The 56019-nt window shown below is 76.6% G+C and carries 48 protein-coding genes and 2 pseudogenes; 23 read left to right on the top strand and 27 right to left on the bottom strand.

Annotated elements, in window-relative coordinates; genetic code table 11:
- Window positions 1-257: 257 nt before the first annotated feature.
- On the bottom strand, window positions 258-1094 hold the full coding sequence (locus tag EJA20_RS09610) for an alpha/beta fold hydrolase (protein WP_129337928.1): 837 nt from the start codon (window positions 1092-1094) through the stop codon (window positions 258-260).
- A gap of 194 nt (window positions 1095-1288) precedes the next feature.
- Between EJA20_RS09610 and EJA20_RS09605 the strand changes: the two genes are divergently transcribed.
- Entirely contained in the window at window positions 1289-1879 is a 591-nt protein-coding gene (locus EJA20_RS09605; RefSeq protein WP_240675299.1) for a TetR/AcrR family transcriptional regulator, read from the top strand.
- Between the two features lie 51 nt (window positions 1880-1930).
- The gene (locus EJA20_RS09600; RefSeq protein ID WP_205687436.1) at window positions 1931-2806 is read left to right on the top strand and encodes a DUF72 domain-containing protein; all 876 of its coding nucleotides are present in this window, start codon (window positions 1931-1933) and stop codon (window positions 2804-2806) included.
- Between the two features lie 124 nt (window positions 2807-2930).
- Here the strand turns inward: EJA20_RS09600 and EJA20_RS18680 are convergent, their stop codons facing one another.
- From EJA20_RS18680 to EJA20_RS09550, 9 genes are all read right to left on the bottom strand, one after another.
- Window positions 2931-3686, bottom strand: coding sequence for a hypothetical protein (locus EJA20_RS18680; protein ID WP_164983913.1), 756 nt, complete (start codon window positions 3684-3686; stop codon window positions 2931-2933).
- A 297-nt stretch (window positions 3687-3983) separates the two neighbouring features.
- A complete protein-coding gene (locus EJA20_RS09590) occupies window positions 3984-4946 on the bottom strand; it encodes a TPM domain-containing protein (RefSeq protein ID WP_129337927.1) in 963 nt (320 codons plus the stop codon).
- Between the two features lie 410 nt (window positions 4947-5356).
- Window positions 5357-5914, bottom strand: coding sequence for a DUF4190 domain-containing protein (locus tag EJA20_RS09585; protein WP_129337926.1), 558 nt, complete (start codon window positions 5912-5914; stop codon window positions 5357-5359).
- Window positions 5915-6033: 119 nt separating this feature from the next.
- On the bottom strand, window positions 6034-6780 hold the full coding sequence (locus EJA20_RS09580) for a hypothetical protein (RefSeq protein WP_129337925.1): 747 nt from the start codon (window positions 6778-6780) through the stop codon (window positions 6034-6036).
- The gene (locus EJA20_RS09575) at window positions 6777-7712 is read right to left on the bottom strand and encodes an ATP-binding cassette domain-containing protein (protein WP_129337924.1); all 936 of its coding nucleotides are present in this window, start codon (window positions 7710-7712) and stop codon (window positions 6777-6779) included. Before EJA20_RS09575 ends, EJA20_RS09580 begins: the two co-directional genes overlap by 4 nt.
- Window positions 7709-8113 carry a GntR family transcriptional regulator gene (locus tag EJA20_RS09570; protein WP_129337923.1) on the bottom strand — a complete coding sequence of 135 codons (405 nt, stop codon included), beginning with the start codon at window positions 8111-8113 and terminating at the stop codon, window positions 7709-7711. The genes EJA20_RS09575 and EJA20_RS09570 overlap by 4 nt, the downstream gene beginning before the upstream one ends.
- 221 nt (window positions 8114-8334) lie before the next feature.
- Window positions 8335-10776 (bottom strand): glycoside hydrolase family 31 protein, encoded by a 2442-nt coding sequence (locus EJA20_RS09565; RefSeq protein WP_129337922.1) that lies wholly within the window; start codon window positions 10774-10776, stop codon window positions 8335-8337.
- A 149-nt stretch (window positions 10777-10925) separates the two neighbouring features.
- Complete coding sequence (locus tag EJA20_RS09560) at window positions 10926-12530, bottom strand: methyl-accepting chemotaxis protein (protein WP_164983912.1); 1605 nt, start codon at window positions 12528-12530, stop codon at window positions 10926-10928.
- A 1221-nt stretch (window positions 12531-13751) separates the two neighbouring features.
- Window positions 13752-15458 (bottom strand): MFS transporter, encoded by a 1707-nt coding sequence (locus tag EJA20_RS09550; protein WP_338068814.1) that lies wholly within the window; start codon window positions 15456-15458, stop codon window positions 13752-13754.
- 220 nt (window positions 15459-15678) lie between these two features.
- On the opposite strand from EJA20_RS09550, the gene EJA20_RS09545 reads away from it, so the two are divergent.
- The gene (locus EJA20_RS09545) at window positions 15679-16395 is read left to right on the top strand and encodes a biliverdin-producing heme oxygenase (RefSeq protein ID WP_205687435.1); all 717 of its coding nucleotides are present in this window, start codon (window positions 15679-15681) and stop codon (window positions 16393-16395) included.
- Here EJA20_RS09545 and EJA20_RS09540 read toward each other — a convergent pair.
- The 3 genes and pseudogenes from EJA20_RS09540 to EJA20_RS09530 all read right to left on the bottom strand — a co-directional run bounded on the left by EJA20_RS09540 (window position 16383) and on the right by EJA20_RS09530 (window position 18200).
- Window positions 16383-16613: a hypothetical protein gene (locus EJA20_RS09540; RefSeq protein WP_129337918.1), complete on the bottom strand. Its 231-nt coding sequence runs from the start codon at window positions 16611-16613 to the stop codon at window positions 16383-16385. The two genes, EJA20_RS09545 and EJA20_RS09540, sit on opposite strands and share 13 nt — an antisense overlap.
- Window positions 16614-16851: 238 nt before the next feature.
- Window positions 16852-17220 (bottom strand): annotated as a pseudogene (locus tag EJA20_RS19930) (methyl-accepting chemotaxis protein); the annotation flags it as partial.
- 434 nt (window positions 17221-17654) lie between these two features.
- Window positions 17655-18200: a PAS domain-containing protein gene (locus EJA20_RS09530; protein ID WP_129337917.1), complete on the bottom strand. Its 546-nt coding sequence runs from the start codon at window positions 18198-18200 to the stop codon at window positions 17655-17657.
- Between the two features lie 136 nt (window positions 18201-18336).
- On the opposite strand from EJA20_RS09530, the gene EJA20_RS09525 reads away from it, so the two are divergent.
- The 4 genes from EJA20_RS09525 (at window position 18337) to pntB (ending at window position 23507) form a co-directional block, all read left to right on the top strand.
- Complete coding sequence (locus tag EJA20_RS09525) at window positions 18337-18771, top strand: hypothetical protein (protein WP_129337916.1); 435 nt, start codon at window positions 18337-18339, stop codon at window positions 18769-18771.
- Window positions 18772-18909: 138 nt separating this feature from the next.
- The gene (locus tag EJA20_RS09520) at window positions 18910-20304 is read left to right on the top strand and encodes a hemolysin family protein (protein ID WP_129337915.1); all 1395 of its coding nucleotides are present in this window, start codon (window positions 18910-18912) and stop codon (window positions 20302-20304) included.
- Window positions 20305-20529: 225 nt separating this feature from the next.
- The gene (locus EJA20_RS09515) at window positions 20530-22098 is read left to right on the top strand and encodes a Re/Si-specific NAD(P)(+) transhydrogenase subunit alpha (protein ID WP_129337914.1); all 1569 of its coding nucleotides are present in this window, start codon (window positions 20530-20532) and stop codon (window positions 22096-22098) included.
- Window positions 22098-23507 (top strand): Re/Si-specific NAD(P)(+) transhydrogenase subunit beta, encoded by a 1410-nt coding sequence (gene pntB, locus EJA20_RS09510; RefSeq protein WP_129337913.1) that lies wholly within the window; start codon window positions 22098-22100, stop codon window positions 23505-23507. The genes EJA20_RS09515 and pntB overlap by 1 nt, the downstream gene beginning before the upstream one ends.
- On the opposite strand, the gene EJA20_RS09505 is transcribed toward pntB, so the two are convergent.
- The 3 genes from EJA20_RS09505 to EJA20_RS09495 are packed head-to-tail and all read right to left on the bottom strand — an operon-like array spanning window position 23425 to window position 27514.
- Window positions 23425-24336, bottom strand: coding sequence for a PIG-L deacetylase family protein (locus EJA20_RS09505; RefSeq protein ID WP_240675294.1), 912 nt, complete (start codon window positions 24334-24336; stop codon window positions 23425-23427). The two genes, pntB and EJA20_RS09505, sit on opposite strands and share 83 nt — an antisense overlap.
- Before the next feature lie 32 nt (window positions 24337-24368).
- On the bottom strand, window positions 24369-25559 hold the full coding sequence (locus tag EJA20_RS09500) for a substrate-binding domain-containing protein (RefSeq protein WP_205687434.1): 1191 nt from the start codon (window positions 25557-25559) through the stop codon (window positions 24369-24371).
- The gene (locus tag EJA20_RS09495; protein ID WP_129337912.1) at window positions 25556-27514 is read right to left on the bottom strand and encodes a heparinase II/III domain-containing protein; all 1959 of its coding nucleotides are present in this window, start codon (window positions 27512-27514) and stop codon (window positions 25556-25558) included. The genes EJA20_RS09500 and EJA20_RS09495 overlap by 4 nt, the downstream gene beginning before the upstream one ends.
- A gap of 224 nt (window positions 27515-27738) precedes the next feature.
- Here EJA20_RS09495 and EJA20_RS09490 point away from each other — a divergent pair, with 224 nt between their 5' ends.
- The 8 genes from EJA20_RS09490 (at window position 27739) to EJA20_RS09455 (ending at window position 37394) form a co-directional block, all read left to right on the top strand.
- Window positions 27739-28758, top strand: coding sequence for a hydroxyacid dehydrogenase (locus EJA20_RS09490; RefSeq protein WP_240675293.1), 1020 nt, complete (start codon window positions 27739-27741; stop codon window positions 28756-28758).
- Window positions 28755-30926: a DUF2264 domain-containing protein gene (locus EJA20_RS09485; protein WP_240675292.1), complete on the top strand. Its 2172-nt coding sequence runs from the start codon at window positions 28755-28757 to the stop codon at window positions 30924-30926. The genes EJA20_RS09490 and EJA20_RS09485 overlap by 4 nt, the downstream gene beginning before the upstream one ends.
- Window positions 30923-32233 (top strand): ABC transporter substrate-binding protein, encoded by a 1311-nt coding sequence (locus EJA20_RS09480; protein ID WP_129337911.1) that lies wholly within the window; start codon window positions 30923-30925, stop codon window positions 32231-32233. Before EJA20_RS09485 ends, EJA20_RS09480 begins: the two co-directional genes overlap by 4 nt.
- A gap of 110 nt (window positions 32234-32343) precedes the next feature.
- Entirely contained in the window at window positions 32344-33276 is a 933-nt protein-coding gene (locus tag EJA20_RS09475; protein ID WP_129337910.1) for a carbohydrate ABC transporter permease, read from the top strand.
- A complete protein-coding gene (locus EJA20_RS09470) occupies window positions 33276-34181 on the top strand; it encodes a carbohydrate ABC transporter permease (RefSeq protein ID WP_129337909.1) in 906 nt (301 codons plus the stop codon). Before EJA20_RS09475 ends, EJA20_RS09470 begins: the two co-directional genes overlap by 1 nt.
- 5 nt (window positions 34182-34186) lie before the next feature.
- A complete protein-coding gene (locus EJA20_RS09465; protein ID WP_129337908.1) occupies window positions 34187-34864 on the top strand; it encodes a ferredoxin-NADPH reductase in 678 nt (225 codons plus the stop codon).
- On the top strand, window positions 34861-36546 hold the full coding sequence (locus tag EJA20_RS09460) for an acyltransferase (protein WP_129337907.1): 1686 nt from the start codon (window positions 34861-34863) through the stop codon (window positions 36544-36546). Before EJA20_RS09465 ends, EJA20_RS09460 begins: the two co-directional genes overlap by 4 nt.
- Window positions 36543-37394, top strand: coding sequence for a ThuA domain-containing protein (locus tag EJA20_RS09455; protein ID WP_129337906.1), 852 nt, complete (start codon window positions 36543-36545; stop codon window positions 37392-37394). The genes EJA20_RS09460 and EJA20_RS09455 overlap by 4 nt, the downstream gene beginning before the upstream one ends.
- Before the next feature lie 26 nt (window positions 37395-37420).
- On the opposite strand, the gene EJA20_RS09450 is transcribed toward EJA20_RS09455, so the two are convergent.
- Entirely contained in the window at window positions 37421-38449 is a 1029-nt protein-coding gene (locus EJA20_RS09450; RefSeq protein WP_129337905.1) for a LacI family DNA-binding transcriptional regulator, read from the bottom strand.
- Between the two features lie 210 nt (window positions 38450-38659).
- Between EJA20_RS09450 and EJA20_RS09445 the strand changes: the two genes are divergently transcribed.
- The 3 genes from EJA20_RS09445 to EJA20_RS19850 all read left to right on the top strand — a co-directional run bounded on the left by EJA20_RS09445 (window position 38660) and on the right by EJA20_RS19850 (window position 41544).
- A complete protein-coding gene (locus EJA20_RS09445; protein ID WP_129337904.1) occupies window positions 38660-39823 on the top strand; it encodes a Gfo/Idh/MocA family protein in 1164 nt (387 codons plus the stop codon).
- Between the two features lie 14 nt (window positions 39824-39837).
- Window positions 39838-40770, top strand: coding sequence for a sugar phosphate isomerase/epimerase family protein (locus tag EJA20_RS09440; protein WP_129337931.1), 933 nt, complete (start codon window positions 39838-39840; stop codon window positions 40768-40770).
- Between the two features lie 99 nt (window positions 40771-40869).
- Window positions 40870-41544, top strand: a complete 675-nt coding sequence (locus EJA20_RS19850) for a hypothetical protein (protein WP_129337903.1) — start codon at window positions 40870-40872, stop codon at window positions 41542-41544.
- Between the two features lie 130 nt (window positions 41545-41674).
- Here the strand turns inward: EJA20_RS19850 and EJA20_RS09430 are convergent, their stop codons facing one another.
- Complete coding sequence (locus tag EJA20_RS09430) at window positions 41675-42154, bottom strand: PadR family transcriptional regulator (RefSeq protein WP_240675291.1); 480 nt, start codon at window positions 42152-42154, stop codon at window positions 41675-41677.
- Between the two features lie 376 nt (window positions 42155-42530).
- On the opposite strand from EJA20_RS09430, the gene EJA20_RS09425 reads away from it, so the two are divergent.
- Both EJA20_RS09425 and EJA20_RS09420 read left to right on the top strand, forming a co-directional pair.
- Entirely contained in the window at window positions 42531-43184 is a 654-nt protein-coding gene (locus EJA20_RS09425) for a SigE family RNA polymerase sigma factor (RefSeq protein WP_129337901.1), read from the top strand.
- Window positions 43181-44131, top strand: coding sequence for a hypothetical protein (locus tag EJA20_RS09420; RefSeq protein WP_129337900.1), 951 nt, complete (start codon window positions 43181-43183; stop codon window positions 44129-44131). The genes EJA20_RS09425 and EJA20_RS09420 overlap by 4 nt, the downstream gene beginning before the upstream one ends.
- 15 nt (window positions 44132-44146) lie before the next feature.
- Here the strand turns inward: EJA20_RS09420 and EJA20_RS09415 are convergent, their stop codons facing one another.
- Entirely contained in the window at window positions 44147-44935 is a 789-nt protein-coding gene (locus EJA20_RS09415; RefSeq protein WP_420836423.1) for a TSUP family transporter, read from the bottom strand.
- Window positions 44936-45266: 331 nt separating this feature from the next.
- On the opposite strand from EJA20_RS09415, the gene EJA20_RS09410 reads away from it, so the two are divergent.
- Both EJA20_RS09410 and EJA20_RS09405 read left to right on the top strand, forming a co-directional pair.
- Complete coding sequence (locus EJA20_RS09410; RefSeq protein WP_129337898.1) at window positions 45267-46541, top strand: NAD(P)-dependent oxidoreductase; 1275 nt, start codon at window positions 45267-45269, stop codon at window positions 46539-46541.
- Between the two features lie 60 nt (window positions 46542-46601).
- Window positions 46602-47516, top strand: coding sequence for a ribonuclease Z (locus tag EJA20_RS09405; protein WP_129337897.1), 915 nt, complete (start codon window positions 46602-46604; stop codon window positions 47514-47516).
- Here EJA20_RS09405 and EJA20_RS09400 read toward each other — a convergent pair.
- The 5 genes from EJA20_RS09400 to EJA20_RS09380 all read right to left on the bottom strand — a co-directional run bounded on the left by EJA20_RS09400 (window position 47500) and on the right by EJA20_RS09380 (window position 52580).
- The gene (locus tag EJA20_RS09400) at window positions 47500-48717 is read right to left on the bottom strand and encodes an SGNH/GDSL hydrolase family protein (protein WP_205687433.1); all 1218 of its coding nucleotides are present in this window, start codon (window positions 48715-48717) and stop codon (window positions 47500-47502) included. The genes EJA20_RS09405 and EJA20_RS09400 overlap by 17 nt on opposite strands.
- Entirely contained in the window at window positions 48714-50900 is a 2187-nt protein-coding gene (locus EJA20_RS09395; protein WP_129337896.1) for an FAD-binding protein, read from the bottom strand. Before EJA20_RS09395 ends, EJA20_RS09400 begins: the two co-directional genes overlap by 4 nt.
- 58 nt (window positions 50901-50958) lie before the next feature.
- Entirely contained in the window at window positions 50959-51753 is a 795-nt protein-coding gene (locus EJA20_RS09390; RefSeq protein WP_129337895.1) for a 3-ketoacyl-ACP reductase, read from the bottom strand.
- Between the two features lie 134 nt (window positions 51754-51887).
- Window positions 51888-52136, bottom strand: coding sequence for a hypothetical protein (locus EJA20_RS09385; protein WP_129337894.1), 249 nt, complete (start codon window positions 52134-52136; stop codon window positions 51888-51890).
- A gap of 66 nt (window positions 52137-52202) precedes the next feature.
- Window positions 52203-52580 (bottom strand): VOC family protein, encoded by a 378-nt coding sequence (locus EJA20_RS09380; protein WP_129337893.1) that lies wholly within the window; start codon window positions 52578-52580, stop codon window positions 52203-52205.
- Window positions 52581-52700: 120 nt separating this feature from the next.
- Here EJA20_RS09380 and EJA20_RS09375 point away from each other — a divergent pair, with 120 nt between their 5' ends.
- Entirely contained in the window at window positions 52701-53669 is a 969-nt protein-coding gene (locus tag EJA20_RS09375) for an alpha/beta hydrolase fold domain-containing protein (protein ID WP_164983911.1), read from the top strand.
- A 14-nt stretch (window positions 53670-53683) separates the two neighbouring features.
- Here EJA20_RS09375 and EJA20_RS09370 read toward each other — a convergent pair whose 3' ends face one another.
- The 3 genes and pseudogenes from EJA20_RS09370 to EJA20_RS18675 all read right to left on the bottom strand — a co-directional run.
- Window positions 53684-54496 carry an ABC transporter permease gene (locus tag EJA20_RS09370; protein ID WP_205687432.1) on the bottom strand — a complete coding sequence of 271 codons (813 nt, stop codon included), beginning with the start codon at window positions 54494-54496 and terminating at the stop codon, window positions 53684-53686.
- Window positions 54493-55587 (bottom strand): ATP-binding cassette domain-containing protein, encoded by a 1095-nt coding sequence (locus EJA20_RS09365; RefSeq protein ID WP_129337891.1) that lies wholly within the window; start codon window positions 55585-55587, stop codon window positions 54493-54495. Before EJA20_RS09365 ends, EJA20_RS09370 begins: the two co-directional genes overlap by 4 nt.
- Before the next feature lie 122 nt (window positions 55588-55709).
- A pseudogene (locus EJA20_RS18675) lies at window positions 55710-56019 on the bottom strand (methyl-accepting chemotaxis protein); the annotation flags it as partial.

The following is a 56019-nucleotide window of genomic DNA, read 5'->3' as shown; positions in this document are numbered from 1 at the left end:
CCGCCGGACACTCTTCACGAAAGGCCACCCCAGCGATGGGGTGGCCTTTCGTCGTTCCGCGGCCGCGTCGATGTCCGCGTCTTCCGATGTCGTCGGCCCTCGGCTGTACTGATCCCGCCCTGGACGGTGGGTGGACCGCGACGTCACACCTTCTCGCCGCCGTATGCGACGACGCCGGCCGCCCACCGCCGTGGGGGGCGGGGACGGCCGGCGTGGTCCGGGGCGCCGTGCCCCGGTCGTGGGTCGGTGGTGGTGGCTCAGCGGGCGAGGAACGCCAGCAGCGCCTCGTTGACCTCGGCCGTGTGCGTCGTCAGGAGGCCGTGCGGCGCACCGTCGACCTCGACGTACTCGGCCGCCGGGAGCAGCGCGTGGAAGCGCCGGCCCGTGGCGTCGATCGGCAGGACGTTGTCGGCGGTGCCGTGGAGGATGAGCGCCGGGACGTCGATCTTCGGGATGTCGGCGCGGAAGTCCGTCGGCCAGGTCAGCGGCGCGGCGGCCGAGGCCACCGAGCCGGAGCCGGCGGCCACGTCCCACGCGTGGCGGACCTGCTCCTCGCTGATGCGCGTGCCCAGGTTCTCGTCGAGGTTGTAGAAGTTCTTGTAGAACTCGGTGAAGTAGGCGTAGCGGTCCTTCTTCACCGTGGCGGCGATGTCCTCGAAGAAGGCGCGCGGCGCGGCGCCGTCCGGGTTGTCGTCCGTGATCTCGAGGAAGGGCTCCAGGGACGCGAGGAACGCGACCTTGCCGACGCGGGCGGAGCCGTACGTCGACACGTAGCGGGCGACCTCGCCCGTCCCCATGGAGAAGCCGACGAGCACCACGTCCTGCAGGTCGAGCGTCTCCAGCACGGTGTTCAGGTCCGCGGCGAACGTGTCGTAGTCGTAGCCGACGGACGGCTGGCTGCTCTGGCCGAAGCCGCGGCGGTCGTAGGTGATGACGCGGTAGCCGGCCTCCAGCAGCGCGGCCGTCTGGCCCTCCCACGAGTTGCCGTCGAGCGGGTAGCCGTGGATGAGGACGACCGGGCGGCCCGTGCCCTTGTCCTCGTAGTGCAGCTCGATGTCGACCGAGTTCTCCGTGCCGACGGTGATGCGTCCCATGGTGCGCCTCCGGGTCGAGACTGCGGAGAACGATCGTTCTCCGTCTGTGTCGGCTACCCTAGAGAACGAGCGTTCTCGTCCGCAAGGGGTGGTTGGTCGACGAGGGCGTGAACGGGCGACGACGGGTGGTTGGTCGACGAGGGCGTGAACGGGCGACGACGGACGCCGGGAGCGCGACGGGACGAGGTGGCGCGGTGGGGACGACGACGACGACGGGCGGGACGCAGGACGACGTGCGGGCACGCATCGTGGCCGCCGCGGACGCGCTCTTCTACGGTCGCGGGATCCAGGCCGTGCCGATGGACGAGGTGCGCGCCGCCGCCGGCGTCTCCCTCAAGCGGCTGTACGCGGAGTTCCCCGGCAAGGAGGCGCTCGTCGTCGCGGTCCTGCAGGAGCGCCACCGGGTCTGGGAGGAGGGGCTGGCGGCCGCGGCTGCCGGGCTCGTCGAGCCGCGAGCCCGGCTGCTCGCCGTCTACGACTTCCTCGACCTCTGGTTCACCGACGAGACGTTCCGGGGCTGCGGCTTCATCAACGCCTTCGGCGAGCTCGGGGCGTCGTCGCCCGCGGTGGCGGAGGCGGCGCGTGCCCACAAGGACACCTTCGAGCGGTACGTGTCGCGGCTCGCCGCGGAGGCCGGCGCCGACGACGACCTGGCACCGGCGCTCGTCCTGCTCGCGGAGGGGGCGCAGACCACCGCGGCCATCTCCGGCCGGCCGGACGTCGCACGCCAGGCGCGGCGCGCCGCGGAGGTGCTCATCGCCGCCGCCGTGCCGGCCGGGGGCTGAGGGCGGTCCTCCCGGCGCGCGACGGGCGGGCCGAGGCGCCAGGGTGGGCGGGTGGCCGTGCACGTCGGGATCTCGGGCTGGCGCTACGCGCCCTGGCGCGGCGCCTTCTACCCGCGCGGGCTGCCGCAGCGCCGTGAGCTGGAGCACGCCGCGAGCCGCCTCGGGTCCATCGAGCTCAACGGGTCCTTCTACTCGTTGCAGCGGCCGGAGAGCTTCCGGCTCTGGCGCGAGCAGACGCCCGACGGATTCGTGTTCGCCGTGAAGGGCCCCCGCTTCATCACGCACATGAAGAAGCTCGCCGACGTCGCGACGCCGCTGGCGAACTTCTTCGCCTCGGGCGTGCTCGCGCTAAGGGACCGGCTGGGGCCCGTGCTGTGGCAGCTGCCGCCGACGCTCGGGTTCGACGCCGACCGGCTCGCGGCCTTCTTCGGGCTGCTGCCCCGCAGCACGGCTGCGGCGGCCGCGCTGGCCGAGCATCACGACGAGCGGCTCGAGGGCCGGGCGCTGACGGTCACGGACGCCGACCGGCCGCTGCGGCACGTCCTGGAGGTGCGCCACCGCACGTTCGCGGTGCCCGCGTTCGTCGAGCTGCTGCGGGCCCACGACGTCGGGCTCGTCGTCGCGGACACCGCGGGACGCTGGCCGCACCTGGAGGACCTCACCTCCGACGTCGTGTACGTGAGGCTGCACGGCGACGAGGAGCTCTACGTCTCCGGCTACGACGACGCGAGCCTGGACCGGTGGGCGGCGAAGGTGCGGGCGTGGTCGCAGGGGCTGCCGCCCCCGGACGGGCCGCGGGTCGCCGCCCTCGCGCCGGACCGGCCGCGGGACGTCCACGTGTACTTCGACAACGACGTGAAGGTGCGGGCGCCGTTCGACGCGATGTCGCTCGCCGCCCGGCTCGGGGTGGGCCCTGCGGCGCCGTGACCCGCGGGCCGGCCCCGGACGCGGGTGGCGTCCGGGGCCGGGGCCGGGGGGCGGGGCGGGGCCCTGCGGGGTGACCGCGGGCTGACCGCGGGTCACCCCGGGGGCGCCGCGAGGCCGCCGCGGGTCACTGCTGCTGGTAGGCGACGAAGAGCTCGCCCTCGGCGTCGACGGTGAGCTCCGTGGTCACGCCGGACTCGCTGCCGTCGCTCCAGCTCGCGGTGCCGCTGCACGCGAGGACGAGCGTCTCGCCCTCCGTCGGCGTCACGAAGTCGGAGCGGTGGTCCTCCACCACGACGGCGTCGGTGACGGACAGCAGCAGCGGCTGGTCGACGGCGACCTGCTCCGACACGGAGACGGCCTCCGTCCCCAGGCTCCCGCAGTCGTACGACGAGGCGGCCAGGCTCGTGCCCAGGTCGACGGAGAGGTCCTCGAGCGCGCCGTCCTCGACGGCGCTGCCGAGCGCGACGAGGGCGATCCACATCGCGGCGGCGACGAGCGCCCCGACGACGCCGGTGACGATCCCGGCGACCGCCATGCCCTTGCCCGTCACGCCGGGCACGAGGCGGCGGATCGCGAGGACCCCGACGACGAGCGCCGCGAGGCCCAGGCCCACGGAGCCGACGTTGAGCACGGGGACGAGGCACCCGAGCAGGGCCAGCAGGCCGAGGACGAGCGCGGCGACCGCCAAGCCGCTGCGGCGCGGGGCGGGGGCGCCGAGGCCGGGGCCGACGGGTCCCGCCCAGACCGGCGCGGCACCGGCGCCGGTCGGCGCGTACCCCGGGGCGGCGGTGGCGTAGGCGGGGGTGGCGGGGCCGGCCGCGTGGCCGGCGGCGGTGCCGGGGGCCGGGGGGACGGGGGCGTGCTGCGGGGCGGTGCTCATGGCGTGGTGCTCCTACGGGACGGGTCCGCCACGGTGGTGGCGGGCCGGGAGGGGACGGGGTGCGACGACCGCACGGCCCTCAGGCTGGCCCGGGGGACGGGGTCGGGGCATCGGGGTCACCCCCGCACGCCACCCCTACGTCCACCCCGCACGTTCCCGGGGGCTCCTCCCGACACCCTCCGCGCCCTTCCGTACACGCGTCGCGTGCCTCCGCGCATCCGTCGGGGCACCTCGCGCGCCCGCCGGTGCTCCGGACCGCGGGGGCGGTGGTCCGTGCGGACGCCAGGCCCGGGGCGCTCAGTACCCGCCCGAGGCCCCGCCGCCGCTGAAGCCGCCGCCGCCCCCGAACGACGAGCCGCCCGACGAGGAGGAGCCGGACGCCCCCGAGTACAGGGCGGGGTTCGCCACGTAGAGGGGCAGCCACGCCCGGGGGTCGGAGACCGCGTCGCCCTTGCGGTGGTGGTAGCGGTAGCGGCGGTAGGCCTCGCGCTGCTCGTCGGTGAGGCCGAAGCCGGGCTGGGACTCCGCGGCGTGCAGCTCGGTGTCCGCGAGCCGGCGGCGGGAGCGGCGGTCGACGAGGACCCACGACAGGAGCCCGCCGAGCACGAGCCCGATGCCGGCGGCCCAGCCCCCGACCGCGAGCCAGTTCGTCGGCTCGTCCTGCACGGTGGAGCCCTCGGTCGCCGCCAGCGCGTAGATCTCCTCGACCGCGGCCGTGAGGCCCTCGGCGTAGCGCTCGTCGGACAGCGGCGGGGTCAGCACCTCGTCGACGACGTACGCGGCCTCGGCGTCGGTGAGGCGCTGGCGGACGCCGTCGGCGACCTCGACGCGCAGCTCCCGGTCGTCCGTGGCCACGACGACGAGCACCCCGTTGTCGGCCCCGGCGTCGCCGACGCCCCACGCGGTGGCGACCTCGCGGGACCACTCCTCCAGGTCGCCGTCGGGGGCGCCCACCGTGAGGACGGCGACCCGGGCGTCGTCGGCGGCGCGGTTGCTCGCGGTGATGACGTCGTCGAGCGCCCGCTCCTCGTCGGGCGAGAGCACCTCCGCCGCGTCGAGGACGTTGCCGGCGGGGCGCTCGGGGACGCCCGTGGCGGCGTCGGCCGAGCACGCGCCCACCGCGAGCAGCGCCCCGGCGAGCGCCAGCGCGGCGCCTCCCCGGCGGGCGCCGTGTCCCGACGTCCCCGTCGGGACGGCACGCCCCGACCGCCCTGCCCGTCCCGCACCCCCGGGCCCCGCGACCGCCCCCGTCGTGCGCACGGCGTCCCCCTCGTGGTCCGGCGGGGCGTCGCGCCCCGACCCTGCTCCGAGCCTGGCAGGCGCCGGGGGCGGACGCCTCCGTCCGGCGACGGATCCGCGGCCCCGTCCTGTGGCGGAGGCCGGCGGCGCGTACCCGAGGGCGCGGGCGGTGCCGAGGTCCCCGGGCGGGCCTGTCCGCCGAGGTGCCGTGGGCGACGTCGGGACCGTCCTCCGGGCGGCCTCGGGAGCACGGACGGTGCGGTCGACGTCCGCGCGCCGGACGCGCGTCCCGGTGTCGGCGTGCCGCAGGAACCCGCCGATGCGTCCGGCGCCGCCGCCGAGGACGACGCGCGGACGCCCGCCGGCCGGGAAGCCGGTGGGGACCGGGGCGCCGTGGCCGGCGGGCGTCGTCGTGCTCGCGGCGGTGGGCGTCAGCGGGTGGGAGGCCCGTCGGGCAGCAGGCCGGCACCCTCGGGCTGCGGCGTCTCGAGCTGCTCCATGATCTGGTCGAGCTCCTGCTGGTCGACCTCACCCAGGGCGGCCACGGTCAGGCCCAGCACGACCGCCGAGACGATGACGGACAGGACGCCGAGCACGATGCCGGCGAGCCCGAGCCCGCGGCCCCCGGCCAGGGCGCTGCGGCGGACGGCCACGGCGCCGAGGATGATCGCCACGATCCCGAGGACGAGCGAGACGATGTTCACGAACGGGATGAGGCACCCCAGGATCGCGATGATGCCGACGACGAGCGCGGCGATCGCCATGCCGTTGCTCCGGGGGGCCGGCGGCTGCCCGTAGCCGCCGGCGGCGCCGTACGCGGGGGAGGACCCGTAGGCGGGCGACGACCCGTAGGACCCGCCCGGGGGCGGTCCGGAGGCGTAGGACGGGCCGCCCGTCGGGGCGGGCTCGCCGGGCTGCACCGACCAGGGCTCGCCGCCCGAGCGGCCGGGCGGCGGCGGGGGCGTCGATCCGGTGTTGTCGTGGCTCACGGTGGCTCCTGCCGGTCGGGGACGTCGGTCGCGCCGCGGGCCGCCGTGTCCCGGGGGGACGGCGACGTGCCGGTGCGGCGGGGACGAGCCTGTCACCGGCACCGGCGCGTCGCGACCCGTCAGGCGGGCGCCCGCCGCAGCACGAGCCAGGCGCCGACGCCGCAGACGAGCCCGGCGGCGGCCAGCACGGCCGTCGACCCGACCGGCCCGAGGCCCAGGACCCAGGACCCGAACGCCCCCCAGCCGTCGGTCCGGGCGAGCACCGCGACCCCCACGACCAGCGCGGCGGCGATCGCGACGCTGAGCACCCAGGCGCCGACGGCGCGCCAGCGCAGGTAGACGGCCGCGTACAGGCCCATGATCCCGCTGGTGAACACGAAGGGCAGGAGGTAGACGACCGGCAGCTGCCACGCCGCCACGTCCGTCAGCCAGACGACCCGGAAGAAGCGGGCCTGCAGGCCCCAGCCGTCCGTGACGTCCTCCGCCCACCAGAGCGCCGTGAGCACCAGGGCGCACGCCGCCGCGTGCGCGAGCAGGAGCAGCCCCGTGCCGAGGACGACCGCCCGGCGGGTCACGCCGAGGCCGAGGAGGTAGGGGAAGCCGCGGGAGACGACGACCGCCACCATCGCCATCCCGTACCCGTAGAGGCTGGCCAGGCCGCCCGTGGCGCGCGCGTCCGGCGCGTCGACGAGGAGCCAGATGGCGAGGTTGACCGCGAACGCGGAGGCCAGCACGAGCCAGGGCAGCAGCAGGACGTTGACGGCGTCCATCGCCTGCACCCGCACGACGGTCAGCACGCGGGAGCGGGCGGGGCGCGGGACGGGCGCGGCGGCGGCGCGGGGGCCGCCGAGGACCGTGGTGCTCATGACGGGACCTCCTCGAGGGTGCGGACGTCGGCCGACCTCGCCCCGGTGAGGGAGACGACGACCTGCTGGAGCGGCACGGGCGAGAGGTCGAGACCCAGGCCCTCGGCACGTCGTCGCTCGTCGGCGGTGAGCCGGGCGGCCACGGTGGCACGGGCCAGGGGGCCGAGCGCCTCGCGGCGGAGCAGGCGGCGGTCGGCGACGAAGGCGTCGACCGCCCCGGAGGCGCCGACCACCTCGAGGGCGGAGCCCCGCACCTCGTCGGCCTCCGCGTCGAGCAGGACCCGGCCGTGGTCGAGCACCACGACGCGCTCGAGGAGGTGGTCGACCTCGTCGATGAGGTGGGTCGAGAGCACGACCGTGCGCGGCAGCTCGCCGATCTCCTCCAGGAGGGCGTCGTAGAAGAGCTGGCGGGCCGTCGCGTCGAGACCGAGGTAGGGCTCGTCGAAGAGGGTGACCTCCGCCCGGGACGCGAGCCCGATGACGACCCCCAGCGCCGACGTCATGCCGCGCGACAGCTTCTTCACCGTGCGGTCGGTCGGCAGCGCGAAGGCGTCGAGGAGCTCCGCGGCACGGTCGGCGTCCCAGCGGGGGAACACCAGCGCCGCGGCCCGCAGGGCGTGACGGACCCGGAAGGTCTCCGGGTAGACGACGGACTCCTTGACGAAGCACACCCGGCCGGCCAGGCCCTCGTTCTCGAAGGGGTCCCCGCCGAGCACCCGGACCCGGCCGGTGCTCGGTCGGTCCAGGCCCGTGAGCAGCCGCAGGAGCGTGGTCTTGCCCGCGCCGTTGCGGCCGAGGAGCCCGTGGACCCGCCCCTCCTCGAACGTCAGGTCGACGTCCTCGAGCACGGTCGTGGAGCCGTAGGTGCGGCCGACGCCGTGGGCGACGATCGCGGGACCGGACGCTGCCGTCCCGTCCGCGGCGCCGGTCACCGGGCACCGCCCGCGGCACGGCCCGGGCCGCCGGCGGCCGCACCCGCCCCGGACACCTCCGCCAGCAGGCGGGCGAGGTCGTCGGGCCCGAGCCCGAGGCGGTGCGCCTCCCGCACGAGCGGCGCGACGTACTCGTCGACGAACGCGGCGCGCCGCTGCTCCTGCAGCCGCGCCCGCGCCCCCGTGGACACGAACATCCCGATCCCCCTCCTCTTGTACAGGACCCCCTGGGCCACGAGCTCGGCCATGCCCTTCGCGACCGTGGCGGGGTTGATCCGGTAGAACGCCGACAGCTCGGTGGTCGACGGGACCTGGCCCTCCTCGGGCAGCGTGCCGTCGAGGACGTCGCCGGCGATGCGCTCGGCGATCTGCGCGAAGATCGGGCGGCCCTCGTCGATCACGCCGCCTCCCTCCCTCGTTGGTTCATTACTCCACTAATGAACCACCGGACCGGGTCGGCGTCAAGGGTCGGCGGGGAGCCGGCGGCGGAGGTGTCCGCGCGGGGCGCGCGGCGGGGCGCCCCGGCAGCACGACGACGAGCCGCCGCCCCTGCGGGCAGCGGCTCGTCGCGGCGGAGCCCCGGGTGCGGCGCGGGGGGGCGGGGCCCCCGTCCGCGTGCCGGTCAGGTGCGCGCGAGCAGCACCTCCGTCACGGCGTCGACGACCGACGCGGGCAGGTCGAGCGTCCCCAGCTCGGCCACGCGGGTGCCGAGCGGGCGCGCCGAGCGGACCGCGTCCCACGCCCGTGCCTTGCCCTGGTGCGAGGCGTGGGCGCGGTCGAGGACGGCGAAGGCCCGCGCGGCGACGTCGACCCCGCCCAGCGCGGGCTCGGGGCCGAGCTCGACGAGCAGGGCGGCACCGGCGGCGACGGGTTCGTCGACGTCGACGACGAGCCCGCCGCAGGCCCCGGCGGGCAGCCCGGAGGCCAGCCCCACGGCGTCGGAGCGCCGGACGGTGGCCGCCACCGCGCGGCCGTCGACGCTCACGCGCACCCGTCCGGCGAGGGCGGCGTCGTCGTCCGCCGCGCCGACGTCCAGCCCCGCGAACGACACGGTCCAGCGCCGGAGCGCCGGGACCGCGGCCAGGGGGCCGGTCGCGGGGCCGACCCGGAGCTCGCCCGGTGCCTGCGCCAGCCGCACCGGCGTGCGGACGGTCGCGCCGTCGGCCGTGCCGTCGTCCTCGAGGAGGTCGAACCGCCCGTCCGCGCCGACCACGACGACGAGCTCGAGGTGCTCGGGGTTGACGGGGTCGTTGCCCGGCACGGCGGCGCCGTCGAGCGGCACCACCGCCCCGGCGCGCGCGAGCACGGGGACGGCGCCGAGCGGGCGGTGCAGGTCGAGGGTGCGGTCGCCGTCGTAGACGAGCCCGCCGACGAGGTCGAGCCACGTGCCCTCCGGCAGCCACGCGCGGGTGCGGCCCAGGCGCGACGCGGGGTCGGCGGGCTGCGTCACGGGCGCGACGAGCAGCTGGGACCCGAACAGGAAGGCGTTCGGGACGGCGTAGGCCTCCTCGCGGCGGGGCCAGCCGTGGTGGACGGGCCGCACGAGGGGCACGGACTCCTGCGCCGCCCGGTGGTTCATCGTGTGCAGGTAGGGCACGAGCCGGTGGCGCAGGCGCAGGTGGGCCGTCATCGTCGCGCCGGCCTCCCCGGGGAAGGCCCACGGCTCCTTCGTGATGAAGGGGTTGGCGCCCGAGTGCAGCCGCAGGATCGGCGAGAACGTGCCGAGCTCGACCCAGCGGGCGGTGAGCTCGTCGTCGCGCGCGCCGAAGAAGTGGCCTCCGATGTCGTGGCTCCACCAGCCGTAGCCGATGTTCGCGGCGGTGGCGGTGAAGTGCGGCTGGGCGTCGAGGGAGGCCCAGGAGATGACGGTGTCGCCGGAGAAGCCCACGGGGTAGCGGTGGCTGCCGGGCCCCGCGTAGCGCGAGAAGGTCAGGCCCCGGCGGCCCTCGCGGGCGCTGTCGAGGTAGTGGAAGTGGTTGAGCATCCACAGGGGGTCGACCCCGGCGACCCGCGAGTACGGCCCCGACTGCCAGTCCAGCCACCAGAAGTCGACGCCCTGCGCCTCCAGCCCGCGGTGCAGCACCTCGAGGTACGCCTCGAGGAACCGGCGGTCCGTGACGTCGAAGGCGATCGGCAGGCCCTCGTCCGGGTCGCGGCCGAGCGCCTGCGTCATGGCGGGGTAGGCGTCCTCGTAGGAGCGCACGCCGTCGGCCGGGTGCACGTTGAGCGTCACCCGCAGCCCCTGCTCGTGCAGCCACGAGAGGAAGCGCTCGGGGTCGGGGAAGAGCTCGCGGTTCCAGGTGTAGCCCGTCCACCCGCTGCCGTGGACGGGGTCGACGTCGACGAGGTGCCAGTCCATGTCGATGACGCTCACGGACAGGGGGACGCCCTCGGCGCGGAAGCGCTCGACGACCGCCCGGTAGGACTCCTCCGTGTACCGGTGGTACCGGCTCCACCACGTGCCGAGCGCCCACCGGGGGACGACGGGCGCCGGCCCGCTGACGAGGTGCAGCGCCCGGACGGCCTCCTCGTGGTCGCGGCCGTACGCGAAGACGTAGAGGTCCTGGCGGTCGCCCGCGCGGGGGGCGACCCAGCCCTCGTCGTCGAGCAGCGGCGAGGCCGAGTCGTCGATCACCGCGAAGCCGTGGCGCGAGACGACGCCCGCCTCGAGCGGCACGGCCCCGTCCACCCCGTCGAGGGTCCGGGCCGTGCCCCCCAGGTCGTCGCGCGGCTGGCCGTGGCGCCACACGGAGTGGTAGCTGCTCACCCCGCCGCCGACCGCGACGCTGAGGCCGCTCGTCGAGAACGGGCCCTTGTCGTACGTGAGCGTGAACCGGGCCGTCGTCACCACGAGGTGGTCGCCGCGGTCCTCCACCCGGTGCTCGGGCACGGGCAGCCGGCGGTGCAGGGCGAAGGTGGAGGCCCGGTCCTCGAAGACGCCGTCGGCGGCGTGCTCGAGGCGCACGAGGCCGTCCGTGAGCAGCGTGATCCGCCAGGTGTCCCCCGCGACCACCGCCCCGGGGTCGGCGACCGGGCGGGAGGGCAGGCGGTACGCGGGCTTCACGGAGGGGCCCCTCTCGGACGCGGGTGCGGTCCCGGCCCATCGTGCCCCAGGGGAGGGCGTGCCACGGACCGCGCCCGGGGGGACGGCGACGACCGGCCCCCCGTGCGGAGACCGGCCGTCGGCGTGCGGGCGTGCGGGGCGTGCGGGCGTCAGACGGTGAACCGCCCGAGGACGCCCGTGAGCTCGGTGCTCATGTGCGCGAGGTCCACGGACGCGGCCTGCGTCTGCTGGACGCTCTCGGCCGCCAGGGACGCCGCCTCCGCGACGGAGGAGACGTTGCGCGCCACCTCGTCGGTGCCCTGCGCGGCCTCGCCGACGTTGCGGTTCATCTCCGCGGTCGTGGCGGTCTGCTCCTCCACGGCCGAGGCGATCGTCGTCTGGAAGTCGCTGATCTGGCCGATGACCTCGGCGATGCGGCCGATGGCCTCCGCCGCGCCCGTGACGTCGGTCTGGATCTTCGTGACGCGCGCCGCGATGTCCTCCGTGGCCTTCGCCGTCTCCTGCGCGAGGTCCTTGACCTCGCCGGCGACGACCGCGAAGCCCTTGCCGGCCTCGCCGGCGCGGGCGGCCTCGATGGTGGCGTTGAGCGCCAGCAGGTTCGTCTGCTCCGCGATGGAGGTGATGGTCTTGACGACCGTGCCGATCTGCGCGGAGGAGGCGCCGAGCTCCGCGACGGTCTCCGTCGTGGACTGCGCCAGGGTCACGGCCTGCTCGGCGACGCGCGCCGCCCGGGTGGTGTTCTGCGAGATCTCGCCGATGGACAGCTCCATCTCGCGGGCGCCGGCGGTGACGGTGCTGATGTTCCCGCTGATCTGCCCGGCCGCCGCGGCGACGACGCCCGCCTGGGCGGAGGTCTCCTCCGTCGAGGCGGCGAGCGTCGTGGCGGTGTGGGACAGCTCCTCGGACGCGTCGTGCACGCCCTGCGCCGCGCGGCGCACGCCGTCGAGGACCTCGCGCGTGGCCGTCTGGGCCTCGCCGAGCGCGCGCGCCATGGCGCCGACCTCGTCGCGCGCGTCGACCTGCGCCGCGACCGTGAGGTCCCCGCGGGCCATGGCCTGGAGCGACCGGCGCACGGCGGCGAGCGGGCGCGTCACGGAGCGGGCCACCGCGAGCGCGATCGCGACGGCGACCGCGACGCCCGCCAGCCCCACGAGCAGGACGAGGCGCAGGGCCGTCGAGGAGTCCGCGGCGCCGGCGGCGTTGCGCTCCGCGGCCTGCGCGGCCTGGGCCTCGCCCTCCGCCGAGATCGCGTCGCCCATGTCCGACAGCGCCGGGCGCATCCCGTCGGTGAACGTGGCCCGGAACCCCGAGAGGTCGCCGGCGTCGGCCAGCGCGAGCAGGTCGTCGACGACCGGCAGGTAGGCGTCGAAGGCGGTGAGGAAGAGCTCGACCGTGCCGGGGTCCACCTGGTGGGCCGCGTAGTCCTCGACACCCGTGCGGATCCCGTCGACGAGCTCGTCGAGCTCCGAGGCGATCTCGGCCCGGCGCTCCGCGTCGGCCAGCGGGTACTCCTGGACGCGGGCCCGGTGCGAGGCGAGGCTGCGCTGCACGCCGCTGAGCGTGTTGAGGGGCTCGAGGTTGCCGGAGTAGACGAGGGCGGCGTCGGCGCGCATGTCGCGGATCTGCGTCGTGGCGAGGCCGCCGACGAGGAGGACGACCGCCGCCATGACGGCCACCGCGGCGAGGATGCGCGTGCCGACGGGGGCGTCGGCGAGGCGCCGCCACGGGAGGCGCGACGAGGGGGTGGTGGGCATGGGTGGGTCTCCCGGGGACGGGGGTGGCACGGGGTGTCGTGCGGCCCATCGGCCCCGCGGCGGCCCGGGTGAGGCCTCGCGCGGCGCCGTCGGCGTGACGCCCGCCATGCCCGGGGGCCCGGGGTCGGGACCTCGGTCCCGGGAGAGGGGGCGGCGCGACGCCGATGCTCAGGGGGACGGTCCTGCCCGGGCCGCTCGGGACCCCCACACCTGAGGACCGCACGATGACCCCCACCGCCGCACCCGCCGTGCCTGCCGCACCCGCCGTGCCTGCCCGGCCCGCCGTCCGCCCGGCCGCCCGCCGCCACCTCCGCCGCGCCACGCGCACGGCCGCGGTCGCCGCGGCCCTCGTCGCCGGCACGGCCGTGCCCGCCTCCGCCCACGAGCGCTGGTTCACGGAGAGCACCGACGGCGGCGAGTGGTCCTTCTACCTGCGCCCGCTGCCGCTGGCGCTGACGGCGGCCGTCGTCCTCGTCGCCCTCGTGTGGCGCCGCGTGGCCGGGCGCCTGCCGCGGCCCGAGCTGCGGGTCCTGCAGCCCCTCGGCCGCCTCGCCCCGTTCCTGCCCCGCCTGCTGGCCGTCCACCTCGGCGTCTCGCTGCTGGCGTACGCGGTGACCGGCCGGTTCCTCACGCCCTCCACGCACCTGGACGACGTGCCGGGCGCCGCCGTCGCCGGCGTCGTGGAGGCGCTCCTGGGGATCTGGCTCATCACCGGGGTGCGGCTGCGGGCCGCCGCGGTGCTCGTCGCCCTGCTCGGCCCCGCGACCGCCGTGACGTCCGGTCCCGTCGCCCTGCTGGAGGCGGCCGACGTCGTCGGCATCGCCGCGTTCCTCGCGGTCCTCCCGCCGTCGGACGGCACCTTCGGCCGCGTCGCCCCGGACCCCGTCCGCGAGCGGTGGGCGCTGCTCGCGCTGCGCGTCGGCGTCGCCACGGCGCTCGTCACGCTCGCGTTCTCCGAGAAGTTCACGAACCCCGAGCTCGCCCGCGACACGCTCGCCGCCTACCCCCAGCTCGACGTCTTCGCCCTCGTCGGCCTCGACGTCCCGGCCGACGCCTTCGTCCTCGTCGCGGCGACCGTCGAGCTGCTCTTCGGCGCGCTGGTGCTGTCCGGCGCCCTGCCGCAGGTCGCGGTCCTCGTCGCGATGGTGCCCTTCAACGCGACCCTGCTGATCTTCGGCACGACGGAGGCCATCGGGCACCTGCCCGTCTACGGCGTCTTCCTCACGCTGCTCGTCTACGGCTCGCACCCGGCGACCGCCGCCGCGGTGTCCTGGCTGCCCGGCCGCCAGGACCTCCGCGACCTGCGCGACCTGCGCGGCCGGCGCGGCCTGCGGGCGCCGCGCCCGGCTGCGCGTCCCCGCGCGACGGTCTAGGAGCGCCCCGGCGCCGTGCCCGACCCCGTGCCCGACCCCGTGCCCGCCGTGCCCGCCGTGCCCGCCGTGCCCGCCGTGCCCGCCGTGCCCGACGCCGTGCCGTCCCTCCCCGGGGCCGGCGCGGCGTCCGCCGTCCCGGGCCGGTCGCGCGGCATCGCCAGCGCGGCGAGGGCCGTGAGCACCGCGGCGACCGCCACGGCCGTGAAGGCGGCCGTGGCCGCGTCCCCGAACCGCTCCGGGGCCGCGGCCGGGTCGGCGCCGCCGAGCCGGGCGTTGACGAGGCCCCGAGGGCCGCGACGCCCACCGCGCTGCCCACGGACCGCGCGAAGAGGTTCGCGCCCGTCACCACCCCGCGCTCGCCCCAGCCGACGCTCGCCTGCGCCGCGATGAGGGAGGGGGAGGCGACGAGGCCGAGACCGAGGCCCAGCACGAAGCACGTGGCGCCCACGGTCACCGCGGACGGCGCCGTCGAGACCGCGGCCAGGCCGGCGGCGCCGGCGACGACGAGCAGGCTCCCGACCAGCACGGTCGAGCGGAACCCGATGCGCAGGTAGAGCCGGCCGGACTGCGACGCGGCGATCGGCCACCCGATGGTCAGCCACGCCAGGGTCAGCCCGCTGCCCAGGGGCGAGGTGCCGGCCAGCGTCTCGAGGAAGGTCGGCACGTAGGTCGTGACGCCCATGAGGAGGACCCCGACCCCGGCGCCGACGAGGGCCGTCGTGGCGAGCAGCCGCCGGGTGAGGAGGCGCACGGGCAGCACGGGCTCCTCCGCGCGGCGCTCGACGAGCGCGAACACCCCGAGCAGCACCAGACCGCCCGCGACGACGCCGAGGCCGGGCACCGACACCCACGGCCAGGCGTTGCCGCCCTCGAGCAGCGCCAGCACGAGCAGCGTCAGGGCGACGGCCAGCACCGCCCCGCCCGCCCAGTCGACGCGGTGCCGGACGCGCTCGACCCGCTCGTGGAACGTGCGGGCCAGCAGGGCGGCGGCGAGCAGGCACAGGGGGACGTTGACCCAGAACACCCAGCGCCAGAGCCCGTACTCGCTGAACAGCCCGCCGAGGGTCGGCCCGACGACGGAGGACACGCCCCACACCCCGGCGATGTAGCCCTGGACCCGGGCGCGCTCCGCCACGGACCACACGTCGCCGACGATCGTCACGGCCATGGGCTGCACCGCCCCGGCGCCGAGCCCCTGCACCGCGCGCGCCGCGATGAGCGCCGGCATGGACCACGCCAGCCCGCAGAGCACGGACCCGACGAGGAACAGCGCGATCCCGCCCAGCACGACGGGCTTGCGCCCGACGGTGTCCGCGACTTTCGCGTAGAGCGGCACCGACACCGCCTGCGTGAGCAGGTACACGGAGAAGAGCCACGGGAAGCTCGTGAAGCCGCCCAGGTCCGCCACGATCGTCGGCACCGCGGTGGCCAGGATGGTGGCGTCGACCGCGACGAGCGCCGTCGTCGTCATGAGGGCGAGGAGGACGGGACCGCGCTCGGAGCGCAGGCCGACGGAGGCACGGGTCGGGCGGTCGGTCGGGACGGGGGCGGTCACGGGGCGCGGCTCCTCGGGGCGGGGGCGGCCCGCCGCGTGCGGGCACCGCGCACGAGCCTGGACCCGGCGGGCACCGGGCGCCCGCCGGGGTCCTGCCGGGGTCCTGCCCGGGTCCTGCCCGGGTCCTGCCCGGGTCCTGCCCGGGTCCTGCCCGGGGTCCTCCTGCCGGACGCGACGAGGGCGGTCGTGCCCTCGGACGTACCGTCACCGAGGGGCGGCCGTGCGGGGCGCCCGGTGCGAGGGGTGGTGGCGGGTGCCGGGGACGACGACGGACGGGTCCGGGACGGGGTCCGCGACGGGCACCGCGGCGCTGTCCGCCCTGCTCCGTGCGGGCACGGCGGACGACCACCGGGCCGCGGAGAGCGTGCCCTTCGTCGACCGGCTCGTCGGCGGCGGGCTCGCACCGGGGGAGTACGCCCGCTACCTGCGGCAGCTGCGGGTGGTCTACGCCGCGCTGGAGCGGGCGGTGGACGCGGCGCCGGAGCGCCTCGGCCCCCTGGGGGCGCTCGTCGCGGGCCCGCTGCGGCGGGGGCCGGCGCTGGCGGCCGACCTCGCCGCGCTCGCGGGCGACGCCGGGGCGGGGGGAGACGCCGCGGCCCCCGTCCTGCCCGCGGCCCGGGAGTACGCCGACCGGGTCGACGCCGTCGGACGCACGGACCCCGGCGCCCTGGCCGCGCACGTCTACACCCGCTACCTCGGGGACCTCGCGGGCGGGCAGGTGGTCGCCGCCGGGCTGCGCGCCACGGGGGTCGGGGACGCCGCGCTCGCGTTCTACCGCTTCGACGCGCCCGTGCCCGTGCTGCGCCGGCAGGTGCGGGAGGCGCTGGACGCCCTGCCGCTCGCCGGGGCCGCGCGGGCGGCGGTGGTGGTCGAGGCCCGCCGGGCGTTCGACCACAACCGCCTCCTGCTGCTGGCGCTGGGACGTCAGGGCACGTAGGTCCCCGCGGTCGTCAGCGTGTGCGCGTCGTGCTGGCCCGAGCCCGGGCACGCGACGTGCACCGAGAAGGGGTGGGGGTGGCGCTCGTCCGGCGCGGACGGGCTGACCTGGTACCCGTTGCGGGGCCCGGTCTGCTGCTGGAGCGCGGTGCGCACCCGGCCCGTCAGGTCGACGGACGGGTGCTGGGGGCAGGGGAACATCATGGGGCGCAGCTGCACGGTGACCGACTCCTTCGTCGACCGGGCCGGCCCGTCCTGCTCGAGATGGCCCGCACCCCCGATGGTCCTCCCGCAGCGCGTGCAGGACGGCCAGGGCCTCCGTGCGGAGCACCTCGGCCATCTGCGCCAGTCCCTGCGTCTGCGCGACCTGCGGGGACCGTGCCTCCCCGGAGTCCACGGCCTCCGCGATCGCCCCGACCATGCGGTCCATCTCGTCCATCGTCGAGCCGAGGGACTCGATGGACGCGGTCATGCCGCCGACGGCGGACTGCAGCGAGCCCACCTGCGCGGTGATCCGCTCCGTGCTCTGGCCCGTGGAGTCCGCGAGGGACTTGACCTCCTGGGCGACGACGGCGAAGCCGCGGCCCTCCTCCCCGGCGCGCGCGGCCTCGATGGTCGCGTTGAGCGCGAGGAGCCGGGTCTGCGACGCGATCCGCGCGATGAGGTCGACGACCGCCCCGATCTCGCGGGCCGTGGCGTCCAGGGACGCGACCGCGGCGAGCGTCCCGGAGGCCTCCGCCACCGCCCCGCCGGCGGAGGACGCCAGGCCGGAGGCCGAGGCCCCGAGCTCCACGGCCGCCGCGGCGAGCTGCTCCGACAGCGCCATGACGGTCGCCTCGAACGTGTCGGCGGTCTGCAGGCGGGTGCGGGCGGCCTCGGCGACCTCCGCCTGGCCCTGGGCCATGCGCTCGCGGGCGGTGTTGATCGTCGTCGCGCCGTGCTTGAAGGAGCCCGTCATGCCGACCGTGAGGAACTCGCGGTAGTAGCGGCCCTCCGAGGCGGCCGCCAGGGAGGCGCCGGCCTCCCGGGTGAAGGCGTCCGTGCGGTCGAGCACGCGGTTCACCGCGGCGCGGGTGGCGGCCAGGTCGGCGTCGCCCTCCGTGCCGGCCACGTGCCGGACGCGCTCCTCGAGGTCGCCCTGGGCGGCGGCCTCCATGACGCGGCGGATCTCGGCGAGGACGGACCGCAGCGTGGCGGCGTCGACGTCGGCGGCGCCGCGGGGGCGGGCGAGGGCGGAGGAGGTCCTGCTGCGCACGGCGGTCACCGGGCCTTCGTCGTGCCGGCGAGGGACCAGACCATCTCGTCGTAGGTCTGGCCCGCGCGGGCGAGGCGGTCGTCGAGGTGCGCGCGGCCGGCGGCCACGGCCTCCGTCGCGGAGCGGTGGCCCCGCTCGGCGGCGACGAGCGAGCGGTAGAGCGGCTGGATCTGGTCGAGCGCCGCCCGCGTCGGGACGCGTCGGTTGGAGTGGTAGCCGACGACGGCGCCGGAGGGCCCGACGGACGGCGTCACGTGGGCGAGGACCCAGTAGTGGGCGCCGTCGCCCGCCAGGTTCACCACGTAGGCGAAGAGCTCCTGCCCGGCGCGCAGCGTGTCCCACAGCAGCCCGAAGACGCAGCGCGGCATGTCGGGGTGACGGATGACGTTGTGCGGCTGCCCGAGGACCTCGTCCTCCTCGAAGGCCGAGACCCGGAGGAAGACGTCGTTGGCGTAGGTGATCCGGCCCTGGAGGTCGGTCTTCGTCACGATGATCTCGTCGGGCGCGAAGGACCGCTCCACGCCGGTCGGCGCCGGTGCCTGGGTGCGCATGGGACCTCCTGCTCGCTGCTGGCTGGACCCTCCTTCCATCGGCGGCCGGGTCCCCCGGCTGGAGGGTTCGGGGTCACCCGGTCCGGGGAACGCGCTCTCCAGCCCTCGCGCTGCTCGGCTCTGCGAGGATGCGCGCATGGTCAGCACCCCCGCGTCCTCGTCCGCGCCGGGTCGCGCGGCGGCCGTCCGCAGCACGAGCAGGCCCTACGGGGCGCTCGTCGGGATCACGTCCCTGGGGATCCTCCTGCAGGGCCTGTGGGCGGGCGTGCTCATGGCGCAGGAGGACCCGGCGGCGCGCGACACCTGGGCCTCCGTCCACCAGCGCGGCGCGGAGATCACGCTGCTCCTGGCGCTCGTCGCCCTCGTCGTGGTCCTCGCCCGGCTGCGGGAGCGGCGCGACCTCGTCGTCGGGACGACCGTGCTCGTCGTGCTGCTCGCGCTGGAGTACGTCGTCGGCCTGCTGTGGGGGGACGCGGAGGTCCGGGGGATGGCGGTCGTGCACGTGCCGCTGGCGATGCTGCTCATGGCGGTCGCGGTGTGGCTCCCGCTGCGCCACCGGCCGCGGGCGTGACGTCGCCCACCCGGCGCGCCGGGTGGGAACGGCGCGGGCCCGCGGGCCGTTGGTGCCCCCCGTGAACCCCTCGCCCTGTACCGGCCGCCCCCCGTCCCCGGGCGCACCGCGCGTGAGCACCGCGGGGGGTGGTGCCTGATGGACGCCGGCACGTGGACGAACCTCGGCCTCGTCGTCCTGTTCATCCTCGTCGGCGGCGTCTTCGCCGGGACGGAGCTCGCGCTCGTCTCCCTGCGCGAGAGCCAGCTGCGCGGCCTCGAGCGGGAGGGCGGTCGGGGCGCGAAGGTCGCGAGCGTCGCCCGCGACCCGAACCGGTTCCTCGCCGCGGTCCAGATCGGCGTCACCGTCGCCGGGTTCTTCTCCGCCGCGTACGGCGCCTCGACGCTCGCGCCCGACCTGGCGCCGGCCCTCGTCGCGCTCGGTCTGCCCGAGGGGCTCGCGCAGACGGTCGCCCTCGTGCTCCTCACGCTGCTCGTGGCCTTCCTCTCGCTCGTCCTCGGCGAGCTCGTCCCCAAGCGCATCGCGCTGCAGCGCGCCGCGTCGCTCGCGAAGCTCGTGGGGCCGCCGCTGGACCGCTTCGCGCAGGCGATGCGGCCGGTCATCTGGCTGCTCTCGCGCAGCACGGACGCCGTCGTGCGGCTCGTGGGCGGCGACCCCTCGGCGCGCTCGGAGGAGATGACGAACGAGGAGCTGCGGGACATCGTCGAGAGCCACCGCGCGCTGCCCGAGCACGAGCGGCGCATCGTCTCCGACGTCTTCGACGCCTCGGAGCGCACCGTCGTGGAGGTCATGCGGCCGCGGGGAGAGGTCGTCTTCCTCCCCGCGGGCCGGACCGTGGGCGAGGCGCGCGCGGAGCTCGCGTCGCTGCCCCACTCGCGCTACCCCGTCACGGGCGAGGACTTCGACGACGTGCTGGGCTTCCTGCACGTCCGGGACCTGCTCGGCGACGGCCGCGGGGACGCCCCCGTCACCACGCTGCTGCGGCCGATCCTCGCGGTGCCCGCCACGAGCCGCGTGCTGACGACGATGGCGACGATGCGGCGCCAGGGCGTGCACATCGCCGTCGTGGTCGACGAGTACGGCGGCACGGACGGCATCGTCACCCTCGAGGACCTCGTCGAGGAGCTCGTCGGCGAGATCCGGGACGAGTACGACGACGAGGTGGCGCCCGTCTCCCGGACCACGGGCTCCGTCGACGCGGGCCTGAGCATCGAGGACTTCGCCGAGCGGACGGGCGTCACCCTGCCGGAGGGGCCCTACGAGACCGCCGCCGGGTTCGTCCTCGCCCTCCTGGGACGCCTGGCCCGGCCGGGCGACGCGGTGACGCTCGAGGACGGCACCCGACTGGAGGTCCTCACCACCGAGCGGCGGCGGATCGCCCGCCTGCGGGTCGTCGCGGCGGGTGGCGGGCAGGTGCTCGTCGCCGCCGGGCAGCCCGGCCTCCCGCCGGCCGGCGTGGACGCCGGTGCCGGGCCGGTGGCGTCCGGGGTGCTCACCCCCGAGGGTCCGCAGGAGCAGCCCGGCCGGCCCTGACCCCGGGGCGGGACCTCCGTCCCGCGACAGCCGTGCCCGCCCGGCGCCCCACGGCCCCGGAGGTCCTTCTCCCGCACCCCTGCGGGTGCGACGCTCTGGTCCTGGACGGCGTCGGCCCGCTACGGTGGGCAAGCGCTTTCCACGCTGGCCGTCCTGGCCGGCGCGGGCACGACGACGCGAGCCCGGGCCACCGCCCGGGCCGCCGACAGCAGCACGGGAGCGGTCATGGACATCGGCGTCATCCGGGAGTCTCGACCCGGGGAGACCCTCGTCAGCGCGACACCGAGGACGGTGGCGCAGCTGGTGGGCCTGGGGTACGGGGTGGTCGTCGAAGGCGGCGCCGGCGCGGCGGCGAGCTTCTCCGACGCCGCGTACGAGGAGGCGGGTGCGCGGGTCGCGGAGCTCGACGCGGTGCTCGCGTGCGACGTCGTCACGGCCGTCGGCGCCCCGGACGCCCCGCGGCTGGCGGCGCTGCGGCCCGGCACGACGCTCGTGTCGATGCTCGCCCCCGCGGCGGACCCGGCGCTCGTCGAGCGGCTGGCGGCGGGCGGCGTCACCGCCCTCGCGCTCGACGCGGTGCCGCGCATCTCCCGGGCGCAGGCGCTGGACGTCCTGTCGACGATGTCGAACATCGCCGGCTACCGGTCGGTCATCGAGGCCGCCGCCGAGTACGGCGGCATGTTCACCGGCCAGGTGACGGCGGCCGGCAAGACCGCGCCCGCCACGGTGTTCGTCATCGGCGCCGGCGTCGCCGGGCTCGCGGCCATCGGGGCCGCCGGCAGCCTCGGCGCCCAGGTCCGCGCCTACGACGTGCGGCCCGAGGTCGGCGAGCAGATCGAGTCCATGGGCGCGACCTTCGTGCAGGCGCGGGCGGCGCAGCAGGAGGTCTCCGCCGACGGGTACGCCCGGGCGCTCACCGCCGAGCAGGAGAGGCTCACCGCCGCGATGTACGCGCAGGAGACGGCCCGGGCGGACATCGTCATCACCACGGCCCTCGTGCGCGGGCGGGCGCCGCGCACGATCACCGCCGCGATGGTGGCGGGCATGCGGCCGGGGAGCGTCGTGGTGGACCTCGCGGCCTCCGGCGGCGGGAACTGCGAGCTCACCGTGCCGGGCGAGCGCGTCGTCACGGGCAACGGCGTGACGGTCCTCGGCTGGACGGACCTCGTCAGCCGCATGCCGAGCCACACCTCGCAGCTCGTCGGGACGAACGTCGTCAACCTCCTCAGGCTCCTCACGCCGGCGAAGGACGGGCGGCTCGTGCTGGACCTGGAGGACCCGGTCCAGCGTGGCATGACGGTGGCGCACGCCGGCGAGGTGCTGTGGCCGCCACCCCCCGTGCAGGTGTCGGCGGCGCCCGCCCCTGCCGCCGTCGCGGCCGTCGTCGCGGCGCCGGCCCCCGACCCGGCCGAGGTGGCCGCCCGGGCGGCCGCCGAGGCGTCGGCGCAGGCCCGGCGCCGAGGGGTCCTCGCCGCCGTCGCCGCGGCGCTCGTGGTGCTGGCGGTGGCCGTCTCGCCGCCGTCCTTCGTCGCCTCCATCACGGTGTTCGTGCTGGCGGTCATCGTCGGCTACTACGTCATCTCGAACGTCAGCCACTCCCTGCACACGCCGCTCATGGCGCAGACGAACGCCGTCTCGGGGGTCATCCTCGTCGGGGCGCTGCTCCAGCTCGGCTCCGACTCCTGGCTCGTCACCACGCTGGCGTTCGTCGCCGCCGCGGTCGCCTCGATCAACATCGTCGGCGGGTTCCTCGTCGCGTACCGCATGCTCGGCATGTTCCGGAAGGACGCCTGATGACGCTCGGATCGCTCGCCCAGGGCCTGTACCTCGTCGCCGGGGTGCTCTTCGTCCTGTCCCTGGCCGGCCTGTCGAAGCAGGCCACGGCGCGCCGCGGGAACCTGCTCGGGATGGGCGGGATGGCGCTGGCGCTCGTCGCGACCGTCGCGCTCGCGGTCGACGTGTCCGAGCGGCCCGTGCCCGTCACCCTGCTGCTCGTCGCGCTGGTGTTCGTCATCGGCGGGGTCGTGGGCACATGGCGGGCGCGGACCGTCGAGATGACGCAGATGCCCGAGCTCATCGCCGTGCTGCACTCGTTCGTCGGCGCCGCGGCCGTGCTCGTCGGGATCAACTCCTACCTCACGGAGAGGGCCGACCCGCTGCACCTCGTGGAGGTCTTCCTCGGCGTGCTCATCGGGGCGGTCACCCTCACGGGGTCCGTCGTCGCCTTCCTCAAGCTGTCCGCGCGGATCCGCAGCGCGCCCCTGACGCTGCCGGGCCGGAACCTGCTCAACCTCGCCGCGCTCGTGGTGTGCGGCGCGCTGCTCGCCTGGTTCCTCGCCGCCCCCTCCGTCGTCCCGCTCCTGCTCATGACGGTGGTGGCCCTCGCGCTGGGCTGGCACCTCGTCGCGGCCATCGGCGGCGGGGACATGCCCGTCGTCGTCTCCATGCTCAACTCGTACTCGGGGTGGGCGGCGGCCGCCGCCGGCTTCATGCTCGGCAACGACCTGCTCATCGTGACGGGCGCGCTCGTCGGCTCCTCCGGCGCGATCCTGTCCTGGATCATGTGCCGGGCGATGAACCGGTCCTTCGTCTCCGTCATCCTCGGCGGCTACGGCGCGGAGGGCGGGACCGCACCGGCGGGCGACGAGCCCGTCGGCGAGCACCGCGAGACCACGCCGCAGGAGGTCGCCGAGATGCTCCAGGACGCGCGGACCGTCGTCATCACCCCGGGCTACGGCATGGCGGTGGCGAAGGCGCAGTACCCCGTCGCCGAGCTCGTGGCGCGCCTGCGGGCGCAGGGCACCACCGTGCGGTTCGGCGTGCACCCCGTGGCCGGTCGCCTGCCCGGGCACATGAACGTGCTGCTCGCCGAGGCGAAGGTGCCCTACGACATCGTCCTGGAGATGGACGAGATCAACGACGACCTGCCCGCGACCGACGTCGTGCTCGTCATCGGCGCGAACGACACGGTCAACCCCGCCGCGGAGGACCCGGGCTCGCCCATCGCCGGGATGCCCGTGCTCGAGGTGTGGAGGGCCAAGAAGGTCGTCGTCTTCAAGCGCTCCATGGCGACCGGCTACGCCGGCGTGCAGAACCCGCTGTTCTTCCGGGAGAACACGGTCATGCTCTTCGGCGACGCGAAGCAGCGGGTGGAGGACATCGTGGCGGCCGTCCCCGCGCCGGCCGCGGCGCTCGTCCGCTAGCGGGGGTGCCCGGGGAGGCCGGGGTGCCCGGGAGGCCGGGCAGGCCCTCGAGCACGTCGTGCAGCAGCGGGGCCCCCGGGGCCCGGGGCGGCCAGACGAGCACGTGCGTCTCCTCCCGGGTCACGTGGGCGACGACCGCGTCCGGCAGGGCGGGCGCCAGCACGTGGGCCTGGCTGCGGTGCTCGCGGAGGCCGGCGACGAGACGGTGCGCGACGGGCGCGATGTCGACGCGGACGCCGATGGCCTCCTGCGGCACCGGGCGCAGGTGGTACAGGCGGTCCGGGTCCCACGGCCCCCAGCCCTGCCGCCGCCGGAAGGCCTGGTGCCGGTCGTACCAGTCCCGTCCGATCGCGCAGTGCAGCAGGCGGTGCAGCCCCGGGCCGCCGTCCGCCCGGACCCGGTGGAAGGCCGCGTCCGTGGCCGCGCCCACCGCGACGTGGTCCGGGTGCCCCGTGACGCCGTCGGGGCCCCACGTCACGACGACGTCGGGCCGCTCCGCGGCGAGGAAACCCGCGACCGCCGTCTCCAGCTGCCCCGGCGGGAGCCCGGCGAGGCCGCCGTCGGGCAGGCCCAGCCACACGTGCCGCTCCGGCTCGTGCCCGAGCGCCGCCCAGGCCGCCGCGTCCTCGGCCCGGCGCAGCGCCCCGAGCCCGCCGGGACCCACCGCGACGCCCGGGGCCACCTGTCCGGCCTCACCGTCGGTGGCGTGGAGCACCACGACGCGCAGCGGGTCGCCGTGAGGCGCGGCGTCGTGCAGGGCGACCGTGCCGAAGACCGCGTACACCTCGTCGTCGGGGTGCGCGAACACGAGACCCAGCGTCGGGTGCACCCCTCCGAGGGTAGGGACCGGCGGCCCGGCCGTCAGCCCCCGGACGGGGGGAGCCGGCGCGGGGGTGCGGTGGAGTCGCGCACGACGAGCGACGGGCTGATGACGACCCGGTGCACGGGGCGCCCGGGGTCCGCGCGCCGCGCGGCGAGCAGGGCGACGGCCGCCCGTCCGACGGAGCGGCGCGGCGGGCGGACGGCCGTGAGCGCCGGGCTGAACAGGCCGGCCACCTCGTCGTCGTAGGAGACGACCGACAGGTCCCCGGGGACGGAGAGGCCGCGCTGCTCGCACCGCTGCACGACGGCGAAGGCCTCCGGGTCGGAGTGGACGAGCAGCGCGGTGACCCCGGCATCGGCGGCCAGGTCGACGAGGCCGTCGACGCAGCCGTCCCAGTCCGGCGCGTCGTGCGCGGGAAGCGTCACCACGAGGCCGTCGTCGGCCGGCAGGCCCAGGTCCTCGCACGCCTCGCGCCAGCCGGCCCGGACGTGCCGCGAGGTCGGGCTGGTGCGGTTGGCGGCGACGGCGACCCGGCGGTGGCCGAGGCTGACGAGGTGCCGGACCGCCATCGCCGCGCCCAGCCGGTGGTCGGAGACGACGGACTCCATCGCCCCGTGGTGCGCGCCCAGGGTCGCGGACCGCTCGAGCAGCACCACCGGCAGCGGCGTGCGCGCGAGCCACTCCACCGTCGCGGGCGCCCCCGGCCCGTCGAGGTTGGGCGCGACGAGCAGCCCTTCGACCCCCGCCTGGGCGGCGAGGCGCTCGAGCTGGGGGCTCTCGTCGTCCCCCGCGTAGGAGGAGCCGCGCAGCACGACCCGCAGGCCCCCGGCGCGCGCCTCCTCCTCGGCGCCGCGGACGACGCCGGGCCAGTAGTAGTCCAGCGACGGCACGAGCATGCCGAGGGCGCCCCCGGTCGGCGGCGCCCCGAGGGACAGGTCGATCGCGACGGGCCCGGGTGCGGGCTCGGCCGCCGCCGTCGACGCGGCGGCCGGCGCCGGTCCCTCGGGGGTGGAGGGCAGCACGCCCGGCAGGAGGGTGGCGCCGCCGTGCACCCGCCGCACGAGGCCCTCGGCGGCCAGCTGGCCGATGTCGCGCCGGAGCGTGATCGCCGTGACGCCGAGCTCGTCGACGAGGTCGGCGATCCGGACGGTGCCCTGCCGGTGCAGGGCCTCGAGGAGCTGGGCGCGCCGCGTCACGGGCAGCACGCGCCGGCTGTCCGTGACGCTCAAGCGACGACCTCCAGGTGCAGGATGAGCGCGCCCGACGGCGCGGGGTCCACCGGCTCGAGCACGAGGCGCCGCAGCCGCTCGCCCCAGACCGCGACGAGCAGCGGGTCGTCCAGCACCCGCTCCTCCACGTGGGCCCGGACCGGGCCCGGTCCCCAGGTGAGGACCATAGCCGCGCCCTCGAGCCCCCGGACGAGCGCCCGGCCCTCGTCGAGCCGCTCCACCTCGCCGGCCAGGACCCAGTGGACCCGCGTCGACCCCGTCCCCCCGACCTCCTCGGCGGGCGCCAGGCCCTCCCACCGGTCGGTGACGGCGACGCGTCCGGAGCGCCGGTCGAGGTGCACCTCGCGGTGCCACCGGTCGACGCCGGCGCCCGCCGGGTACGCGCCCGCCAGGTCCATCCCGAGGCGCGCCGCCGCGTCGTCGAGCGCCACCGTGACGTCCCGGGCGGCGTGCCCCGCGCCGGGTGCCTGCTCGTGCCCCCGCAGCACGGGCACGCTGTGCCACCCCGAGGTCATGGGCCACAGCGTGTAGCGGTCGGGGCCGAACGTCACGGCGGTGTAGGTCGGGCGTCCGGGGTCGACGAGGAGCGGCACCCCGTCCACGGCGACGACGACGGACCCGACGTCGTTGTGGTTGTGGTGCTCGCCGTTGTGGCCGCCCTTGACGGCGACGGCGAGCCGGCCGTCCCCCGCGGCGCGGCGGGCGACGAGCACCTGCGTCGAGGGCAGCCACACGTCGCGCGGCAGCGGCGAGGGGCCGGGCGCGGCGGCGCGCCAGTCCGGGTCGACGACGGCGCGCAGCAGCCGCCCGAGGCCCGGCGCCTCCGTCGCGACGGGCGCGCCGGGCACGCGCCGCGCGGCGGCGAGCGCGACGGCCCCGGGCACGTCCAGGCGCCGTCCCCACCGGTGCAGCACCTGCCAGGGCAGGTCGTCCGTGGCGCGGGCGGGGCCGTCGGCGAGGTTGAGCGACCAGCCGCGGCCGAGGTGCATGCGGTGGGGGAAGGCGACGACCTCGGCCAGCGCCGGGACGCCGGTCGGGTCGAGCGCGCCGTCCGTGGCGTGCTCGAGGACCTCGAGCAGCTCCAGCAGCCGGGCGGCGCCGTTCCACCAGTACCCGACGCCCTCGTCGATCGCGCCGTCCGCGGGCAGCGAGGCGGCGTAGCGGTCGACGTCGACGAGCGCCCGGGCCACGAGGTCCGCGCGCGCGTCCGGGTCGGGCTCGAGCACGAGCGCCGCCGTGACGACGTTCCCGAGGATCCAGGGGTTCCAGTTGTGGACGTCCCCGTCGAGCCCCAGCCAGTGCCAGTCGCGGCGGGCGCGGTAGGGGTCGAGGACGCGGGTGCGCACCTCGTGCCGGACGCGGGCCACGAGCCCGGGGGCGTCGGCCTCGAGCGCGTCGCCGAGGAGGTGGACCGTCCAGGCCAGCTGCGCGGCGACCTCGCCCGCGCCGAGGTCGAGGTAGGGGTCCGTGACCGTCGGCAGCACGGCACCGTGCCGGGTGCGGGTGTCGTCGTGCGCCGGCCAGCACCAGGTGCTCTGCTCGCACAGCAGCACGGCGCCGTCGACGACCGCCTCCAGCGTCCCCCGCCCCGGCAGGGCCGCCGCGGCGACGACCGCCCGGCTGAGCCGGTGGGCGAGCGCGAAGACGCGGGCCTCGTGGGCCGCACGGTCACCGTCGCGGAAGTAGCGGGCGAACCCGGACGCGAGCGGCTGCGGCCACGGGGTGCCGCGCTCGGACGCCGCACGGTCGACCACCGCCCGCAGCGTGGCGGCGTCCGCGCCGCGCGGGCCCGTGGCGTCCCAGACGGCGCGGTCGGTCGCGGGCGGGACGGGGAGCGCGGCGCCCGGGGGGCGCAGCCGGGCCCGGAGGCCCTCCGCCCCGGCCGCCTCCCCCCACGTCCGCCACAGGGGACCGGGGGTCCCGGTCGTCGGGCCGGTCGTCAGGCGGGTCGTCACGGCGGCTCCTCGTCGAGCGGGGGGCCGCGACCCGGCCCGGTGATCGTTCCTGATCGTATCAGGGCGGGACGGGCGGTTGACAGCGCGGTACTGATCGGTCTTGGATGACGACGTCGCACCGAAGCGATCAGCATCGATCGGGTCGTGCGGAGCAGCACAGGTCGTGAACCCGGCTCCCGTGCACCCTGCCGCACCCCCGCCTCCCTCGACGACGAAGGAACGCCGTGCCCGTCACCCCCCGCCCGCACGTGCTGCTGGCCATGGACGCGCCCACGTTCGCGCTCCAGTTCCGCGGCCCGGAGCTCGCGCGGCTGGCGGACCTCGCCGAGCTCGGCGACCCCGTCTGGACGCCGGAGCTCGACAGCCCGTCCGCGCGCCGGCGGCTGGCCACGACGGAGGTCCTCGTCACGTCGTGGGGCGCCCCCGCGCTGACGCCGGAGCGGCTCGGCGCGGCCCCGCAGCTGCGCGCGGTCCTGCACGCCGCCGGGAGCGTGCGGGGGATCGTCGGGGCCGAGGTCTACCGCCGCGGCGTCGTGGTGAGCACGGCGGCGGAGGCCAACGCGGTCCCGGTCGCCGAGTACACGCTCGCGGCCATCATCATGGCCGGCAAGAAGGCGCCCTTCCTCGCCGCGCAGGGCCGGACGGCACCCGTGACGTGGGCTCAGGTCGTCGGGCGCGAGGACCTGTCCAACCGCGGGCGCACGGTCGTCGTCGTCGGCTTCTCCCGCATCGGCCGGCGGGTGGTGGAGCTGCTCCGGCTGCTCGACACCGCGGCGGTCCTCGTCGTGGACCCCTACGCCGACCCGGTGGCGGTGCGCGCCGCGGGCGGCGAGCCCGCCGAGCTCGAGGCCGCCCTGCGGCGCGCCGACGTGCTCACCCTGCACGCGCCGGCCCTGCCCGAGACCCGGCACATGATCGGCGCGCGCGAGCTCGCGCTCCTGCCGCCCGGCGCGACGCTCGTGAACACCGCGCGCGGCACCCTCGTCGACCACGACGCCCTCCTGGCCGCCTGCGCGTCCGGCCGGGTCGACGCGATCCTCGACGTCACCGACCCCGAGCCGCTCCCCGCGGGCGCGCCCCTCCTGGACCTCCCGAACGTGCTGGTGACCCCCCACGTCGCGGGGTCGCTGGGCGCCGAGGCGCGGCGGATGAGCGAGCACGTGCTGGACGAGCTCGAGGCGTTCGCGCAGGGCCGCCCCCTCGCGACGCCCCTCACCGTCGACGCGACCGCGGTGAGCGCGTGAGCGCCGGCACGGGCACCGTGCCCGCCGCCGCTGCCGGGACGCGTCCGGCCGGGGCGGGCTGGGACCGCGACCGGTGGGGTCGCCTCGCGGACGACCTGCTGCTCGCCGTGCGGCCGTACGCCTCACCGGACCACGCCCGGATCACGCCCCCCGGCGGCCCGGGCGGGTACGGCACCGCGGTCGACGGGCTCGAGGGCTTCGCGCGCACGTTCCTCACCGCCGGGTTCCGGCTGGCGGGGGAGCGCGGCGCCGACCCCCTCGACCTCGCCGCCTGGTACGCCGAGGGGCTCGCGGCCGGGACGGACCCCCACGGCGCGCACCGCTGGGTCCGGCTGGAGGAGCACGCCCAGGCGAAGGTCGAGGCGGCGTCGATCGCCCTCGTGCTCGACCTCACCCGGCCGTGGATCTGGGACCGGCTCGCGCCGCGCGTGCAGGAGCAGGTCGTGGACTACCTCGCCCCGGCGGTCGGCGACGACACGTACCCGCGCATCAACTGGGTGTGGTTCCGGCTCGTCGTGCAGACGTTCCTGCGGTCCGTCGGCGGGCCGCACGCCCTCGACGAGATGCGCGACGACCTGGCGACGCACGACTCCTTCGTCCGCGCGGACGGGTGGCTGTCGGACGGCGCCGAGCGCTCGTTCGACCACTACGTCGGCTGGGCGCTGCACCTGTACCCCACCCTGTGGGCGCGGATGGGCGGCGCGCAGGACCTCGCCGCGCCGCGGCGCGCGGGCGACACCGCGATGCTCGACCGCTTCCTGCAGGACGCCGTGCACCTCGTCGGCGGCGACGGCTCGCCGCTCGTGCAGGGCCGCAGCCTGGCGTACCGGTTCGCCGCCGCCGCCCCCTTCTGGGTGGGCGCGGTCGCCGGCGTGCCGTCCGTCGCGCCCGGCCGCCTGCGACGCAGCGCCTCGGCGGTCGTCGACCACTTCGTGCGCCGCGGCGCCCCCGACGAGCGCGGCCTGCTCACCCTCGGGTGGCACGGCGCGTGGCCCGCCCTCGCGCAGTCCTACTCGGGCCCGGGGTCGCCGTACTGGGCGAGCAAGGGCCTCCTGGGGCTCGCCCTCCCCGCGGACCACCCGGTGTGGACGGCCGACGAGGAGCCGCTCCCCGTCGAGACGGCGGACCACGCGCGGACGGTGCGCGCGGCGGGCTGGCTCGTCAGCGGCACCCGTGCCGACGGGGTGGTGCGCGTCGTCAACCACGGCGTCGACCACGCCCTGCCCGGCGCCGTCGGCGGCGACTCGCCGCTGTACGCCCGGCTGGCCTACTCGACCGCCACCGCGCCGCTGCTCGACGCGGCGGCGTGGTCCGACCCGGTCGACGGCTCCGTCGTGCTCGTCGACGCCGTCGGCCGGCGCTCCCACCGGACGGGCTTCCGCCCGGTCGCGGCGCAGGCCGTGACCACGCCGGGCGAGGGCACGGCGGCGCCGGACGCGCTCGTGGCGGCCTCCGTCGCGGCGGCGCACTGGCTGCGCCCCGCGCCCGGCCCGGCCCACGGCAGCGGTCTGACGGGTACCGCCGTGCCGGCCGGCACCGTCACGACCGTGTCGGTCCTCCGGGGCGCGTGGGAGGTCCGCCTCGTCCGGGTCACGGAGCCCGACGCCGCGGCGGTCGAGCTCGCGGTGGGCGGGTGGCCGCTGGCCGCCGCGCAGCCGCCGGAGGAGGACGTCGTCTCGCCGTGCGCCCCCGACCGGGCACCGTGGCCGGCGTCGTCCGGGCTGCCGACGGCGACCGTCCGCACGGACGCCCTCGTGTCGCACGTGGTGGCCCTCGGGCCGGCGACGTGCGCGGAGGTGGTGCGGCGCACCGACGCCTCGCCGCTCGGCCCCCACGCCGCGGTGCCCCTCGTGGTCGCGCCGGTGCGGCCGGGCGCGTGGCGAGCCGTCGGGGTGGCCCTCGCGGGCCGCGCGGCCGGGGCGGGGGCGCCGCCGACGGTCGGGCCCGTCGGGGTGGGCACGGGTGCGGTCGGCACGCCGGACGGGACGCCGGACGGGACGCAGCACGGGACGCACGACGCGGCCCACGTGCAGGTGACGTGGGCGGACGGGGCACGCACGCGGGTGGTGCTGCCCCACGGAGGGGACCAGGGGCCCGGCGGCACGCCTGCCGGGACGGGACGGGCCGACGCGGTCACAGGGACCCGTCGACGAGAGGAGACGCAATGAAGCGCAGGATCCTGCAGGGGCTCGCCGCCGCGACGGCCGGTGCCCTGCTGCTCGGGGCGTGCAGCAGCGGGGGCGGCGACGCGGCCGCCGCCGCGGAGACGCTCGACCCCGACGCCCCGGTCACGCTGACGGTCTCCGTGTGGAACCTCGAGGGGACGCCGGAGTTCAGGGCGCTCTTCGACGCCTACGAGGCCGCGCACCCCAACGTCACGATCGAGCCCGTCGACATCCTCGCCGACGACTACCCGACGAAGCTCACCGCGATGATGGCCGGCGGCGACACGACGGACGTCCTGACGATGAAGAGCGTCATGGACTACTCCAAGTTCGCCACCGCGGGGCAGCTCGCGGACGTGACGGACGTCGTCGAGGGGGTCCCCGACCTCGCGGGCCTGGACGCCTACGACCAGGACGGCGCGTACTACGCGGTGCCCTACCGCCAGGACTTCTGGGTCACCTTCTACAACAAGGGCATCTTCGACGCGGTCGGCGAGGAGTACCCCTCCTCCGACCTCACCTGGGACGAGTACGTCGACCTCGCCGAGACCATCACGGAGAAGGCCGCCGCCGCGGGCGTCACGCCCGCGGAGGGCTCGACGACCTACGGCACGCACACCCACACGTGGCGCTCGGTGGTCGACGCCATCGCCGCCGCCCAGACGGGCGGGGACCAGCTCGGCTCCGAGGGCTACGGCTTCCTCGAGCCGTACTACGAGCACGCGCTGCAGCTGCAGGACGCGGGCGCGACGCTGGACTACAGCACGGCCTCCACCCAGAAGATCAGCTACCGCACGATGTTCACGACGGGCCAGGCGGCGATGCTGCCCATGGGCACGTGGTTCATCTCCGCGCTGCTGCAGGCCGAGGCGGCCGGCGAGACGGACGTGGAGTGGGGGATCGCCCCCATGCCGCAGGAGAAGGCGACCGACGAGGCCGTCACCTTCGGCGCACCGACGGCCTTCGCGGTCAACAAGAACGCGGAGAACGTCGCCGCGGCGCGGGACTTCGCCGCCTTCGCCGCCGGCGAGGAGGGCGCGAGGGCCGTCGCCGCCATCGGCGTGGTGCCGGCCCTGCAGTCCGACGCGATCACCGAGGCGTACTTCGCGCTGGAGGGCATGCCCACCGATGAGGTGTCGCAGGCCGCGTTCCAGCCCGGCGAGATCGTGCTCGAGATGCCGGTGGGTCCGACGACCGCGCAGGTCGAGCAGATCCTCACCGAGGAGCACCAGAACATCATGACCGGCGCCGTCCCCCTCGACGAGGCCCTGGCCACGATGGCCGAGCGGGTCGAGAACGAGGTCGGCTGACCGACCCCACCCGGGGCCGGGCCGGCGCACGCCGCCGGCCCGGCCCCGGCCCCACCACTCCACGTCACCGTCCGGAGCGGCCCCGCGGCCGCCCGGGGTCCGGAGGGACCATGGCCACCACGACGGCCGCACGGCCGGCCCCGGCGCCGCGCCGCCCCACCTACGTCAACCGGCGCCAGGTGCGCCGCAACACGCTGCTGGGCTGGACGTTCATCCTCCCCAACTTCGCGGGCTTCGCGCTGCTGACCCTCGTGCCGGTCGTCGCGACGTTCGGCCTCGCGTTCACGCGGTGGAACGCGTTCGGCACGCCGGAGTTCACGGGGCTGACGAACCTGCAGCGGCTCGTCGGCGACGAGAACTTCCGCGTCGCCCTGGGCAACACCGTCTACTACACCGTCGGGCACGTGCCGCTGACGATGGCGGCGTCCCTCGGGCTCGCGCTCGCCCTCAACCGGAAGATCCGCGGCCTCGCGTTCTTCCGCACCGCCGCGTTCTTCCCGTACATCACGTCGATCGTGGCCGTGGCCGTGGTCTGGAACATGCTCTACAACCCCACGCGGGGGCCGATCAACCAGCTCCTCACGACCATCGGGATCAGCGACCCGCCCGGCTGGACGAGCGACCCCACGTGGGCCATGCCCGCCGTGATCCTCACCGGTGTGTGGAAGGACATGGGCTACTACATGATCCTGTTCCTCGCCGGCCTGCAGACCATCCCGCCGGAGCTCTACGAGGCCGCCAAGACCGACGGCGCCAACGCCTGGCAGCGTTTCCGCAACGTCACGCTGCCGTGCCTGCGTCCGACGACGTTCTTCGTCCTCATCATGCTCACCATCGGGTCCTTCAAGGTCTTCGACCTCATCGTCGTGATGACGAACGGCGGGCCCGGGCGCAGCACCCTCGTGCTCTCCCAGCTCATCTACCGCGAGGGCATCGTCAACGGGCAGTTCGGCTACTCCTCTGCCGTCGCGCTGGCGCTGTTCGTGCTCGTCCTCGTGATCACCCTGCTGCAGTACGCCCGCAACCAGCGGCTGGAGAAGTGATGACCACCGTCGTCGGACCCCGCACCGGCACCACGGCCCCGGTGCCCGCGGGCACCCCCGCCCCCGACCGGCGCCGCGCGCACGCGGTGCGCCCCTGGGCGAAGCCGCTGTCGTACGTGCTGCTCACGGCGCTGTCGGCCTTGCTGCTGGTGCCCTTCGCCTGGATGGTGTCCTCGTCGCTGAAGACGAACGACCAGGTCTTCACGGTCCCCGTGCAGTGGGTGCCCCGGGAGCTGCACTGGGAGAACTTCGTCGACATCTGGACGCGCGTCCCGATGCTCACCTACCTGCGGAACACGACGTTCCTCGCGACCGTCATCACGGTTCTGCAGCTCTTCACGGGGAGCTTCGCCGCCTACGGGTTCTCCAAGATCCGCTTCCCGGGGCGCGACGGGCTGTTCCTCGCCTACATCGCCACCATCGCCGTGCCGTGGCAGGCGTACATGATCCCGCAGTACATCCTCATGCAGAAGGCGGGGCTGGTGAACACGTTCACCGCGCTCATCCTGCTGCAGGCGTTCTCCGCCTTCGGGGTGTTCCTCATGCGGCAGTACTACATGTCGGTGCCCGACGAGCTCGTGGAGGCCGCCCGGATCGACGGCCTGTCCGAGTTCGGCATCTACCGGCGGATCATGCTGCCGCTGTCCGTGCCGGCCCTGGCCAGCCTCGGCCTGCTGACGTTCGTCAACACGTGGAACGACTTCATGGGGCCGTTCATCTACCTCACGAGCAACGACCTCTGGACCGTGCAGCTCGGCCTGCGCCAGTTCGTCGGCCAGTTCGACGCCGAGTACGCCATGATCATGACCGGCTCGGTCCTCTCCGTGCTGCCGATCCTGGTCGTCTTCCTCCTGGGTCAGCGCTACTTCATCCAGGGCATCGCGACGAGCGGGCTGAAGGGCTGACGCCGGTGCGCCGCATCGACCACGAGACGGTCCTGCACGCGACCGGTCTCCTCCACGTCGGCCTCGCGACGAACCTCGCCCTCGCCGTGGCGCTCGCGCCGCTGCTCGTGCTGCTCGCCATGGTGCCGGACCCGACCCTCGGGTGGCCCGCCCTCGTCCTCCTGGCCGGCGCGCTCGCGGCGCCGGCGTTCGCGGGGGTGGCCGCGGTGTTCGCCGCCGTCGCCGCCGACGGGCCGACGACCGTGCTGCGCACCTTCGCGCGCGCCTGGGCCGGTGGGCTCCGCCGGACGGTGCCGCTGGGGCTGGCGGCGGGCGCGGTGCTCGTCGTGGTCGGGGTCGACGCCGTCGCCCTGGCAGGGACGGACCTGGGGGCGGCGACCCTGCCGCTGCTCGTCGTCGTGGGCGCGCTCGCGGTCGCCGTGGCCGTCCTCGCGCTCGTCGCCCTCGCGGAACGGCCCGCCGCCCGGGTGCGCGAGGTCCTGCGAGCGGCGGTCTGGCTGGCCGTGCGGCGCTGGCCGTTCACGCTGCTGTCCCTCGTGGCCCTCCTCGCACTGGCCGCGGCCGTGGCGACCCGGCCCGCGCTCGGGCTGGGGCTGGCGGCGTCCCCGCTGCTCTACGTCGTCTGGGCGAACAGCCGCTGGACGCTGCGGCCGGTGCTCGGGGAGGTGGAGGCCGCCCGATGACACCCGAACCCCTGGCCGTCGAGTACGGCCCCTGGGCCTGGGAGCGCGAGGCGACGCCGGAGCAGAGCGCCGCGCACACGGAGCGGCTCGCCGCCCTCCGGGCGCGGGGGTTCGTGCTCGGGGAGGGCGTGGTCGTCTCGACCCTCGCGGCGGTCGACCCCGCCACCTTCGCACTCGGCGACCGCAGCTACGTGGCCGCCCACGCGCACGTCACGGGCGACGTGCGCATCGGCGCCGACTCCTCGGTGAACGTCGGCACGGCCGTGCGCGGCACGGTGACGATCGGGGACGCGGTGCGCATCGGCGCCCACAGCTCGCTGCTCGGGTTCGACCACGGGTACGCGGACGTCACCACGGAGATCTTCCGGCAGCCCCACACCTCCGCGGGCATCACCGTCGGCGACGACGTGTGGATCGGCGCGCACGTCCTCGTCCTCGACGGGGTGCGCATCGGCGACCACGCGATCGTCGGCGCCGGGGCGGTCGTGACGAAGGACGTCCCCGACTGGGCCGTGGCCGTGGGCAACCCCGCGCGCGTCGTGCGCGACCGCCGGGCCGCGGCGTCGGGCGGCGGCGCCGGGGGCGCGGCCGGTCGGGCGCGACGCCTCGGCGAGCGCGCACGGGCGGAGGCGGCCGACCTGCTCGCCGCCGCCTGGCGGGACGGGACCTACCGCGACCGCCCGGACGCCGCACCGACCGTGCGCGCCCACGGCGACGCGGTGGAGCTGGCCGACCTCCTGCTCGGCGGCCCGCCGCCGCAGCTGCCCCGCGAGCAGCACGTGCGCCGGCTCCGGTCGGCGCAGCACCCCGCCACCGGCCTGGTCGCCGAGCTCGTCGACGGCGCCTGGCCCGACCTCACGGCGCCCGGTGCCGGGGCAGCGGGGTCGGCCGACGGCGCCGCCGCGCCGACGCTCGCGGACGGCGCCGCGCAGTACCACGTGCTGTCCACGGGCTACGCCCTGGACCTCCTGGGCTCGGCCTTCGCGCACCCCGTGCGGGCGGTCACCGACCTCACCCCCGCGGCGCTCGTGCGGTACCTCGAGGGCCTGACCTGGTCGACGCGGGCGTGGGCCGCCGGTGCGGACGTCGACACCGTCGGCACCGCCTTGACCTGGGCGCTGCGCCGTGGCGACGGCAGCGCCGGGGTGCTCGTCGAGACGACCCTGGGCTGGCTCCTGGCGCAGCGGGACCGGACGACGGGGCTGTGGGGCACGGACCCGGACGGGCTGCGCGAGCCGGTGAACGGCACCTACCGCCTCGTCCGCGGGACATTCGGGCAGTGGGGCGTGGACGCGGGCGACGAGCGACCCCTCGTCGACGTGGTGCTGCGCCGCGCCGGTGACGTGCTGGCCGAGCGGGGCCCCTCGGCCTGCGACACCCTCGACGTCGTGCACCCCCTGCACCGTGCGGCCCGGACCGCGCGGGGGTACCGCACGGCGGAGGTGCGGGCGGTGGCGGAGGCCCTCCTCGCGCTCGCGGCCGACGGCTGGCGCGCCGGCCGGGGCATCGCCTTCGCGGGCGGGCACGAGCCCTCCCTGCAGGGGACGGAGATGTGGCTGGCCGTGGCCTGGTCCGCGGCGGACCTGCTCGGCGTCGCCGACGCGCTCGGGTACCGTCCGCGCGGCGTGCACCGGCCCGGGCCGGCGCTGGACCTGCGACGACGGGGGGACCGACCCGCATGACGGGGCACGGGGGGCCGGGGGAGCGCGAGGGCGGCGTGGAGGGCGAGGGGCAGGAGGGCCGGGACGGCCGGGAGGGTGCAGCGCCACGGTCCGCGCTCGTCCTCGTCGGCCGCGGCCGGTACGCCGACCCCTGGCACGACGACGCCGCCACCGGCCACCGCGTCGCCGGGCTGCTCGCCGCCCGCGGCCTGGACGTCACGGTGCGCGGGACGGCGCCGGACGTGCTCGGGCCGGACGACGCAGCGGGTGAGGGCGGTGCCGCCGCTGCGGCAGGAGCGACGGGTGCACCCGGCACCGGGGCGCCGTCGCGCCCCGCGCTGCTCGTCGTCGCCGCCGGGACGGGCCGGACGGACCCCGCGTGGGACGGCGACGACGCGGCCTGGGCCGCGTTCCACGCCCGCCTGGCCGCCCTCGTCGGGGCGGGGGTGCCGCTGCTCGCGCTGCACCAGGCGGCGAACACGTTCACGGACGCCCCGGGGTGGGCGGACCTCGTCGGGGGCCGGTGGGTGCCGGGCCTGTCCATGCACCCGCCGATCGGTGAGGCGACCTTCCGCCCCGTGCCGGGGGAGAGGCACCCCGTCGTCGCCGGCCTCGGGCCGGTCCGGGCCTTCGACGAGCGGTACTGCCTGCTGCAGCCGGACCCGCGCTCGCGGGTGCTGCTGACGACGGAGCACGAGGGTGCCGACCACCCCGTGGTGTGGCAGGCCCCGGGCCCGGGCCGGGTGCTCTACGACGCCCTCGGCCACGACCTGCGCTCGTACGCGAGCGAGGACCGGCGCGCGCTGCTGGCCCGCGAGGTGGCCTGGCTGCTGGACGGGGCCCCGGGAGGGGCCGACCCGGCGGAGTAGCCCGCCGCGCCGACGCGGGGGCGTCCTCAGGCGCGCGGCGGGGTGCTCTCGCGGAGCACGACCTCCGTGCGGACCAGACGTCTCCGCGCCTCGCCCCCGCCCATGCCGTCCAGCGCGAGCTCGGCGGCGGCCTCGCCGGCCTCGTCGAGCGGGATCCGCACCGTGGTCAGCCCCGGCACGACGTCCCGGAGGGTGACGATGTCGTCGAACCCGGCCACGGCCACGTCGTCGGGCACGCGGACGCCGAGCGCGCGCGCGGCGGAGAGCGCGCCGAGGGCCATGACGTCGTTCACGGCGAAGACCACCTGCGGGCGGTCCGGCCGCCCGAGCAGGGCCTCCATGGCGCTCGCCCCGCCCTCCCAGGTGAACAGGCCGTGGACCACGTGCTCCTCGCCGACCGTGCCACCACCGGCGCGGAACGCGTCGACGAAGGACTCCCGCCGCGCCCGGGCCGTCTGGTGCTCGGGCGGCCCGCCCAGCACCCCGGCGGTCGTGTAGCCGCGCTCGAGCAGGGCGCCGGCCAGGGCGGCCGCACCACCGGGGTTGTCGATGACGACGCTGTCGATGCCCTCGAGCGGCTGGCCGACCACCGCGACCGACGCGCCGGCGGCCATGAGGTCGCCCAGCGCGTCCCGCAGGCGCGCCTCCCGCTCGGGGTCCGCCATGCGGCCACCGGCGATGATGACCGCGCGGGTGCGCAGGCGGCGCATGAGCGCGACGAGCTCGTGCTCGCGGTCGGGCTGGTGCTGGGTGCTCGCGAGGGTCACGTGCAGCCCGACGCGGTCCGCCGCCCGGGTGACGGCGGCGGCGATGCCGGAGAAGTACGGGTCGGCGATGTCGTGGACGATGAGGCCGACGGAGCTCGTCGCGCCGCGCGCCATCGCCTGGGCGTTCGCGTCCGGGGTGTAGCGCAGGCTCTCGGCCGCCGCGAGGACCCGCTCCCGCAGCGCGGGCTGGACGGTGCGGTTGGAGCTGCCGTTCAGCGCGCGCGAGGCGGTCGCGAGCGACACCCCCGCCGCGCGCGCCACGTCGCTCAGCGTCACCCGGGCCACCATGCCGGGAGGGTACCGCCGGGCAGGCAGGACGTCGGTCACCGGACTCCCTCGGCCGAGTGGAAAGCGTTTGCACCGCCACCCTAGCGCGCAGCACGGCCGGCGCGGGAGCCCTCCCACGCCCTTGACGGAGGACCGGGACGGGCCCTACGGTGGAAAGCGCATTCCAGCCCGGCAGCGGAGCCGGGCCCCTCGAGAACCCCTGGAGCCGGCATGGCCACGCGCACGCTGCGGATCGCGATGAACGGGATCACGGGACGGATGGGCTACCGCCAGCACCTGGTGCGCTCCATCCTCCCCATCCGTGACCAGGGCGGCATCACGCTGCCCGACGGGACGACGGTCCAGGTGGAGCCCGTCCTCATCGGCCGCAACGCCGAGAAGGTCGAGGCCCTGGCGAAGCAGCACGGGGTCGAGCACTGGACGACGGACCTGGACGCGGCGATCGCCGACGAGGCCACCGACATCGTCTTCGACGCCTCCATGACGAGCCTGCGCGCCGACACGCTCACCCGTGCCATGAAGGCCGGCAAGCACGTCTACACGGAGAAGCCGACCGCCGAGACGCTCCACGAGGCCGTCGAGCTCGCCCGCCTGCGCGAGGAGACGGGGGTGACCGCCGGCGTCGTGCACGACAAGCTCTACCTGCCCGGCCTGGTCAAGCTGCGCCGCCTCGTCGACGAGGGGTTCTTCGGCCGGATCCTGTCCCTGCGGGGCGAGTTCGGCTACTGGGTCTTCGAGGGCGAGCACCAGCCCGCCCAGCGGCCCTCGTGGAACTACCGCAAGCAGGACGGCGGCGGCATGACCGTCGACATGTTCTGCCACTGGAACTACGTGCTCGAGGGCGTCATCGGCACGGTCCGGACGGTGTCGGCGCAGACGGCGACGCACATCCCGGTCCGGTGGGACGAGCGCGGCGAGCCCTACGACGCCACCGCCGACGACGCCGCCTACGGCATCTTCGGCATGGAGACGCCGGCCGGGGACCCGGTCGTGGCGCAGATCAACTCCTCCTGGGCCGTGCGCGTGCACCGCGACGAGCTCGTCGAGTTCCAGGTCGACGGCACGCACGGCTCGGCGGTCGCCGGCCTGTTCAGCTGTGTCGCGCAGCAGCGCGCGCACACACCCAAGCCCGTGTGGAACCCCGACCTGCCCACCACGGAGCGCTTCCGCGAGCAGTGGCTCGACGTGCCGGCCAACGCGGAGCTGCCCAACGGCTTCCGCGCGCAGTGGGAGGAGTTCCTCGCCGACGTGGCGCTGGGCCGCCCGCACCGCTTCGACCTGCTCTCCGCCGCCCGCGGCGTGCAGCTGGCCGAGCTCGGGCTGCGCTCCTCCGACGAGGGCCGCCGCCTCGACGTCCCCGCGATCGCGCTGTGACGGCGGCCCCGGCGGTGGCGGCCGCGCCCGTCGGGCGGGCGGCGCCCGGGCGTCGTGAGGACCTCGCACGCCTGTCCCTCAACACGGCGACGACGAAGGCGCTCACCCTCGAGGCGGCGGCCGCGGCCGCCGCGGCGGCGGGGCTCTCGTCGATCGGCGTCTGGCGTGACCGCGTCCAGGAGGTCGGCGCCCCGACGGCGGCGCGGATCGTCGCCGACCACGGGCTGCGCGTCTCGTCGCTGTGCCGGGGCGGCTTCCTCACGACGCGGGACGACCGCGCCGCGCGGGAGGCGCTCGACGACAACCGCCGCGCGATCGAGGAGGCGGCCACCGTCGGGACCGGGGAGCTCATCATGGTCGTCGGGGGGCTGCCCGCGGCGAGCACCCCCGGCGGCCCGGCGCGGCCGTACCCCGCGGGTGCCGGCACGGACCCCGACCGCGACCTCGTCGGGGCCCGCGCCCGGGTGGCGGAGCGCATCGGGGAGCTCGCGCCCTTCGCGGCCGGCCACGGCGTCCGGCTCGTGCTCGAGCCGCTGCACCCGATGTTCGCGGCGGACCGGGCGGTCGTCTCGACCCTCGGCCAGGCGCTCGACCTCGCGGAGCCCTTCCCGGCCGACGTCGTCGGCGTCGTGGTCGACACCTACCACGTGTGGTGGGACCCCGACCTGCGCCGCCAGGTCGCCCGGGCCGGCGCGGCGGGGCGGATCGCGTCCTACCAGGTGTGCGACTTCGTGCTGCCGCTGGCCGCCGACCCCCTGCTCTCCCGCGGCCACGTCGGCGACGGCTACGTGGACTTCGCCACGATCACGTCCTGGGTCGCCGCCGCGGGCTACGCCGGCGACGTCGAGGTGGAGATCTTCCACCAGGAGGTGTGGGACGCCCCCGCGGAGCGCACCCTCGCCACCCTGGCGGAGCGCTACGTGCGCCACGTCCTGCCGCACCTCTGAGGGACGCCCGCCGCGCCCGCCCGACCCGCCCCCACCCGCCGTCCGTTCACCCGGACGGCTCAAGCCGACGGCTCCCCCCGCCGATGACAGGGACGTCCTGTGATCGGGAGGGGAGCCGTCGTCGTGGTGGTGGGTGCGGGCATCGGGGGGGTCGCGGCGATCGGCGCGCGCATCGCCGCCATCGAGCAGCGGGTGCAGTCCCTGCAGGCGAGCAGCACGACGGGCGCCGCGGGCACCACGGGCGTCGCCGGTCTCGCGGGGGCGTCCCTGCCGGCGGGCACCGGGGCGGCCTCCGCCACCGGTACGACGTTCGCCACCGCCCTCGCCGACCAGGTCGCCGCCCAGGGCCTCCCGGCGGTCGGCGGCCTCTCGTCGGAGCAGGTCGGCAACGCCGCGGCGGTCGTGGCGGCCGGCCGCGCGAAGGGCCTGTCCCTGCGCGACCAGGCCATCGGGGTCATGACGGCGCTCGGCGAGTCCTCCCTGCGCGTCCTCGACCGCGGCGACGTCGCCGGCCCGGACTCCCGGGGCCTGTTCCAGCAGCGTGACAACGGCGCGTGGGGCACCTACGCCGACCGCATGGACCCCACCCGCAGCGCGACGTCCTTCTTCACCGCGCTCGAGCGCGTCGACGGGCGTGAGGCCATGACGCCCACCGCGGTGGCGCACGCGGTCCAGCGCAACGCCGACCCGCAGCACTACCAGCGGTACTGGGACGAGGCCGTCACGCTGGTGTCCCGTCTCACGGGGGCCCCTGCCGCGAGCATCCGGGCCTGACCCCCGGCCGGCCCCGGTCGCCCGTACCCCTACTCTGGCACGACGAGGATCACGTCCCGTGCGCGTGCGGCCCGTCGCCCGGCCCACGCTCTCGGCGAGGGCGCCGGCGTGCCGGGAGCCAGGTCCTCGCTCAGGAGCCCTCCGGCGAGGGATCGGCGGCGTCGGCGGCATCGGCCGCGGTGTCAGCCGGGGGCTCGCCCGCCAGGACGAGGTAGGTCCGCCGGCGGGCGTCGGCGAGAAGGGCGGCCACGGCCCGGCGCTGGTCCGCCGTGCCGGTCCGGGCGACGACCCGGACGGCCTCGTGCAGGCCCGCGAGGTCGCCCCGCAGGTCCGTGCCGTCGTCGTCGGCGCCGGGCGTGGCGAAGGGGTCCGTCCACCCGGCCCGCTCCCGCTCGACGAGCGCCCGGCCCGCCTCCGTCAGGGCCGCGAGGCGGCGTCCGCCCTCGGCCGTGAGGGTGAGCACGCCCTCGTCCTCGAGCTGGCTGAGGGTCGGGTAGACCGCGCCGGGGCTCGGGCGCCAGCGGCCGCCGCTGCGGTCGGCGATGGCCTCCATGAGCTGGTAGCCGTGCTGCGGCCCCTCGGCGAGGAGCAGGAGGATCGCGGTGCGCACGTCGCCCCGTGGCCGGCGCCCACCCGGTCGCCGGCCCCCTGGGCCGAACCCGGGCCCGAACGGCCCCGGCCCGAAGCCGCCCGGCCCGAAGGCCGGAGGACCCCCGCGGTGGCCGCGGTGGCCCCGGTGCCCGCCGTGACCCGCGTGCTGCTCGTCGGGGTCCTCGGGCACCGCGGGCCCGTCGTGCCGTGAGCGCCACGCCCCCCGGCCCCGGTCGTCACGACCCGGCCGCTCGTCGTGACCGCTGCTGAACATGTTCTCGATGCGTCTCATAACGCTCACGATATATCGCTAACAGACGCTCGACAAGAGAAGCCGTCTCGCCCGTCGCACGGCTCAACCTCCCGGACCCCTCGGGCGTGTAGAGGTCATGGACATGACCGTCGTCCGGGCCGGTGCGCCCGAGCCGCCCCCGGGTGCGCCGCCCGTCCCCGGCCCTGCGGCGCCGCCCCCCGACGAGGTCGACGAGGTCCCGCGGGGCGTCGACGAGGACCCCGACCACGAGGCCGAGTTCGTCGCGTTCGTCGCGGCGAGCTCCGGACCCCTGGGACGGACCGCCTGGCTCCTGTGCGGGGACCGGCACACGGCGGAGGAGCTCGTGCAGGCGGCGCTCGTGCGCACCTACCTGCGCTGGCCGACCGCCCGCGAGCGCGACCCGCTGGCCTATGCGCGCCGGACGCTCGTGAACCTGCGCATCTCCGGGTGGCGGCGGCGTCGTCGCGAGGTCCTCGTCGACCCGTCCGCGGTCCCGGAGCGGACGGTCGGGCACGGTGCGGACGCCCACGCGGAGCGGGACCGGCTCGTGCGCGCGCTGGCCGCCCTCACCCCGCGCCAGCGCCGCGTGGTCGTCCTGCGGCACGTCGAGGACCTGCCGGAGCGCGAGGTCGCCGACCTGCTCGGCGTCTCGGTCGGGACCGTGAAGTCCACCGCCTCCCGTGCCCTCGCGGTGCTGCGGGACCGGCTCGAGCAGGACCCGGCCGGGACCGACCCCGGGGCCGCGGGCCCCCTGACGCGGCGAGGTGCGCGATGACCCCCGACGACGACGCCGCCGCCCGTCTGCGTGCGACGGCCGCCCGCGTGGTGCCGCCCGAGATCCGCGTCGACGCCGCGGAGGTCGTCCGCAGCGCGCGCCGCCGGCGGGCCGCCGTCCGCGGGGGTGGCTCCGCCGCCCTCGCGCTCGCGATGGGCGCCACGTTCGCCCTCGCGGGCTCCTGGTCGTCGGCGGCACCGGACCTCGGCCCGGCGGGGACGGAGGTCGCGCCGTCGACGAGCGGCACACCCGTCCCCGCCTCGTCCGACGCCCCCGCGCCGGACGCCACGGCGGCCGCCGAGCCGTCCGACGACCCGCGCGCGAGCGCCCCCTACTGGTACGTCGTCTCGCAGAGCCGGCAGCCGGACGGCACCCTCGTCCGCCGGGAGCTCTGGTACGGCCGGGATGCCCCGGGCGTGGGCGTCGAGGGCGGGGACCGGGAACGTGCCTTCGCGTTCGGCCCGGCGTCGTGGGGCAGCCTCGTCCTCGACGGCGAGCGGACCCCGGTGCGCTGGGACGTGCTCGACCGGCTCCCCACCGGTCCCGCGGCCCTCGAGGCGGTGCTCCGGGCGAGCATCGAGCCCGGCGTCGGCGCCGGCACGGACGACGACAGGGTCGTCAGCATGGCGCGGGCCCTCCTCGTCGGGAGTCCGGCGTCGGACGACCTGCGCCGGGCGCTGCTCGCCGTCGTCGCGGGGCTGCCCGGCTCGGTCGTGACGCCGGGCGTCGAGGACTCGCTCGGCCGGCCGGGCACGCTCGTCGTCCACGAGAGCGTCGACGGCGGCGAGGGGTTCCGGTTCGTCGTCGACCCCGCCGACGGCCGGCTCCTCGTCGAGCAGGGCACGTCGGGCTCCGAGCAGCTCTTCCTCGAGGAGGGACCTGCGGAGGCCCCGCCCGTGGAGCCGACCCTCGAGATGGCCGGCTGCGTCGCGTGGGAGACGTGCTGACCGGGGTCGGGGCCGTCAGCCCGGGCCGAGGACGTCCCAGCCCAGCCGCACGACGAGCACGGCGACGACGACGAGGAACACGACCCGCACGAAGCGCCCGCCGGCCCGCACGGCCGTGCGCGCCCCCAGGTACCCGCCGGTGAGGTTCGCCAGCCCCATCGCCAGGCCGAGGCCCCACAGCACGGAGCCGTGGAGGGCGAACACCGCCAGGGCGCCGAGGTTCGTGGCGAGATTGACGATCTTCGCCGTCGCGCTGCCCTCGAGGAACCCGTACCCCAGCAGCCCGACGAGGGTGAACACGAGGAAGGCGCCCGTGCCCGGCCCCGCGATGCCGTCGTAGTAGCCGATGACCGCCCCCGTGGCCCCGGCGACGACCGTGTGGCGGTGCCCCGTGAACCGCAGCCGCGTGCTCTCGCCGAGGGCGGGGCGCAGCAGCGTGTAGGCGCCGACGACCACGAGCGCGACGAGCACGACGGGCTCCAGCACGCCGTCGGGCACCGCGGCGGCGGACAGAGCGCCGGCGGCGGCCCCGAGCGCGGCCACGGCGGCGGTGGGCAGGGCCGTGCGCAGCGACGGCTGCACCCGTCGGTAGAACGTGAGGGCGCTCGTCGCGGTGCCCATGGCGCCGGACAGCTTGTTCGTCGCGAGGGCCTGCACGGGCGTCAGGCCCGGCGTCAGCAGGAGCGCGGGCAGCTGGATGAGCCCGCCGCCGCCGACGACCGCGTCCACCCAGCCCGCGGCCAGCGCGGCGAGCAGCAGCAGGACGAGCGTGCTCGCGTCGAGCGACGTCAGGGACTCCAGCAGGGCGCTCACCCTCTCGGCGGCAGGGGGTCGGGCGGGACGGGGACGGCCGGGGCAGCGTGCCACGGACCGCGCGCCGGCCGGGCGGCGGTCCGGCAGTGGTCGGGCACCTTCTCGGGGCAGGCCTGTCGTCTGGCGGCCCGCCCGCGGCATGATGGCGCCGTGACCGGAGCGGGCGGGGTGCGGGTGCGGGGCGTCTCCCCCCGCCGCCTGCCGCTGTACGGCGCCGACGAGGACCGTCGCGAGCTGCATCCCGGGCGGACGCGCACCCGCTGACCGGCACCGGGCCGGGCGGCGGCGCACGCGACCCCCGACGCTCCCGAGAGGCCCGACCATGACGTCCCCGCACACCACGACCCCGCCCACCACGACCCCGCCCACCACGACCCCGCCCACCACGACCCTGCCCGCCGCCACCTCCGCCGCCCGTTCCCTGCCGCCCTGCGGCGACCCGGCCGTCGACTGGGCCGCCCGGCTCATGCCGCTGCTGGCCGCGAGCATGGCGGAGGACGGGCCGGACCTCGCCGGCCGGCACGTCGGCATCCGCCTGCACCTGGAGCCCAAGACCGCCGTGCTCGTGCGCTGGCTCCTGCACGTCGGCTGCCGGGTGACGGCGCTGGGGAACGTCGGCACGACGCAGGCCGGCACGGTGGCCGTGCTGCGGGCGCTCGGCGCCACGGTGCTCGACGAGCCGGGCGACGACGCCGCCGCCCACGACCGCCACCTCGACGCCCTGCTCGCGGCGGGGCCCGACATCGTCCTCGACAACGGCGGCGAGCTCGTCCTGCGCCTCGCGGCCGGCGCCCCGCGCGCGGCCGGGTTCCTCGGCGCGACGGAGGAGACGACGAGCGGCGGCGACCGCATCCGTGCGCTGCCGACCCCGCCGGACTTCCCCGTGGTCGTCATCAACGACAGCCCGCTCAAGCTCCTCGTCGAGAACGAGCTCGGGGTGGGGCACAGCGTCGTCCAGGGCGTCATGAACGCGACGAACTCCATGCTCCCCGGCGCCCGGGCGACGGTCGTGGGCTACGGGCCCTGCGGCAAGGGGGTCGCCGAGACGCTGCAGCGCCTCGGGGCGCGCGTCGCGGTGGCGGACACGGACCCGTTCCGCGCGCTCGAGGCCGTGCTGCGCGGGCACCGGGTGGCACCGCTGGCGGACCTGCTGCCCGGCACGCAGCTGCTGCTGCTCGCCACCGGCGCGCGGCACGTCGTCGGGCCCGCGGAGATCGCCGCGCTGCGCGACGGGGTCGTCGTGGCGGGGGTGGGGCACGACGGCGCGGAGCTCGACCACGCGGCCCTCGCGGCGGTGACGGCACGGACCGTCGACCTCTCGCCGGAGGGCAGGCCCGGGGCGCGGGTCGTGCACGTGCTCGCGGACGGCCGGGAGGTCGTCGTGCTGCACGGCACCGGGATGGTCAACCTCACGGCGGCCGGGGGGAACCCCGTGCAGGCCATGGACCTCGGCCTGTCGCTGCAGGCGCGCAGCCTCGCCCACGTGGCCCGCGGCGACGCGGCCGGCCCGGGTGCCCGGCCGGTGCCCGCGTCGGTCGACCGGGTGCTGGCCGCGGGCCTCGTCGAGCTCCTCACCCGCGAGCCCGGGCGCGCCTGACCGCGGGCCCGGGCCCCGGGCCCCCGGGCGCACCGGCCCGGGCCGCCGCAGACTGGCCCGGTGCGCGAGCTCGTCGTCCTCGGGACGGCCTCCCAGGTGCCCACGCGCGCGCGGAACCACAACGGCTACGTGCTGCGGTGGGACCGCGAGGCGCTGCTGTTCGACCCCGGCGAGGGCACCCAGCGCCAGCTGACCCTCGCCGGGGTGGCGCCCCCGTCGCTCACCCGGATCTGCCTCACCCACGTCCACGGCGACCACTGCCTCGGGCTGCCCGGCGTCCTCTCGCGGCTCGTCCTCGACGGGGTGGAGCACCCCGTGCACCTGCACTACCCGTCCGAGGGGGAGGACGTGGTGCGGGCGCTCGTCGGGCTGGCCACCCCGGGGCTGGACCTGCGGCTGCACCCGCACTCCGTCGCCGGCCCGGTGGCGGAGGGCCTCGAGGTCGCCCCGCTGCGGCACCGCGTGGCCACCTTCGGCTACCGGCTCGTCGAGCCCGACGGGCGCACGCTGCTCCCCGACCGGCTCATGGCGGCCGGGGTGCAGGGTGCGGACGTCGGCCGGCTCGTGCGGGACGGTCGTCTCGGGGACGTGCGCCTGGCCGACGTGAGCGTGCCGCGCCCCGGGCAGCGGGTCGCGGTCGTCATGGACACCGCGCCCTGCGCCGGCGCGGAGGCGCTCGCGGACGGCGTGGACCTGCTGCTGTCCGAGTGCACGTTCGCCGACGAGGACGCCGACCTCGCGGCCGCGTACCTCCACCTCACCGCGGGGCAGGCGGGGGCCCTCGCGGCGACGGCCGGCGCCCGCGCCCTCGTCCTCACGCACTTCAGCGGGCGCTACGCGGACGTCGCCCCGCTCGCCGCGCAGGCCCGTGCCGCGGCGGGCCCGGACGTCGCGGTGCGCACGGTCGACGACCTCGACCGCGTCCCGCTGCCGCGCCGGCGCGTGGACCTCGCGGACCTCAGGCCGACGCCGTGACCCCGGCCCGCCGACCGGCCAGCAGCCCCCGCGCGACGTCGGCGAACCGCTCGCCCATGCGGCGGTGGGCCGGAGGGTCCGGGTGGAGGAGGTCGGCCATGGGCAGCTCCGCCCAGTCGTCCCACCCGTACAGCTCGCGCCCGTCGAGGTAGGCCAGCGCGGTGTCGCCCGCGGCGCGCCGCCGCTCGACGACCGACGCCAGCACCTCCCGGATGGCGCCCAGGCTCAGCTTCCCCTCGGCCACCTCCTCGGTGCGGCCGAGCGTCTCGAAGACGGGCGCGCCGGGCGGGGCGGCCGGGTCGATGCGGGTGGGCCCCGGCACGTCCTCGACCATCGGGCACAGGATCGGGGAGACGACGAGGAGCGGGGTGGTCGGGTGGCCCTCGCGCACCGTGTCGAGGAAGCCGTCGACGGCCGGCGCGAAGGCCCGCCGCCGCATCGTGTCCCCGTTGACGACGTTGATGCCGAGCTTGAGCGAGATCAGCCCGGCGGGGGCGTCGCGGATCGTGCGCGCCACGAAGGGGTCGAGCACCGCGTTGCCCGAGAACCCGAGGTTGACCAGGTCGAGCCCCGCCGTGGCGGCGGCGACGACGGGCCACGTGCCCGTGGGGGAGGCGGCCGACGCGCCGTGGCTGATGGACGAGCCGTGGTGCACCCAGCGCGGGGCCGCGACCGGTGCCGGCGCCTCGACGGGGGCCTCCGCCTCCAGCGCGAGCAGGTGCACGCGCTCGCGGTACGGCAGCCACACCTCGACGTCCCGCACGGCACCGGCGGACGGGGGCCCGTCCGCCGCGAGGTCGAAGGCGACCCGCGTCACGGGCGCCGCGCCCGTGCGGGTCGTGCGCAGCAGCGGGTCGAGGACGAGGGGCCCGGCCGCCCCGGCCGCGGCCCGGGCCGCCACCTGCCCGTCGACGACCAGGTCGAAGGGCTCGCCGGGGACCGTCGCGTCGGAGTCGGGGGAGAGCGTGCCGCGGTGCACCCGCACCACCAGGGCGAGCCGCCGGGCGGCCGTGCGGAACCGCAGGCGGACGCCCGCGGGCTGCTCGTCGCACATCCGCATGAAGTCGTCGGGCTGCTGGTCCCGCGTCCAGGCCGGCAGCCGGTGCGGCAGGAGACCGTCCGCCGTGGCCTCCAGCCATGCCGCCCCGCGCACCTCGACGCGCGGGTCGGCCAGGCCGACGACGACCGGGCTCGTCGTCACCGGACGTTCCCGTCCTCGCGGAACCTCCGCCAGACGTTCTCGAAGAAGTCGTCGTCGTCAGGGAGGGGACGGCGCGCGCGCCACCGGAAGACGGGCGTGCCGGCCGGGTCGTCCGTCGCGCGCGCCGCCACGGGCGCCCACTCGACGAGCGCGGGGTCGGCCTCCGCGTCCGACGCCGGCGCCGCGCCCCCGACGGGCACCCACGCGGTCTCCTGCACCTCGTCGTCCAGCGCGCCGCCGTCCAGGCGGAACCGGAACACCCCGGGCAGGTCCAGCTCCTCGTCGGCGCGCTCGCCGTGCCCGACGTGCGGCAGGTCGCCCGCAGGGTCGGTGTAGAGGACGGAGCCGCGCGAGCGGCCGCCGTGCGCCACGTAGTCCGCCATCGCGGACAGGTAGACGTAGGCGCTCGTGAGGATGTCCCGGACGAGGAAGGTGCGGTTGACGGCGCGCCGGGAGCCGGCGTCGGCGGTGACGAGGTCCTCGTACCGCGAGAGCCAGTCGTGCACCTGCACGAGGGCCTCGTGGATGGAGGCGGCGGACCGCACGGGCCCGGCCTTCGCGCTCATGAGGACCTGCACGTCGCGCAGCAGGTCGCCCGTGTTGTCGGGGACGCCCGCCGCCGCCCGGCCCGTGGCCCGCCCGACGAGGTCCAGCGCCCCGCCCAGGACGGGGGCCGCCGCGGCGGCGAAGCCCTCGTCGTCGACCGGGGCGTCCGTGCGGCGGGCGGCGATGTACTGGGCCGCGCGCGTGGCGCCGACCTGGCCGCTGTTGAGCGCCGCGCCGCCGGGACGGTAGACGCCGTGCGCCCCGCCCGCCTCGCCCACGGGGAACAGCCCCGCGACGTTGCTCTGCCACCAGGCGTCGACGACAAGCCCGCCGTTGTTGTGCTGCGCGCAGACGTCGACCTCGAGCATCTGCGTCTCGAGGTCCACGTACGGGTTCTTGTCCAGGTAGAACTGGTAGGCGGGCTCGTTCATGCGGCGCAGGCGCTCGATGGGCGTGCCGAACAGGACGCCGGCGCGGTCGAGGTACTCGTACGCCTCGGGGCTCAGCGCGCTCGGGTCGAACGTCTCCTGCACCGGGTTGCGCCGGAAGTCGAGGAACACGCGCCGGCCGCGCAGGGTCGTCTCGCGGTAGACGAGCAGGTCGACGAGCGAGGAGCCGTCGAGCGCCTTGCGGATGTCGAAGGGCCACTGGTAGCCCTTGAGGAAGACGAGCGACAGCAGCCGCCCGTAGTCCGGGATCGCCTCGAGCAGGAACTCGCGCTCGTCGCCGCCGTCGGCGTCCGTCGAGACGAACCGCGGCAGCACCTGCATGTACGTGCCGGAGACGTTCCACCGCGGCTTCGTCGAGGCCAGCCCGAACTGCCACTCCGTGAGGTTCTTGCCGTGCACCCCGGCGCGGTAGGCCGCCCCGGAGGCGCCCCACTGGCCGTTGGGGAAGACGCGGGTGGCGTACATGCCCGCGGGGCCGCCGGTGGCGTAGACGAGGTTCGTGCACCGGAAGAGCAGGAACGGGCTCTGCGCGCCGTCGTGCGGCACGTCCGTGCGGAGCACGAGCAGGCCGGCCACCTCGGGCCGCCCGTCGGCGCCGGGGCGCGTGACGACGTCGACGACGCGGCACTCGTCGAAGATCCGGGTGCCGTTGCGGTGCACCTTCTTCTCGAGCTGCTCGACCATGCTGCGGCTCGTGTAGGGGCCGACGGAGGTCGCCCGGCGGCGGGGGTCGTGGTCGGTCTTGTAGCCGATGAACTCCCCGAAGCGGTTCTGGGGGAACGGCACCCCGAGGTCGCAGAGGTGCAGGAACCCACGGGCGGACAGGGCGGCCTCGGCGAGGGCGTTGTCGCCGTCCATCGCGCCGCCCGAGAAGAGCGTGCCGGCCATCTCGCGCACGGAGTCCGGGTCGCCGCCCGAGAGCGTGAGCTTGTAGTACGTCTGCTTGTCCGACCCGGCGTTGCGGGACGCGCCGGCGTGCACCTTGTCGGCGACCATGACGACGTCCGTCTGGCCGAACTCCCAGACCCGGTCGGCGGCGCAGAAGCCGGCCGAGCCCGTCCCGACGACGACCGTGTTCGCGGTGACGACCGGCACGTCGTGGTCGCCGACGCGCAGCGTCACCGGCTCGTGGCCGGCGGTGGGGCCGGCGGTGGGGCCGCTGGTGGTGGGGACGTCCGTCTGCGTCATCGCAGGAGCCTCTCCGGGCAGGGGGGTCGGTGGGACGGGGCGGCCGGGCGGGGCCGCGTCACAGGACGGGGATGTGCATCCCGCCGTCGACGTGGAAGACCTCGCCGGTCGAGTACGGCGTCTGCCCCGAGGCCAGGATCGACACCGCGCCGGCCACGTCCGAGGGGCGGCCCCAGCGGGCGATCGGCGCGAGGCCGCCGGCGAGCAGGGCGTCGTACTTCTCCGTGACGCCCGCGGTCATGTCGGTGGCGATCACCCCGGGCCGCACCTCGTAGACGACGATGCCCTCGGGGGCGAGCCGCGCCGCCCACAGCTGCGTCGACATGCCGACGCCGGCCTTGGAGATGCAGTAGTCGCCGCGGTTCGTCGAGACCGTCGTGGCGGAGATCGACGAGACGTTGACGATCGTCGCGACCGGGCCGGCCGGCGGCTCCGGCAGCGCCTCCAGCGGCCCGCGCAGCTCGATGGCGCGGCGGGCGAAGGCCTGCGTGAGGAAGTACGGGCCGCGCAGGTTGATGCCGAGCACCCGGTCGAAGCTCTCCGCGCCGGCGTCCAGCAGGTCGGCGCGCACGCTGGGCGCGACGCCCGCGTTGTTGACGAGGAGGTCGAGCCGGCCCCAGGCCTCGACGGCGTCCTCGACGTACCGGCGGTGGTCGTCGAGGTCGGCGACGGAGCCCTGCACGTAGCGGACGGCCGACGCGTCGCCCGCGAGCTCGCGCAGCTCGGCGAGGACGTCCTCGGGTGCGGGCCGCGTGGCCAGGATCGAGACGGCGTACCCGTCCTGCAGGAGCCGGCGGGTGATGCCCAGCCCGATCCCGCGGTTGCCACCCGTCACCAGGGCTGTTGCCGGCATCGTCGCCACTCCTGCCTGTCCGCGCACCTCGTGGGCAGCCCCGGAACGGGCCGCCGCGCGGCGAGCATCGCACGGCGGGCCGTCGCAGGGCAAGCGCTTTCCGGCGGCGTCCGCCTCGAGGGGCGCCTCCCCGCTCAGTTGGCGCCGGGGCCGTCCCCGCCGCTGGCCTGCCGGTGGTGCAGGTCGAGCGTCTCGCCCGCCGGCTCCCAGAGGACGACGGGCTCCACGTCGCCCCGGTCGCTCAGCTCGTGGGAGGGGCCGTGCACGTAGCGCCCGCCCTCGACCGGGGCGGGCGTGGCGACCGTCGCGCCGATCTCGCCGTCGCGCACCTCGGCCTGCTGCCCGTGCAGGGGACCGCCCTCGAACCGCACCGTCGTCGTCATGCCCCCAGCATCCCCTCCGGGCACGGACGCCCGCGACCGCAGCGGCCGCTCCGGGGCGCGCAGGGCTCAGACCGCGTCGCGCGGCGGCAGCTCCTGGTACGTCCAGGTGTTGCCGTCGGGGTCGGCGAAGCTCGTGAACCGCCCCCAGGGCTGATCGTCGACCTCGCTCGCGTCGACCCCCCGCCCGAGCAGCTCCGCCCGCGCGGCGTCCGCGTCGGCGACGACGCACTGGATCCCCTGCTGCGTCCCGGGGGGCATCGCGCCGCTGAAGGAGTCGAGCATGATCGAGCAGGCCGACCCGGGCGGCGTCACCTGGACGAACCGTACGGTCGCGTCGACGCGGACGTCGTGGTCGAGCACGAAGCCCGCCCGGTCCACGTAGAAGGCGATCGCGCGGTCGACGTCCGTGACGGGGACGGTGAGGAGCTCGATCCGGACGTCCATGGGGGTCTCCGCGGGTCGGACGGCGAGGGGGCGAGGGCACCGCCCACGCTAGGAGCCCGGGCGGCCCTGCGGGAAGGGGGAGGGGAAGGGCCGCGGCGCCCCTCTGGCAGGATGCGCGCCGTGCCCCACGACGTGCGCCTGGACCCCGTGCTCGCCGAGCGGCTCCCGCTCCTGGACGGCCTGGGCCGGACGGAGCTGCCGCGGCCCGCCGAGGAGCTCGCGCGCCTCGCGGCCTGGAGCGCCCCCGTGCCGGGCTACGCCCCGCCGGCCGTGCCGACGGAGGACCGGCGCGTCGAGGGCCCCCACGGGGACGTGCCCGTGCGCGTCTACCGGCCGGTCGACGCCGCGGGTGCGCCGACGCCCCCCGTCCGCGGGGTCGTGTGGCTGCACGGCGGCGGCTTCGCGGCGGGCACGCTGGACTGGCCGGAGGGCGACGTCGTCGCGCGCGAGCTCTGCGCCCGCGCCGGGGCGGTCGTCGTCTCGGTGGACTACCGGCTGGCCTCGGACACGGTCGCCTTCCCCGTCCCGCACGACGACGTCCACGCGGCCTGGTCCTGGGCCGTCGACCCCGCGAGCGGCCTCGCGCCCGGGGGCACGCGGTGGTCCCTCGGCGGGGCCAGCGCCGGGGGCAACCTCGCGCTCGGCGTCGCGCAGCGGCTGCGCGACGAGGCCGGCGGCGCCCCCGCCGCGCTGCTGCTGGCCTACCCGTGGCTGCACGACGTGCTCCCCGAGCCCGGGCCGGACCTCGCGGCCGCGCTGGCCGCCCTGCCCGACGTCCTGCGCTTCACCCCCGAGCAGTGCCGCGACATGAACGACCGCTACCTCGGCGGGCACCCGGCGACCACCCCCTACGCCATGCCGGCGCTCGGCGAGGTCGGCGGTCTGCCCCCCGCGCTCGTCGTCCTCGACGAGCACGACGACCTGCGCCCCTCGGGCGAGCTCGTCGCCGCCGCGATGGCGGAGGCGGGCGGGGAGGTCGAGGTCGTCGTGGAGCCCGGCACGCCGCACGGGCACCTCAACGTCGCGGGGCTGCCGGCCGCGCTGGACTCCCTGGGGCGCTGCGCCGCGTTCCTCGTCGCCCGGGCCTGACCCCCGTCCCGCGCCTACCGCGACGTGCGCCGGTACCGGGCGATGGACAGGGGCACGAACACGACGAGGATGCCCAGCACCCACAGCAGGCTGTAGAGCACGGGGTTCTGCATGGACCACGCCTCGCTGGGCGCCGGGAGCCCCCCGGTGTTGCCGAAGAGCTCGCGGGCCGCCTGCGTGAGGGCGGAGATGGGGTTCCACTCCACGAAGGGCCGCAGCGCCGAGGAGAACGACTCCAGGGGCACGAAGGCGTTGGACACGAAGGTCAGCGGGAAGATGACGACGAACGAGGCGTTGTTCACCACGTCCACGCTCGGCACGACGAGCCCGACGTACGCCATCACCCAGCTGAACGCGTAGGCGAACAGCAGCAGCAGCGCGAACCCCGCGAGGCCCTCGAGCAGCGACGTCCGCACCCGCCACCCGACGAGCAGCCCCGTGAGCGCCATGATGACGAGGGACAGCACGTTGTAGATGACGTCGGAGGCCGTCCGCCCGACGAGCACCGCCGACCGGGACATGGGCAGCGAGCGGAACCGGTCGATGATGCCCTTCTGCATGTCCTCGGCCAGCCCGGCGCCGGTGAAGGTGGCGCCGAAGACGACGGTCTGCGCGAAGATCCCGCCGATGAGGAACTCGCGGTAGTTCACGGGCCCCGCGTCGATCGCGCCGCCGAAGACGTAGGCGAAGAGCAGCACGAACATGATCGGCTGGATGAGGACGAAGACGAGCACCTCCGGCACCCGCTTGATCTTGATGACGTTGCGCTCGGCGACGACGAGGCCGTCCGACAGGGTGCGAGCCAGCGTGTGGGTGGGGGTGCTCACGGGCGGGCCTCCGCGTCGGTGGTGGTGGTCGTCGGGGTGGGGGCCGGGGCGGGGGCGGCGTGGCGGCCCGGGCGGGGCCCGTCCGTGTCCCGGTCGACGGTCCCGTCCGGGCCGGCTCCGGGTGGCGGCGCGCCCTCCCCGTCGGCCGTCTCCTCCGCGACGTGGCCGGTGAGGGTGAGGAAGACGTCGTCGAGCGTCGGTCGGCGCAGGCCGACGTCGAGCACCGTCACCCCGGTCTCGTCGAGCCGCCGCAGCACCGCGGCCAGGCTCGCGGCGCCCCCGGTGGCCGCGGCGGACAGCTCGCGCGGGCTGTCGCCGGCCCGCACGTCCCCGCCGCCGGCGGCGGCCAGGGCGGCGCGGGCCGCGTCGCGGTCGGCCTCGTCGGCCAGCACGAGCTCGATGCGCTCGCCGCCGATCTGCGTCTTCAGGGCGTCCGCCGTGCCGCGCGCGATCGCCCGGCCCCGGTCGATCACGACGATGTCGTCGGCGAGGCGGTCGGCCTCCTCGAGGTACTGGGTGGTGAGGAGCAGGGTCGTGCCGCCCACGACGAGCTCGCGGATGACGTCCCACATCTGCAGGCGGCTGCGGGGGTCGAGGCCCGTCGTCGGCTCGTCCAGGACGAGCACGGGCGGCTCCGCGACGAGGGCACCCGCCAGGTCGAGGCGCCGCCGCATGCCGCCGGAGTACGTCTTGGCGGGCCGGTCGCCCGCGTCGACGAGGTCGAAGCGCTCGAGCAGCTCCGCCGCCCGCGTGCGCGCCCGCCGGCGCGGCATGCCGTAGAGCCGGCCGACCATCGCGAGGTTCTCGGCGCCCGTGAGGTACTCGTCGACCGCCGCGTACTGCCCCGACAGGCCGATGCGCGACCGGACGCCCTTGGGGTCGGCGAGCAGGTCGACCCCGGCCACGGTGGCGGTGCCGGCGTCGGGACGCAGGAGGGTGGTGAGGATGCGCACCGCCGTCGTCTTGCCGGCGCCGTTGGGCCCGAGCAGGCCGAGCACGGTGCCCTCGGGCACGGAGAGGTCGAGACCGTCGAGGGCCTTCACGCTCCCGTAGTGCTTGACCAGCCCGCGCGCCGTGATCATGTCCGCCATGCGCGTACGGACCGGCCCGGCCCGCCGGACTCATCGGGTCGGGGGACCCGGGGTCGCGGCGGACCGGGCCGGTCCGCGCAGGGGTGCAGCAGGGGTGGAACGGGGGTGGAGCAGGGGAGTCGTCAGACCCGGAAGCCCCCGACGAGGTCCTTCAGCGAGGTCGACATCCGGACGAGCTCGGAGACCGCGCCCTGGGTGTCGGTGGCGCCCTGGCTCGTGAGGTCCGCCGCGCCCGCGACGCTGGAGATGTTGCGGGCGATCTCGCCGGAGCCGGTCGCGGCCTCGACGACGCTGCGGTTCATCTCGTTCGTCGTGGCCGTCTGCTCCTCCACCGCCGAGGCGATGGTCATCTGGAAGTCGTTGATGGACCCGATGATGTCGTTGATCTGCTCGATGGCGGTGACGGCACCGGCGACGTCGTCCTGGATGGCG

Origin of the sequence: Cellulomonas endophytica (genome assembly GCF_004123805.1) — a bacterium.
Classification (GTDB): Bacteria; Actinomycetota; Actinomycetes; order Actinomycetales; family Cellulomonadaceae; genus Cellulomonas; species Cellulomonas endophytica.
The sequence above is the reverse complement of the archived record's forward strand: the minus strand, read 5'-3'. Positions and strand labels throughout refer to the sequence as shown.

Excerpts from the sequence above, each read along its gene's own strand:
- EJA20_RS09610 (WP_129337928.1), bottom strand. The coding sequence starts at position 1,094 with ATGGGACGCATCACCGTCGGCACGGAGAACTCGGTCGACATCGAGCTG.
- EJA20_RS18680 (WP_164983913.1), bottom strand. The coding sequence starts at position 3,686 with ATGAGCACCGCCCCGCAGCACGCCCCCGTCCCCCCGGCCCCCGGCACC.
- EJA20_RS09580 (WP_129337925.1), bottom strand. The coding sequence starts at position 6,780 with ATGAGCACCACGGTCCTCGGCGGCCCCCGCGCCGCCGCCGCGCCCGTC.
- EJA20_RS09560 (WP_164983912.1), bottom strand. The coding sequence starts at position 12,530 with ATGCCCACCACCCCCTCGTCGCGCCTCCCGTGGCGGCGCCTCGCCGAC.
- EJA20_RS09530 (WP_129337917.1), bottom strand. The coding sequence starts at position 18,200 with ATGCGCACCCAGGCACCGGCGCCGACCGGCGTGGAGCGGTCCTTCGCG.
- EJA20_RS09525 (WP_129337916.1), top strand. The coding sequence starts at position 18,337 with ATGGTCAGCACCCCCGCGTCCTCGTCCGCGCCGGGTCGCGCGGCGGCC.
- EJA20_RS09520 (WP_129337915.1), top strand. The coding sequence starts at position 18,910 with ATGGACGCCGGCACGTGGACGAACCTCGGCCTCGTCGTCCTGTTCATC.
- EJA20_RS09515 (WP_129337914.1), top strand. The coding sequence starts at position 20,530 with ATGGACATCGGCGTCATCCGGGAGTCTCGACCCGGGGAGACCCTCGTC.
- pntB (WP_129337913.1), top strand. The coding sequence starts at position 22,098 with ATGACGCTCGGATCGCTCGCCCAGGGCCTGTACCTCGTCGCCGGGGTG.
- EJA20_RS09480 (WP_129337911.1), top strand. The coding sequence starts at position 30,923 with ATGAAGCGCAGGATCCTGCAGGGGCTCGCCGCCGCGACGGCCGGTGCC.
- EJA20_RS09475 (WP_129337910.1), top strand. The coding sequence starts at position 32,344 with ATGGCCACCACGACGGCCGCACGGCCGGCCCCGGCGCCGCGCCGCCCC.
- EJA20_RS09470 (WP_129337909.1), top strand. The coding sequence starts at position 33,276 with ATGACCACCGTCGTCGGACCCCGCACCGGCACCACGGCCCCGGTGCCC.
- EJA20_RS09460 (WP_129337907.1), top strand. The coding sequence starts at position 34,861 with ATGACACCCGAACCCCTGGCCGTCGAGTACGGCCCCTGGGCCTGGGAG.
- EJA20_RS09455 (WP_129337906.1), top strand. The coding sequence starts at position 36,543 with ATGACGGGGCACGGGGGGCCGGGGGAGCGCGAGGGCGGCGTGGAGGGC.
- EJA20_RS09450 (WP_129337905.1), bottom strand. The coding sequence starts at position 38,449 with ATGGTGGCCCGGGTGACGCTGAGCGACGTGGCGCGCGCGGCGGGGGTG.
- EJA20_RS09445 (WP_129337904.1), top strand. The coding sequence starts at position 38,660 with ATGGCCACGCGCACGCTGCGGATCGCGATGAACGGGATCACGGGACGG.
- EJA20_RS09425 (WP_129337901.1), top strand. The coding sequence starts at position 42,531 with ATGACCGTCGTCCGGGCCGGTGCGCCCGAGCCGCCCCCGGGTGCGCCG.
- EJA20_RS09420 (WP_129337900.1), top strand. The coding sequence starts at position 43,181 with ATGACCCCCGACGACGACGCCGCCGCCCGTCTGCGTGCGACGGCCGCC.
- EJA20_RS09410 (WP_129337898.1), top strand. The coding sequence starts at position 45,267 with ATGACGTCCCCGCACACCACGACCCCGCCCACCACGACCCCGCCCACC.
- EJA20_RS09395 (WP_129337896.1), bottom strand. The coding sequence starts at position 50,900 with ATGACGCAGACGGACGTCCCCACCACCAGCGGCCCCACCGCCGGCCCC.
- EJA20_RS09390 (WP_129337895.1), bottom strand. The coding sequence starts at position 51,753 with ATGCCGGCAACAGCCCTGGTGACGGGTGGCAACCGCGGGATCGGGCTG.
- EJA20_RS09385 (WP_129337894.1), bottom strand. The coding sequence starts at position 52,136 with ATGACGACGACGGTGCGGTTCGAGGGCGGTCCCCTGCACGGGCAGCAG.
- EJA20_RS09380 (WP_129337893.1), bottom strand. The coding sequence starts at position 52,580 with ATGGACGTCCGGATCGAGCTCCTCACCGTCCCCGTCACGGACGTCGAC.
- EJA20_RS09365 (WP_129337891.1), bottom strand. The coding sequence starts at position 55,587 with ATGGCGGACATGATCACGGCGCGCGGGCTGGTCAAGCACTACGGGAGC.